This window comes from Paenibacillus anseongensis (assembly GCF_009757995.1).
GTDB classification, from domain to species: domain Bacteria; phylum Bacillota; class Bacilli; order Paenibacillales; family NBRC-103111; genus Paenibacillus_E; species Paenibacillus_E chondroitinus.
Window position 1 is genome coordinate 1 of the sequence record NZ_WSEM01000008.1, and the last position, 57,671, is coordinate 57,671.

The 57,671-nt window shown below is 48.1% G+C and carries 54 protein-coding genes and 1 pseudogene (1 of these 55 running past the window's edge); 6 read left to right on the top strand and 49 right to left on the bottom strand.

Translation table 11 applies throughout. The features are described from left to right. Window positions 1-639: 639 nt before the first annotated feature. The 7 genes from GON05_RS07935 to GON05_RS07965 all read right to left on the bottom strand — a co-directional run bounded on the left by GON05_RS07935 (window position 640) and on the right by GON05_RS07965 (window position 8,754). Complete coding sequence (locus tag GON05_RS07935) at window positions 640-1,797, bottom strand: enolase C-terminal domain-like protein (RefSeq protein WP_157318607.1); 1,158 nt, start codon at window positions 1,795-1,797, stop codon at window positions 640-642. A gap of 31 nt (window positions 1,798-1,828) precedes the next feature. Then, complete coding sequence (locus GON05_RS07940; RefSeq protein WP_157318608.1) at window positions 1,829-4,123, bottom strand: helix-turn-helix domain-containing protein; 2,295 nt, start codon at window positions 4,121-4,123, stop codon at window positions 1,829-1,831. A gap of 89 nt (window positions 4,124-4,212) precedes the next feature. Beyond that, entirely contained in the window at window positions 4,213-5,721 is a 1,509-nt protein-coding gene (locus GON05_RS07945; protein ID WP_246238922.1) for an extracellular solute-binding protein, read from the bottom strand. Between the two features lie 39 nt (window positions 5,722-5,760). Then, complete coding sequence (locus tag GON05_RS07950; protein ID WP_157318610.1) at window positions 5,761-6,636, bottom strand: carbohydrate ABC transporter permease; 876 nt, start codon at window positions 6,634-6,636, stop codon at window positions 5,761-5,763. A gap of 17 nt (window positions 6,637-6,653) precedes the next feature. Then, a complete protein-coding gene (locus tag GON05_RS07955) occupies window positions 6,654-7,619 on the bottom strand; it encodes an ABC transporter permease (protein ID WP_246238924.1) in 966 nt (321 codons plus the stop codon). Window positions 7,620-7,818: 199 nt separating this feature from the next. Further along, on the bottom strand, window positions 7,819-8,262 hold the full coding sequence (locus GON05_RS07960) for a DUF2269 family protein (RefSeq protein ID WP_157318611.1): 444 nt from the start codon (window positions 8,260-8,262) through the stop codon (window positions 7,819-7,821). Window positions 8,263-8,283: 21 nt separating this feature from the next. Continuing rightward, window positions 8,284-8,754 carry a DUF4267 domain-containing protein gene (locus GON05_RS07965; RefSeq protein WP_157318612.1) on the bottom strand — a complete coding sequence of 157 codons (471 nt, stop codon included), beginning with the start codon at window positions 8,752-8,754 and terminating at the stop codon, window positions 8,284-8,286. Between the two features lie 119 nt (window positions 8,755-8,873). On the opposite strand from GON05_RS07965, the gene GON05_RS07970 reads away from it, so the two are divergent. Further along, window positions 8,874-9,206: a winged helix-turn-helix transcriptional regulator gene (locus GON05_RS07970; RefSeq protein WP_157318613.1), complete on the top strand. Its 333-nt coding sequence runs from the start codon at window positions 8,874-8,876 to the stop codon at window positions 9,204-9,206. Here GON05_RS07970 and GON05_RS07975 read toward each other — a convergent pair. After that, complete coding sequence (locus GON05_RS07975; protein ID WP_157318614.1) at window positions 9,203-9,538, bottom strand: winged helix-turn-helix transcriptional regulator; 336 nt, start codon at window positions 9,536-9,538, stop codon at window positions 9,203-9,205. The two genes, GON05_RS07970 and GON05_RS07975, sit on opposite strands and share 4 nt — an antisense overlap. A gap of 261 nt (window positions 9,539-9,799) precedes the next feature. Between GON05_RS07975 and GON05_RS07980 the strand changes: the two genes are divergently transcribed. Together GON05_RS07980 and GON05_RS07985 are read left to right on the top strand one after the other, a co-directional pair. Next, window positions 9,800-10,696: an alpha/beta fold hydrolase gene (locus GON05_RS07980; RefSeq protein ID WP_157318615.1), complete on the top strand. Its 897-nt coding sequence runs from the start codon at window positions 9,800-9,802 to the stop codon at window positions 10,694-10,696. Beyond that, the gene (locus GON05_RS07985; RefSeq protein ID WP_157318616.1) at window positions 10,696-11,211 is read left to right on the top strand and encodes a dihydrofolate reductase family protein; all 516 of its coding nucleotides are present in this window, start codon (window positions 10,696-10,698) and stop codon (window positions 11,209-11,211) included. Before GON05_RS07980 ends, GON05_RS07985 begins: the two co-directional genes overlap by 1 nt. Window positions 11,212-11,302: 91 nt before the next feature. On the opposite strand, the gene GON05_RS07990 is transcribed toward GON05_RS07985, so the two are convergent. Together GON05_RS07990 and GON05_RS07995 are read right to left on the bottom strand one after the other, a co-directional pair. Further along, the gene (locus tag GON05_RS07990; RefSeq protein WP_157318617.1) at window positions 11,303-11,644 is read right to left on the bottom strand and encodes a cupin domain-containing protein; all 342 of its coding nucleotides are present in this window, start codon (window positions 11,642-11,644) and stop codon (window positions 11,303-11,305) included. 111 nt (window positions 11,645-11,755) lie between these two features. Further along, a complete protein-coding gene (locus GON05_RS07995) occupies window positions 11,756-12,391 on the bottom strand; it encodes an NAD(P)H-dependent oxidoreductase (RefSeq protein WP_157318618.1) in 636 nt (211 codons plus the stop codon). 145 nt (window positions 12,392-12,536) lie between these two features. Between GON05_RS07995 and GON05_RS08000 the strand changes: the two genes are divergently transcribed. Continuing rightward, window positions 12,537-13,238 (top strand): GntR family transcriptional regulator, encoded by a 702-nt coding sequence (locus GON05_RS08000; protein ID WP_157318619.1) that lies wholly within the window; start codon window positions 12,537-12,539, stop codon window positions 13,236-13,238. A 72-nt stretch (window positions 13,239-13,310) separates the two neighbouring features. Here GON05_RS08000 and GON05_RS08005 read toward each other — a convergent pair whose 3' ends face one another. The 32 genes and pseudogenes from GON05_RS08005 to GON05_RS08160 form a co-directional block, all read right to left on the bottom strand. Further along, window positions 13,311-13,913, bottom strand: a complete 603-nt coding sequence (locus GON05_RS08005; RefSeq protein WP_157318620.1) for a DUF1003 domain-containing protein — start codon at window positions 13,911-13,913, stop codon at window positions 13,311-13,313. Between the two features lie 59 nt (window positions 13,914-13,972). Beyond that, window positions 13,973-14,479 (bottom strand): hypothetical protein, encoded by a 507-nt coding sequence (locus tag GON05_RS08010; protein ID WP_157318621.1) that lies wholly within the window; start codon window positions 14,477-14,479, stop codon window positions 13,973-13,975. A gap of 51 nt (window positions 14,480-14,530) precedes the next feature. Continuing rightward, on the bottom strand, window positions 14,531-15,385 hold the full coding sequence (locus GON05_RS08015) for an SDR family oxidoreductase (protein WP_157318622.1): 855 nt from the start codon (window positions 15,383-15,385) through the stop codon (window positions 14,531-14,533). 174 nt (window positions 15,386-15,559) lie between these two features. Continuing rightward, window positions 15,560-16,339 (bottom strand): SDR family oxidoreductase, encoded by a 780-nt coding sequence (locus GON05_RS08020; protein ID WP_157318623.1) that lies wholly within the window; start codon window positions 16,337-16,339, stop codon window positions 15,560-15,562. A gap of 132 nt (window positions 16,340-16,471) precedes the next feature. Beyond that, on the bottom strand, window positions 16,472-17,671 hold the full coding sequence (locus GON05_RS08025) for a macrolide family glycosyltransferase (protein ID WP_157318624.1): 1,200 nt from the start codon (window positions 17,669-17,671) through the stop codon (window positions 16,472-16,474). Between the two features lie 89 nt (window positions 17,672-17,760). Further along, window positions 17,761-19,884: a pectate lyase family protein gene (locus GON05_RS08030; protein ID WP_157318625.1), complete on the bottom strand. Its 2,124-nt coding sequence runs from the start codon at window positions 19,882-19,884 to the stop codon at window positions 17,761-17,763. Between the two features lie 436 nt (window positions 19,885-20,320). After that, window positions 20,321-20,701: a MerR family transcriptional regulator gene (locus GON05_RS08035; protein WP_157318626.1), complete on the bottom strand. Its 381-nt coding sequence runs from the start codon at window positions 20,699-20,701 to the stop codon at window positions 20,321-20,323. 39 nt (window positions 20,702-20,740) lie between these two features. After that, the gene (locus GON05_RS08040; protein ID WP_157318627.1) at window positions 20,741-21,712 is read right to left on the bottom strand and encodes an oxidoreductase; all 972 of its coding nucleotides are present in this window, start codon (window positions 21,710-21,712) and stop codon (window positions 20,741-20,743) included. A gap of 161 nt (window positions 21,713-21,873) precedes the next feature. Further along, the gene (locus GON05_RS08045; protein WP_157318628.1) at window positions 21,874-23,214 is read right to left on the bottom strand and encodes an LLM class flavin-dependent oxidoreductase; all 1,341 of its coding nucleotides are present in this window, start codon (window positions 23,212-23,214) and stop codon (window positions 21,874-21,876) included. 11 nt (window positions 23,215-23,225) lie between these two features. Next, window positions 23,226-24,368 (bottom strand): N-methyl-L-tryptophan oxidase, encoded by a 1,143-nt coding sequence (gene solA, locus GON05_RS08050; RefSeq protein WP_157318629.1) that lies wholly within the window; start codon window positions 24,366-24,368, stop codon window positions 23,226-23,228. A gap of 28 nt (window positions 24,369-24,396) precedes the next feature. Continuing rightward, window positions 24,397-25,566, bottom strand: coding sequence for an amidohydrolase (locus GON05_RS08055; RefSeq protein ID WP_157318630.1), 1,170 nt, complete (start codon window positions 25,564-25,566; stop codon window positions 24,397-24,399). 19 nt (window positions 25,567-25,585) lie between these two features. Further along, window positions 25,586-26,464 (bottom strand): LysR family transcriptional regulator, encoded by an 879-nt coding sequence (locus tag GON05_RS08060; protein ID WP_157318631.1) that lies wholly within the window; start codon window positions 26,462-26,464, stop codon window positions 25,586-25,588. Window positions 26,465-26,650: 186 nt separating this feature from the next. Beyond that, window positions 26,651-28,696 carry an ABC transporter ATP-binding protein gene (locus GON05_RS08065; RefSeq protein ID WP_157318632.1) on the bottom strand — a complete coding sequence of 682 codons (2,046 nt, stop codon included), beginning with the start codon at window positions 28,694-28,696 and terminating at the stop codon, window positions 26,651-26,653. Between the two features lie 12 nt (window positions 28,697-28,708). Then, the gene (locus GON05_RS08070; protein WP_157318633.1) at window positions 28,709-29,602 is read right to left on the bottom strand and encodes an ABC transporter permease; all 894 of its coding nucleotides are present in this window, start codon (window positions 29,600-29,602) and stop codon (window positions 28,709-28,711) included. A gap of 53 nt (window positions 29,603-29,655) precedes the next feature. After that, window positions 29,656-30,585, bottom strand: a complete 930-nt coding sequence (locus tag GON05_RS08075) for an ABC transporter permease (RefSeq protein WP_157318634.1) — start codon at window positions 30,583-30,585, stop codon at window positions 29,656-29,658. 13 nt (window positions 30,586-30,598) lie between these two features. Then, window positions 30,599-32,254 (bottom strand): ABC transporter substrate-binding protein, encoded by a 1,656-nt coding sequence (locus tag GON05_RS08080; protein ID WP_157318635.1) that lies wholly within the window; start codon window positions 32,252-32,254, stop codon window positions 30,599-30,601. 47 nt (window positions 32,255-32,301) lie between these two features. Next, window positions 32,302-33,339 carry an LLM class flavin-dependent oxidoreductase gene (locus GON05_RS08085; protein ID WP_157318636.1) on the bottom strand — a complete coding sequence of 346 codons (1,038 nt, stop codon included), beginning with the start codon at window positions 33,337-33,339 and terminating at the stop codon, window positions 32,302-32,304. Beyond that, window positions 33,339-33,875 (bottom strand): GNAT family N-acetyltransferase, encoded by a 537-nt coding sequence (locus GON05_RS08090; protein ID WP_157318637.1) that lies wholly within the window; start codon window positions 33,873-33,875, stop codon window positions 33,339-33,341. Before GON05_RS08090 ends, GON05_RS08085 begins: the two co-directional genes overlap by 1 nt. Then, complete coding sequence (locus tag GON05_RS08095; protein WP_127458474.1) at window positions 33,872-34,363, bottom strand: DinB family protein; 492 nt, start codon at window positions 34,361-34,363, stop codon at window positions 33,872-33,874. Before GON05_RS08095 ends, GON05_RS08090 begins: the two co-directional genes overlap by 4 nt. 44 nt (window positions 34,364-34,407) lie before the next feature. After that, the gene (locus GON05_RS08100) at window positions 34,408-35,424 is read right to left on the bottom strand and encodes an LLM class flavin-dependent oxidoreductase (RefSeq protein WP_157318638.1); all 1,017 of its coding nucleotides are present in this window, start codon (window positions 35,422-35,424) and stop codon (window positions 34,408-34,410) included. Between the two features lie 11 nt (window positions 35,425-35,435). After that, a complete protein-coding gene (locus tag GON05_RS08105) occupies window positions 35,436-36,188 on the bottom strand; it encodes an amino acid ABC transporter ATP-binding protein (RefSeq protein ID WP_157318639.1) in 753 nt (250 codons plus the stop codon). Between the two features lie 171 nt (window positions 36,189-36,359). Beyond that, a complete protein-coding gene (locus GON05_RS08110; protein ID WP_164819830.1) occupies window positions 36,360-37,070 on the bottom strand; it encodes an amino acid ABC transporter permease in 711 nt (236 codons plus the stop codon). 20 nt (window positions 37,071-37,090) lie between these two features. Next, window positions 37,091-37,792, bottom strand: coding sequence for an amino acid ABC transporter permease (locus tag GON05_RS08115; RefSeq protein ID WP_157318640.1), 702 nt, complete (start codon window positions 37,790-37,792; stop codon window positions 37,091-37,093). Next, window positions 37,792-38,658: a transporter substrate-binding domain-containing protein gene (locus tag GON05_RS08120; RefSeq protein WP_157318641.1), complete on the bottom strand. Its 867-nt coding sequence runs from the start codon at window positions 38,656-38,658 to the stop codon at window positions 37,792-37,794. Before GON05_RS08120 ends, GON05_RS08115 begins: the two co-directional genes overlap by 1 nt. A 20-nt stretch (window positions 38,659-38,678) precedes the next feature. Then, on the bottom strand, window positions 38,679-39,215 hold the full coding sequence (locus tag GON05_RS08125) for a GNAT family N-acetyltransferase (RefSeq protein ID WP_157318642.1): 537 nt from the start codon (window positions 39,213-39,215) through the stop codon (window positions 38,679-38,681). A 1-nt stretch (window position 39,216) separates the two neighbouring features. Next, entirely contained in the window at window positions 39,217-40,551 is a 1,335-nt protein-coding gene (locus tag GON05_RS08130) for an LLM class flavin-dependent oxidoreductase (protein WP_157318643.1), read from the bottom strand. 199 nt (window positions 40,552-40,750) lie between these two features. Further along, the gene (locus GON05_RS08135; protein ID WP_157318644.1) at window positions 40,751-42,094 is read right to left on the bottom strand and encodes a sulfatase family protein; all 1,344 of its coding nucleotides are present in this window, start codon (window positions 42,092-42,094) and stop codon (window positions 40,751-40,753) included. A gap of 38 nt (window positions 42,095-42,132) precedes the next feature. After that, window positions 42,133-42,962, bottom strand: a pseudogene (locus GON05_RS08140) (carbohydrate ABC transporter permease). Between the two features lie 6 nt (window positions 42,963-42,968). Then, window positions 42,969-44,279 carry a carbohydrate ABC transporter permease gene (locus tag GON05_RS08145; protein ID WP_157318645.1) on the bottom strand — a complete coding sequence of 437 codons (1,311 nt, stop codon included), beginning with the start codon at window positions 44,277-44,279 and terminating at the stop codon, window positions 42,969-42,971. A 90-nt stretch (window positions 44,280-44,369) separates the two neighbouring features. Next, the gene (locus GON05_RS08150; RefSeq protein WP_157318646.1) at window positions 44,370-45,701 is read right to left on the bottom strand and encodes an ABC transporter substrate-binding protein; all 1,332 of its coding nucleotides are present in this window, start codon (window positions 45,699-45,701) and stop codon (window positions 44,370-44,372) included. Window positions 45,702-45,819: 118 nt separating this feature from the next. Further along, window positions 45,820-46,833, bottom strand: coding sequence for a LacI family DNA-binding transcriptional regulator (locus GON05_RS08155; protein ID WP_157318647.1), 1,014 nt, complete (start codon window positions 46,831-46,833; stop codon window positions 45,820-45,822). A 212-nt stretch (window positions 46,834-47,045) separates the two neighbouring features. Continuing rightward, a complete protein-coding gene (locus GON05_RS08160) occupies window positions 47,046-48,410 on the bottom strand; it encodes an LLM class flavin-dependent oxidoreductase (protein WP_157318648.1) in 1,365 nt (454 codons plus the stop codon). A 313-nt stretch (window positions 48,411-48,723) separates the two neighbouring features. Between GON05_RS08160 and GON05_RS08165 the strand changes: the two genes are divergently transcribed. Further along, window positions 48,724-49,878, top strand: a complete 1,155-nt coding sequence (locus GON05_RS08165) for an MFS transporter (RefSeq protein WP_157318649.1) — start codon at window positions 48,724-48,726, stop codon at window positions 49,876-49,878. A gap of 41 nt (window positions 49,879-49,919) precedes the next feature. On the opposite strand, the gene GON05_RS08170 is transcribed toward GON05_RS08165, so the two are convergent. The 3 genes from GON05_RS08170 to GON05_RS08180 are packed head-to-tail and all read right to left on the bottom strand — an operon-like array spanning window position 49,920 to window position 51,771. After that, complete coding sequence (locus GON05_RS08170; protein ID WP_157318650.1) at window positions 49,920-50,690, bottom strand: DODA-type extradiol aromatic ring-opening family dioxygenase; 771 nt, start codon at window positions 50,688-50,690, stop codon at window positions 49,920-49,922. A gap of 6 nt (window positions 50,691-50,696) precedes the next feature. Beyond that, window positions 50,697-51,344, bottom strand: a complete 648-nt coding sequence (locus GON05_RS08175; RefSeq protein WP_157318651.1) for an alpha/beta hydrolase — start codon at window positions 51,342-51,344, stop codon at window positions 50,697-50,699. A gap of 22 nt (window positions 51,345-51,366) precedes the next feature. Next, window positions 51,367-51,771, bottom strand: coding sequence for a DoxX family protein (locus GON05_RS08180; protein WP_157318652.1), 405 nt, complete (start codon window positions 51,769-51,771; stop codon window positions 51,367-51,369). A gap of 150 nt (window positions 51,772-51,921) precedes the next feature. Here GON05_RS08180 and GON05_RS08185 point away from each other — a divergent pair, with 150 nt between their 5' ends. Beyond that, window positions 51,922-52,473: a helix-turn-helix domain-containing protein gene (locus tag GON05_RS08185; protein WP_127458782.1), complete on the top strand. Its 552-nt coding sequence runs from the start codon at window positions 51,922-51,924 to the stop codon at window positions 52,471-52,473. A 50-nt stretch (window positions 52,474-52,523) separates the two neighbouring features. Here GON05_RS08185 and GON05_RS08190 read toward each other — a convergent pair whose 3' ends face one another. From GON05_RS08190 to GON05_RS08205, 4 genes are all read right to left on the bottom strand, one after another. Then, window positions 52,524-53,435 (bottom strand): acetamidase/formamidase family protein, encoded by a 912-nt coding sequence (locus GON05_RS08190; RefSeq protein WP_157318653.1) that lies wholly within the window; start codon window positions 53,433-53,435, stop codon window positions 52,524-52,526. A 316-nt stretch (window positions 53,436-53,751) separates the two neighbouring features. Next, window positions 53,752-54,774, bottom strand: coding sequence for an ornithine carbamoyltransferase (locus GON05_RS08195; RefSeq protein WP_246238926.1), 1,023 nt, complete (start codon window positions 54,772-54,774; stop codon window positions 53,752-53,754). A gap of 47 nt (window positions 54,775-54,821) precedes the next feature. Continuing rightward, on the bottom strand, window positions 54,822-57,281 hold the full coding sequence (locus GON05_RS08200) for a glycosyl hydrolase family 95 catalytic domain-containing protein (RefSeq protein ID WP_309491781.1): 2,460 nt from the start codon (window positions 57,279-57,281) through the stop codon (window positions 54,822-54,824). Then, window positions 57,262-57,671, bottom strand: the end of a protein-coding gene (locus GON05_RS08205; protein WP_157318654.1) for a glycoside hydrolase family 88/105 protein. Its footprint extends 733 nt past the window's final position; the window shows 410 of its 1,143 coding nt (coding positions 734-1,143); its start codon lies beyond the right edge, outside the window; the stop codon is at window positions 57,262-57,264. Before GON05_RS08205 ends, GON05_RS08200 begins: the two co-directional genes overlap by 20 nt.

Sequence of the window (57,671 nt, forward strand, 5' to 3'; positions counted from 1 at the left end):
GACGCATGCACCAAAACCTTGGTAAACGATCCCCAGCTGCATTCATGCAGTGGGCAAGTACCCACCCGGATCAGTTAGCCGAGTACATTCGAGCCGTCTAAAAGAAGAAAACGAACGAAAAAAAGAGAGAAACAAAGGATTTCTAAGAGCAACGTTACTTTCGCTAACAACTCTCCGGAATTAGGGGGTCTGACCGTTCGGCGAGGAAAAGGGCGCTTTTCGCAGAAATAGCACCCTACAGTTCCCTCCCGCGGGAAGGTGGAAGCGGTAGTGAAAATCTTAGGGGGAGTTTGCAGCCTCCCCCTGGTTTTAGCTTGTTCAAGAGCACGGTATCAGCGAATTTTCATGGGGATGCACGCGTAACGCCGCTGAGAATTCAGCGTTACTGAGGAGTTTGGTGGGGAGATGCAACCTCACCACCATCAAGTTGGCTGCCCAGCCAACTTGGAGGAACTACAGTCCGCTATTCCGACGAATAGCGGAAAACGGACCACCCGAGGGGAACTACAAGGCCCTATTTCTCCATATTGGGCTGAATCACAGCCAAACAGAACGAAATAGCAGCCCCTAGTTCCCCTTCAACAAAGAAAAAGGCGCTATTCAAAGAAATAGCGCCCTACCCTTCGCCGAAACGAAGGGTCAAACCAATCCAATCTGCCCGTAATCCCGGCAGACGGACCTTAACTGCTTCGCGTCCAGCACAAGGCCGAAGCCCGGCGATTCGCTGCGCAGGTTGACCTGGCTGTCAGCCGTCCTTGAGGTAACCTGAGCTACGACACAGGTTTCGAAGGCGTCCGACTCGCCCGGCTTCTCCAGCGCCTCGACCCAATCGGCCGACAGGCCGATCGCGAGCTGCTGCCAGACCGTGCAAGCTGGGCCGACCAAGCTGTCGTCACCAATCATGAGTCTGGCGCCAAAACTTTGGATCTTGCGAGCCAGCTCTACCGCATGAATGAGAGAACCCGCACAGCCTGGGTGGATGTTGTAGATGCCGCCCATCCCCGCCGTTACCGTACGCGCAGCCTCAACCGCCGGGCGGAGAGGCGCGTCTGGCAGCAGCTGCAGCGTAGCAACCTGACGCTGCAGCTCAATCCACTGCGGCATGGTCAAGCTCGCCGGGTCTTCGCAGGCATTCAGGCCAGCTTCTTCCAGAATGCGCAGTGAAGCAGCGATGCCGTCTAGGTCATCTTCACTCTTCTTCGGCCGATAACCGTCGTTCACATCGCCGACGATGAACGTCTCCGGCCCCATGATGTCACGGGCAGCTTCGACGATCTTTTTATCCAGAGCGATGTCCCCGAACAACTTGACCTTGAGGTGGGTGCGGTACCCTTGGTCCCAGGACTCTTGCGCCCTCACGCGTACCTTCTCCGGGTCATTTTCCAAGATACAGAATAGCCCTGGGACAGGCTCCATGCCATTCAACCCCAACAGATCAAGGGCGGACTGACCGAGCAGATGCCCCGCAAGATCCAGCAGTGCTGTCTCCACCATCTCGGCACGCTTGGAGCCTAGCTCCGTAAGCCGGCTCATCACTGTGCGAACCGCTTCCCCAATAGACATCCCGATCAGATCTTGCAACGGGCTGAGCCATTCGTTCAAATCCAGCTCCTCGCGGTTGACAGCCATAATATTTTCTCCCCAGCCGCTCTGATTCCCCGCTGAAATGCGGATAAATCCGTGGATACGGTTGGTCCATGCCCCATGACTGAATGTCCGCTGCACGTTCACGTCATACCGGTAAAGCTCAATGGAGCGTATAGGCTCCGTTACCTGACTCAGTCGTTCCATTATCATGTTGACTTCTACTCCCTTCTTATCTCAAGGTCTACAGTTTATTGTGTTCGCGAAAATCCTTAGGCGTCATGCCCTCCATCTTTTTGAAAATCCGGTTAAAATACGTCGGTTGATAGCCGACCTTTACGGCAATCTCCTGCATTTTCAGCTCGGTGCCGATAAGCAGCTCTTTGGCCTGATCCAGCCTTGTCTTGGTCAAGTAATCAACGAAATACATGCCGGTCACTTGCAGGAAAAGCTTGCTCAGACCCGAAGAGGAGATGCCGAGGCGGTCAGCGCACAAGTCTAACGAAATATCCGTTTGATATTCGGAACGAATCATCCCAACTGTACGCTCAACCAAGTCGCGAGCTCTGTCGTTCTGATGATGCATAAGCTCCGCCATCAACGGTTCTACGATTCGAGCGGCATACCAAACCTGCATCTCGTCACTGTCCTTAAGTGCCAACAGCTCCGCATAGAGCTGGCCCCAATCGAACAGGGACCCGGCCTGCATCACGTCCGATTGCATCAAAGCCCCCTGCACAGCTCCCAAAAGCTTAAGACTGCCCTGCTGCAAAAGCAGTTCCCGCTTCGCATGCGCCTTCAACTCTTGGAAAAATAAACCTAACAACCGATGGCTTTCCTCGCCCAGGCCACTCACCATCGAATGAACCAGGTCTTGCTCCAACGCGAAAGGATATCTTGAATCTGCGTGCTCGCTCATCGGTTCGTTTAAGTCAATAATCTGGTTCGGCACATCCAGCTTTCTGTGCCGCAGCGCCTGCTGCACCTCTTCCCAAGCGATCGGAACGCGGCTGATGGCGGATACAGGCTGGCCTAGGCCGATGACCGTATCCATTTTCAAAATGCGGTGCAAACTGTGGCCAATCTCCGAAGCCATTCGCTTCAGCCGTTCAGCCACCTCAGCAGGAGATACCTCACAGGAAAACATCATGAACAGGCCGACGGATAAGTCATGCAAGTTCATGACGGATACATTGTCGTTGCCTGTCAGCTCTTCAATAATATTTACCGCTGCGAATGTCACGAGCGGCTGTTCATCCTCGCGGAAAGAGCCCTGCAGCCGATGGAAACCCAATAATTGCACGACCATCACAACAAATTGCTGGCCTTCCGGTTCCCAGCCGTACTGCTCCATGCGCTGCGTAATCTCCTGCTCCTGCAATAGCTGAAGATGGCCTTGCACCAATTGCAGCAAGAACCCCGTCCGCAGCGAGGAGTGCTGCCCTTCCAGCCGGGACTGCAGCAGATGACTTTCTCTGCTCAAATTCCGCCATTGTTCCTCGATGTACTGGATCTCGTCTTTTGGAACGAGCAGCGGCTCCGGCCCTGCCGGGGTAATCAGCGTACGGAGAAGCCGATGAAGCGGTTGGACCAGCCGGACGGATGCGTACCACGAGCTGAGCAGAACAAATAACAAACTAATCAGCCCCACCGCCATAATGAGCCGTGAAACGAGCACGATCGGTTTCAGAAATTCAGACATCGGCACGGTCGAAACCAGCTCCCAACCGGTAATCGGTATAGTCGCCGTCGATACAACGTACAGCTCATTCCCCCAACTCCAACGGAAGGAAGAGGATTTCTCCTGCTTCACGCTTATCTCCTTAACAAGTGCCTCGTTCATCTCTTTAACGGTAGGCGAAAACAAATCTCGTGACAGCAGCGTTCCTTCTCGATTAAGAATGAAAACAGTACCGCCCAATCCTGCATCAAAGCCCGCCAAATTTAAAAGCTGCTTCTCGTTAATTCGGGCCATGATTACGCCAAAGGGCTCGCCGATAACCGGCAGCTTGTGAATGACGAACAGCCCATCGAGCGCGGGTGCCTGGAGCATGCGCCAAAACAAGCGCTCCCTGACGGCAAGCAGTTCGTGGTAGGGCTTAGCTCCACTTTCTTCCAACTTGTGGATACCTTGGCTGTCCGAGATAAGGCGTGGTGGGTTCTCAAGGTACACAAAGGACTGATCAATTAGCGCACTGCTGTTATTCAAAACAGTCAGAGATTCGAAAAATTCCTTGCTAAACGCATAATTATCCTTAAAATCAATGCCTCTTAGTTTATCGCTCATCGGATTCAGCGTCCACTGGTTCATACCGACTTGCAGATGCCCAAGTGCATCGCTCACTTGCTTGACCGTGTAATCAAGCTGTAGTTTATGCGTCCGTTCAACCTCGCGCTCTATGTAGCTGACACCGATATAATAACTGCTGACTGCAATCAGCAAGGTGGGAATGGTCGTGACAATCAGAATGAGCAGCAAGCTCCGCCGGAATGCGTGTCCCCGATATAATAGCAATCCTTTTCCTAGCCGCTTCTTCATGCCCATCCATCCCATCTTTTATGCTCATACAGGAAGCGCGCTCTTGAGCAAATGCCCAAAAAGCCGCTTCCTGTTGATTTTAAAGTCTTTTATTTACCCGCTGTCCGCTTCTGATACGAATCGTTGACTTCCTTGATAATGGCCTGGAAGTTTTGGTCCTTGGACAGATTGTTCACGAAATCATCCCACGCGCTGATCGGTTCCTTGCCCATGATGACTTTGACCCGCAAATCATCTACCTTCTTATCGATCTCCGCTCCGAATTTGCTCGCCGTTTCCGAGTATAATCCGTTGCCAATATCGCCGACCAGATACGGTTCCCGTGCGTCTACGATTTTCTTGTTACGTTCAAAGACATCGGCAGGCATCCCCGTCCGGTAAGCCCAGAGGTACCTCTCGTCGCGACTGAATATTTTACCCAGTGCACTTTGAGAAACAATATCCTTTTTAGCCTGTTCCGTGGCCAGCTTTATGCCGTCCTTCTCTGTATAGTGAACATCTTTAAAGCCATACCAAGCCAGATCCGTGCCTTCCGTCGATGAACCATAGTCCATTAATTGTAAAATTGTTTTCAGCTTCGCCTCGGATACCTTCTTAGGAATCAGGAAGATACCATTGAAGCCACGCCATTGATACGCCATCTTTTTGCCTTCGGGACTAACCAAATAGGTCATTGGCAAGAAATCCGCATTTGGATTCGTTTTCCGCAGTTCTTCTGTCGGACGCCAGGAGGCTTCAACCGTATCAACCCACATGCCCGCTTTATTAGACTTGGCCATATCCTCGAACTGGCTCAGTTTGAGCACCGCAAAGTCTTCGGGAATGACCTTCTCGTCGTACAGCTTCTTTTGATACAAAATGGCATCACGGGTTTGCGGCTCCAGATAAATATGCGCCAGTTTACCATCTTTCAGTTTCCACTTGCCCTGCGTCGAGTTAAAAAGCGGCTCAAATAGGAAGGAACCTTGATTACCAGCCAGTCCAAATGTGTCCTGCTTGCCATTGCCATCTGGATCTTTATATGTAAAAGCCTTCATTGTTTCGAATAATTCATCCATCGTCTCTGGCATTTTCATACCAAGCTTATCCAACCAGTCTTTCCGAATATTGATAAAAGACCACCCGCCCATTGGGCGAACCGCAGGAATACCATAGTTTTTGCCATCCTGCATCTTGGAGCTTTGCCAAACAGCTGACGGGTAAGCCGCCAAATTCGGGTAAGCCTTCACCAGATCAGGCGTAAGCTCCCAGAACGCGCCTTCCTTTGCCATCTGCATGACAAGCGGGTCGAATGGATCCAGAACGAACATCAGATCCGGGATATCGCCGGAAGCCAGCGTCACCTTCGTTTTTTCCGCATAGTTATTGGACGAAACCCATTGAATATTTAACTTCGTATTCGTACGCTTGCCGATTTCCTGGACGATCACATTGTCGGCGCCCGGCGGTTCCGGTGTGCTGAAGTTCGTCATGATCGAAATCTCGGTCACTTTCTGGGAAGATTTTGCAGCATCGCCACCACCGCAGGCCGTTAAGGCTAAAGCGAGCGCCGTCAAAATCGTTGCACTTTTTACTATACCATGTTTACGTTGTAACAAATGAAAAACCCCCTGATCCATAGTCGGATATTTGCCTCATTACCCTTTGATTGAACCTACCATGACACCCTTGGCAAAATGTTTCTGCAAAAACGGATAAACAAATAAAATCGGGACTGTCGCAATGACGACAGCAGCCATCTTCAAAGTCTCCGGAGGAATGGACTGCTCGTTCATCAGCTCCTGTGCAGCGCCTCCTCCTGCCGCCGTAGACGAATCGATCAACATGTTCTGCAGCAGAACTTGCAGCGGCCATTTCGAAGCATCGGTCATGTATAACACAGCCGAGAAAAAGGTGTTCCAGTAGCTGACCGCATAGAAAAGCCCAAACGCCGCTAACGATGGCAGCGATAATGGTAAAATAATTCGGAACCAGATCCCGATATCATTGCAGCCATCCATCTGGGCCGCTTCCTCAAGGCTATCCGGAATGCTGTCGAAGAAACCCTTCATCAGAATGACATACCAGCCGCTCGTCAGCACCGGGATGATCAATGCCCAAATGCTGTTGATCAAGTGCAAATCGCGTATGAGCAAATACGGTGGAATCATCCCCGGGTTGAAGAGCGTCGTCAGCAGAATTAACAACAGAATCGCCCGACGTGCCGGCATTCTTCTTCGCGAAAGTGCATACGAAAGCGCCGCCGTAATGACCAAGCTGCAGAAGGTGCCGACAATCGCCAAGAAACCACTAATCATCGAGGCGTTCAGGAAAGACTTTGTCGACAGCAAATATTTGTAGGAAGCCAGCGACCACGTAGAGGGAAACAGCCGGAGCCCTCCCTTCAAGTATTCCGATGGATCCATAAATGACACGACGACGACATAATAAAGCGGGAACAACGTCACTAGCCCAATAAGAGCCAACACCGTGTAGTTAACAATCGGAAAGAGGTCCTTCGTGCTCTTTCTCATTCTTCATCCTCCTTCCTTTAATACACGCCTTCTTCGCCGAACCGTTTGGCAAGCTTGTTGGCGATAACGACCAGCACCAGCCCCACGACTGACTTAAAAAGCCCAACAGCCGTACTGAAGCTGAACTGACCTTGTTGAATACCGAGCCGGTACACATACGTATCGAAAACCTCGCCTACGGTCGATACCGCCCCGTTCCCCATAAGGAATACTTGTTCAAAACCAACATCCATAATATTTCCTATTCGTAAAATGAGTAAGATGAGAATCACACTGCGGATTCCTGGTAGCGTAATGTGCCAAATCTGTCGCAATCGCTTAGCTCCGTCGATTTTGGCTGCCTCGTATAACTGTGTATCCAACCCGGCAATAGCCGCCAGGAAAATGATCGTGCCCCAGCCCGCTTCCTTCCAGATCGATTGCACCGTAAGCAAGATCCAGAACAATTTCGGGTTTGTCAAAAAATCAATTTTGGAAAAACCGAAATAGACCAGCAGGTTGTTGATCGATCCATCTGTTCGCGTCAACATCAGAATCGTGATTCCTACAATGATGACCCAGGACAAAAAGTGCGGCAAATAAACGATGGATTGGACCACCTTCTTGAAGGGCTTGCTCATGACCTCATTCAGCAGCAAAGCAATGATGATCGGCAGCGGAAAATAAAACACCAAATTCATGAGATTGATCGCCATCGTGTTGCGGAACAACATCATAAAATCAGGGTTGGAAAAAAAACGGATAAAGTGCTCCAGCCCCACCCAATCACTTCCAAGTACACCTCTGTACGGAGAATAATTTTGAAATGCAATAATGATGCCCCACATCGGTACATACTTGAACAAGATCATAAACAGAATGCCCGGCAGCGCCAACATATACAAAAATTTATCGCGTTTCATAATAGCCCAAATCCGGGATCGCTGCTTGGTTGCAGGTGACCCAAGTTCCGACGGTAAGTGTTGACTGAGTTCACTGTTCATTCTTTTATTGTACACCTCCTCTCGCTTCTCTTGGTGTTCGAATTGATACTCACAGCCTACGAGAATAGCGTTCTTGCCGCAATTAGACTTTTTTTCTCAGGGAAATTCCGCGTCATGACTGGCTTTTCGCTCGCTACAATGAAAAAGAAGAACAAGTCGCTTATCTTTAAAGATAGCAGCCTGTTCTTCTTTTTTATCACTACGGTTTAAACACCATTAGCAGAATGACGATGAATGCAGCAAGATTTGCAATTAAATCCAACCTGGCAGATCGCCTGCGACTTTGCCGGTACGCATCAGGAAGATCATCACCCGGCGTCTGTTGGAGCAGTGTAAGCTGCTGCTTAATGCCCGCTGGAATGAGTCCGGCAAAAATGACGAGAATGACAAGGAAGATGGCAATCGAGAGCACATACCACAGCTCTTTGAACAAAGAAACCTCCAGGAAGCCAAGGGCCAGACCTGTAAGCAGCAGCAGTGTGCCACCTAGCTTCGGGAGGATCGCCGCCTTCTCCAACAGTGCGAGCGCGAACTTGGCTTGACCTGTTGTTCTGGCGCTGCTCATAATTAAAGGGTAGCAGATGACTGCAGCCATGGCTATTACGGCGGAAATGATATGGACGAACAACAGGTAAATATACATGTACGGCCCCCTATTTTTGATTTAAGCTTCTAATGAGGATATTGTTTGAATAGTTGCGGTTTTCGTATTTATCGTTGTTTCCGTATTCGCGATCCGGGCATGCTGCTCTTCTCGATACAGCATCCAACCTACGACAAGTCCGTATACGGCGGTAACAATATGGATCCAAGAAGGCGTTTTATCTACGGCATTTGTTATCACCAATATGGCATCGATGACAGGCATTATGATCGAAGTTAGCATCACAACGAGCATTGCTTTTCTCATTCGAAGTACCATCAAGGCTAGCAGAAAGATACCAATAAACAAATCACGATCTGCTTTAATATGAACAAGATATTTATCCGTAACGTCATGCAGAGGCAGGCCAAAATCCCGAATTGCTGCTTCCGGTGTCATAAAACCTTTTGCTCCTAAAAACAGCATCAACAGCGTAACAACCCCCACTAACCAAAACGATACTGACTTTAATCCCCAATTTGATGTACTCATTTTTTTGTCTCCTTTTTCCAATTTATTTGATTGACTTTATTGTATAGCGGGACTATCATTCTGTTAAGAACGCACTTTAAAGTACGCCACATACTTAAAAGTAAGGGTGTGATTTATCAATGATTCATCAGCGCGAATGTCCCATCGAGACGGTCATTCATGTTTTAGGTGGAAAGTGGAAACCGACGATTTTATGGAATTTGGTGGAATCCACCAAGCGGTATAGCGATCTGGAAAAGCTAATACCTGATGTCTCGCAAAAAATGCTCACACAACATCTTCGTGATCTAGAACAAGAAGGCGTGATCCAAAGAACGGTATACCCTACCGTCCCTCCAAAAGTAGAATATTCACTTAGTGAATATGGCCGAACATTGGTCCCTGTAGCAGAAATCATGTGTGCTTGGGGAGAAAAACATAATGAACGCAAACAAAAAGAACCAGCGTCTTAAAGCTGGTTCTTTTTGTTTGCGTTCAAGTCATCTTCCTGAACCCAAGTCCACATAGCCGCAAAAATAGGCTGCAGTTTCCACCCGCGCTCCGTTAGCTCATATTCTACATGTAGGGGAACCCCGGGATACAGCGTGCGCGTAATAATGCCTTTGTCCTCTAGTACCCTCAGTCGATCTGTTAATGTCTTCGGACTTATCGGGTGCAACCTTCGCCGCAACTCTCCGAATCGCCTGGTGCCGACGAACAACTCCAACAAAAGAGGAAGTGTCCATTTACCATCCAAGATTTCGAGCAAAGGATCAATGGCTTCGATACAAGAACGATCCAACATGCACATTTCCTCCATAGTTCATTTTATGAAACTATTGCACCTTATTGTAACTACTTTTCAAATGTACCACAGTACTGTAGTCTTATTGAAGAGCAGGAAAATAAGATTCCACTTCGTATCGATATTAACCCCTGCGTGGTGCGCGCAACCAGGGCGATTAAGCGATAGGATCAGGGTTTCGTATCATAATAAAAATCTGAATATTCAGCCATTTTATCTATAAAATTTATAATTTGCCCGAAAGGCTGATTGGAGGCACATATGCAAAGACCATTTGATGTAGATCCATCGGAGTATCCGTTCAAGGACAACTGGATGCCGTATCGCGATGGCATGATTCATTACGTTGACGAGGGGCAAGGCCCCGTCATTCTTCTTCTACACGGAAATCCCACCTGGTCCTATCTTTACCGGAATGTCATCAAAGAGTTGAGTGGTGAATGTCGGCTTATTGCACTGGATTACCCAGGACTCGGGATGTCACGGGCTCCTTCCGGCTATGGCTACACACCTCAGGAGCATTCGGAGGCGGTCTCCGAATTCATCCGACGCTTAGATCTCAGAGACTTCGTCCTAGTCGTGCAAGATTGGGGAGGTCCGATCGGTTTCAATTATGCTGTCAAACACCATGAGAATTTGCGCGGAATTGTCGTTATGAATACATGGGCATGGCCGGCAACACTCCCCGCGATGAAGCTATTCTCATTAGCAATGGGAGGGTGGCCAATCGGCTATTGGCTGCAAACAAGGCAAAACTTTTTCGCTAAGAAAATTGTTCCACATGGGATCTATCATACCGAGAAAATCACGGATGCCTTGAGAAAAGCCTATACCGATCCATTCCCAACACCAAAATCACGGAAACCTACATGGATATTCCCGAGGCAGATCCGTAAGGCACGTCCTTGGCTTGAGGAGATCGAGAAGAAACTACCGGTTCTAGCCAATTTGCCAGCTCAAATTCTGTGGGGAATGAAGGATAGCGCTGGCTTTCCACTCGAAGAGATGTCGAAATGGCAGAGTTATTTGAACTTGAATGAAACCGAATCGTTAGTCGATGCCTCCCACTATGTACAGGAAGATCGACCAGACCGGGTGACTGCATCTATCCGCAGAGTCCTTGAACGGACAACGCAACAATCTAAGGAGGTTATATGATGAAGACAATTTTATGGGCAACCTTAACAGGAAATGGAAACTACGCACAATCGGGTCCGAATAACCCGCCGAAGCAGGAAGCGCTCACCGATTTTGCAGCACATGCCCAGGCAGCAGGTAATTTCATTGTAGGAAGACGTACATTTGAAGGGATGCAGGCAAGCGGCAGTGGTGGCTCTTTTGCCAATATGGATATCGTCGTAGTATCGGGAAGCGTAAAAGAAATTCCCGGTGTGACGGTTGTTGGCTCGCCGAGCGATGCCCTAAGCTACCTGCGGGATAAAGGCTATCTGACTGCCCTCATTTCGGGAGGTGCGGACCTTCACAATGCTTTCCTGAGTCAAGGGCTTGTTGATGAACTCATATTCAATATCGCGCCAGTACTTGAAGGCAAAGGGCTCAATTTATTAATTGATACAGAGAAATACCGATACAAGGAAGTGGAATTATTGAACTTCAAGTCGCTCGGCAGCGGCGTCGTTCAAGTGCACTATGCGATTGATCATCATATGTAAGGGATGAACACGAAAACCGCGCCTTTTAGGACGCGGTTCTTGTGTGTTAATCAACTACACTTTCACTGCTTTTGTTTAAACTAAACTTAACTTAATCGACGACTATCCGGTCGCCCTTGCTTATTGGTTGCGAAATGACTAGAAATTCAACGTCCTCATTGGATTTATTAAACATTTGATGAGGGACTAATGGAGGAACTTCGACTCCTTCTTGTGGATGGAGGACAATCTCTTTTCCCTCCATTTCCATAGTTCCAATGCCCGACAGAACGAAGAAAAATTGACGGGATTGCTGATGATAATGTTTTACCTCCGCTGTATTTGCCGGCATCCTCTCATGAATGACGCTTAACTCATTCTTTTTAACTAAATGCCATCCGTCACAGCGATCTCCCCACATATAATGTTCCGCATTTTGCTTGCTTATTATCATCTCGATATGCTCCTTCTCCGTTACTTTAATAGAGAATTATTATACATGAAGATGAATAAAAATTCAAAACAATGTTTTTTCTCCGAGATGGCTTCGGCAACGGGTTTTGTCTTAAAACTTTTGAGCTAACTCACGAGCGTATTGAATGGACTTCTCTTTAATGGCTGGCGCTTGATCAGCCTTTGCAGCAACGCCCTCTATAAAGATGCCTTCAAACGAAGGGACCGCAAAAAATTCCATAATCATTTTTAAATGACGATGACCGATTTCAAACTCTGCAAATGGCCCCCCTTGCGCATAAAAATTGCCGCTTGCCTGAATATGTACAGCCTTTTTATCGCTTAACATCCCAATAGGACCATTGCTCGTGTATTTAAATGTTTTCCCAGCAACACAAATCGAATCAATGTAAGCTTTCATAACGGGTGGGAATGAAAAATTCCACATGGGATTGACGAACACATATTTATCCGCCTCAACAAATTGATCCACCAATTCGCCCATCCGATTTAATTTGTTTTGTTCTTCTTTTTTCAATTGATTAAAAGGGGTACCAGAACTTAATTTTCCCCAGCCGTTGCAGACATCCGAATCAATTTGTGGAATGTTCATTTGGTAGAGATCAAGATACAACACTTCATCATGGGGATTTGCTTCTCTATATGCCTTAATAAATTCATCTCCGACGGATAAACTGTAGGAATTTTGATGATCAGGATGAGCTGTAATATATAATACCTTCGCCATTTTACTTGATCTCCTTTTTGTTTGCTTCATAAACACTAGTAAGACAACTGGGAGATTCAAAATGTGACATCCCTTTTTGAAGCTGAAATGTCATCTTGTAAAGAAACCTTTACTTGCGGAATCTTCTTTTCATCGCATATGATACATGGTAGACACGCGGGTCCACCCCAAAACATCGTGCGAGAGGACTAGCAAGCATATGGCTTCCGTATCCTTGATTCAAACTGCCTATGATTATATTCATAGACAAATCATGCTGGGAGAGTTCATGCCCGGCACGCTCTTATCTGAAAATGAACTGGCCGATTCCCTCAACATGAGCCGAACGCCGGTGCGCAGCGCGATTACCCAACTGGAACACGACGGACTGGTCGTTTCTCTGAAGAAGCGCGGCGTCCTAGTCAAGGAGCCCTCCCTGAAAGAAGCCATGGATATCATGGAGATTCTGTATGCGTTTCAGCAGCTGGCCTTGGAGCATATTGAAACTCACGGCGAGGTGCCGGACCTCAAGAAGCTCAAGGAATGCCTCGATCTGCAATTGGAAGCGACAGAGCAAGGTGCTTACTACCTCTATGTCAAATACACGTTGCAATTTGCGTATAATTTCATCAGCATTCTGAACAATAGCGCCATGCTCAAGATGATGGAGCTTTATATAGATAAAATCGTGCTCTATGCGACCATTAATTTTAAAATCACGCCGCATGAACCACACTATTCCGGCAATCGTGTGAATCAAGCGCTCTATGACGCCATTGCCGCCAAGGATTGGACGGAAATGCGTCGAATTATCAAAGCTTCTCATGACTATAACCGTGAACGTATGGTCCGGTTAGGCCGCATATAACGCCAAAAAGCGTAAAGGACATGGTGCGTCCCTTACGCTTTTTCATAATATCGCTGCAATTTAGCGGCAGATTCATTCTTCTGTCTTTATATCAAGTCTAGAAAGTCTAGATTCAATTGAGGCAAGAAGCTTTTTAATCTCCAACAACTCGCCATTAAACTGTTCTAACGTATTTAAATCATCTTCCTCCATACGGTGCAGATGTTTTTGAATATCATCAATTTCCTGCTCTGCTTTATAATTAATGGCGAAATCGATAACCGACTCGTGTTTATCTCTGGCACTTTGTCGATTCTGGCTCATCATAATAATAGGCGCTTGAAAAGCTGCAAGAAAAGATAAGCACAGGTTCAACAGGATAAAGGGAGGCTCGTCAAAGTGAAGAGGTTTGATGAAAGGAAGCGTATTCCAAATCATCCATACGACCAGCACTGCACCAAAGCAACCGATGAAAGTCCAGCTACCACCAAACTTGGCAATGCTGTCGGCAAGCCGGTCGGAGATCGTTGTATTTTCCGAGTACTCTTCATCCACCCGATTTAGAATGCTTTTTTCATACTCGTCAACCAATCTGTCTATACGCAGCGCGTTCGATTCACTAAGCTCAATATCGAACCCCTGAATGACAGAAGCCTCATCAAAAAAGTCATCGTTTTCCATATTCTTTTTGTTCATTTCTCGAATTCCATCCTTGTACACGATTAGTGCATGATTCCACCAAATTTATTTTTAACCTAATCGTGGGTTGTTATTCGAGGAATTCCCGTGAGAATCCTATTGTTCTTGTCATACGCTGTTAATCTTAATTCATTCATTTCAACTAAACTGTAAAATACTCTCTTCCAGTTCGTTTGAATGATCGTTCCCGTTATCACTTGATTGTACTTATCTATGATATCTATCTTACTAATTTCGGGATCATCGATGTAACCGTAAATGAAATATCTTCTAACATTATCTTTAAAATTGATTCCTTGTGCATCTACTAGAAATTTACTTCCATCAGACATGGCGTTACTACTGTTAAGATTCCAACCTTCATCATCACTGCCATCAAAAACAGCCAAACCAATGCCCTCATTACCATTATCAAAAAGAGCCCTGTAGAGAATAAAGGGCTTCTCCGCAACTGAGCCTCGATAAACGATTTCGCGACTTTCTTTTTTATGATTTTTATAAAATGCTTCTTCTACTGTCTTGCTTTTACATCCAGAAACACTCATACCGATTAGAATAAGCATAAAATGGTTTTGAATAGTTGCAATTTTCCCCTCCGTGTTAATTGGGTTATGCTACTGCAAAGCTTTTTCAACAAGTTCCTTAATAGGCGTCTGACCCCCAATCAACTGTTGCAGATCATCGGTCGTTCGCTCCATTTGTCCTTCTGCAATGGTACGATAAATAAAAGCCGTTGTTTCCGCAAAAGATTTCGGTAGCCCGGCCTGAACAAGCAAGCTCTTCTCCTCTTCATAAGACACGGACTGATGAGTCACGCTTTTACCAGATATGTCTGAAAGGATGTCAGCCAAATCATCAAAACTCCACGGAGTGTTGGACACGAGGTTATATGACTTATTTTCATGGCCTTCCTCTGTCAGAACGGTTGCTGCAGCCAAAGCCAAATCAATGCGACTAACCGAATTTATTTTGCCATTATTGGTATTAGTGAAAATGGTACCGCTCTTTATATAGGTTTTAAGTGACGCGTTAATAAAAAATTCCGTATACCCTCCGTTACGCAAAAAAGTGTAAGGAATCCGAGTCGTATGAATCGCATTCTCCGTAGCGAGATGAACACGAGCAAATGGATTGTCTTCAGCAAAAGCGAAGCTTGTATACGCAATATGTTGTATTTTTTGATCTCTGGCTGCTTTCACGACATTGGCATGTTGAACGACGCGCAGCGTATCATCGGATTCTGAACTTGAAATGAACAGCAGCTTCGTTCCAAGTCTAAAAGCATTTTGCAGAGATTCAGGGACATTATAGTCCGCCAGGCGAACTTCAATGCCAAGAGCTGCAAGAGCAGCCGCTTTTTCCAGGTTGCGAACAACCGCGATAATATGACTTGCAGGTACTTTTTTAAGCAGATGCTGTATAACGAGATTGCCCAGCTGACCTGTCGCTCCTGTGACAATAATCTTCATCAACCGATCTTCCTCTCTATTCGTTCGTGGCGAGCTATACTTTTAAAATAGCTTTTGCCGAAGCGATCCACAAGTGAGTTAATCCTTATAATTAAACTTTACTGCCACACGATGCGTCCTTTTCTCAGCTTGGCTATGTACACAATTTGCCCTGTATGATAATGAATTTCTCTTTTAGTCCATCTCACTTAGCATCTTGTCCGCCGATTTGCTGAGCTGGCTGAATATAAACTTCGGCGCGATTCGATTCATAAGCTTCAAAGCGTTGCTTTGCCCAGGGCGGATTTCGAAGTTATCCTGCTCCATCCCGCGAATAGCGGCCCCCACCATGGTGGAGACATTCATCGCTTTCGATCCCGCCAGATCCGCCGGGTCGAACGAGTCTACGAGCGGAGTATCCGTCAAAGGAGGCGCTAGTTCGAACACCTTTACCCTTGTATTTTTGAGCTGTACTCTCAGCGACTGAGTAAAGGAGTGAATTCCTGCTTTGGCTGCGCAATACACCGGAGAAATCGGCAGCGGGACGAAGGCGAGGCCCGACGATACGTTCAGGATCGCAGCCGACTCTTGCATTTTCAAATGCGAAAGAAATTGCTTCACCATCCGGATCGGACCGCTCAAATTCGTCTCGATCTCGCGGTTTAGATCCTCCAGATCAACATCCTGATCATGTAGATTAAGCCTGCGCATGAATCCTGCGTTGTTGATTAGCACATTAAGCTCGGGAAATTGCTTCACAACCGTTTCAAACAAAGCTGCAATTGCCTTAGGATCCCCAGCATCACTTTGTATCGTATGTACCGTTGGCAGCTTTATCTTCGCTGCATCCAGCCTCGCTTGATCCCGCCCCGTTATGATGACGGTATTCCCCTGCTTCATCAGCTGCACGGCAAATTCGAAGCCAATGCCGGATGACCCTCCTGTGATAAGTACCGTATTCCCGCTCATTTTCATGCGATCTCGACCTTCCTTTCATTTTTTACTATCCTATTCTGAAGAAAATTTAAATAGTCTATTTCACTCGCTCCGCGTGTAAGAGGCTGCACGCGGCAGCCTCCGGTTTGATATTTTACTAACGTTCCTCGATTATTCATTGTGACTTCTATACTTAAAAATCTCGTCAACAGCTTGCCGGTACCCCCCTGATTGCCGAAGGGATTCCCTCGTATTTGCTACAGCAATCTTGTAAGAGGGTTCGCTTAACACATGGTCAACGGCTTCCCGCAGTTGATTTGCTGTCAAGCTTTGCATTTGCAATTGCATGCCTGCCCCGATAGAGGCGACTTGCGCGGCAACCATCGGCTGATCGGCGCTTTGTGGGATGACAATTAGCGGAACCCCGTAATAGAGACCTTCATGGGCACTATTCATTCCACCATGTGTAATAAATAATTTGGTATAGGGCAGCAACTGTGTTTGTGGAACATAATTTTTCACGATGAAATTTGGAGGGATCTCCCCTAAATCAGCCATTTGCGCTCTATTCCCAATAGACATGACAACCGTATGATCCGTGTTCCCAAATGCCTCAAAACAAAGCTTATAGAAATCTATGGCTTGGTTAAAAACAGTCCCCAGTGAAATGTAAATGGGTTCCTTCCCTACAATTGCTGCAAGGTCAAAGTTCTCTTGCGTCACCCGCGAAGCGATCGACGGACCTACAAATTTAAAAGTAGGGTCAAACGCTGCGCCATTAGGCTGAAACTCCCTGGTTGTATAAACGATTGTAAGAGGCGCAGGATTACAAAACACTTCATAACGTGAAGGGATCTCCACCGCATATTGTTCCTTCAATTTTGACGTTAAGCTTTGAAACTTATCATCTATGGATTTAAGTGTTTCTGTAGGGATTCTCGTAGAAATTTGTTCCACTAATTGATCAAATGAACCTTTCGTCTGTGCAAAAGAAGTACAAGAGTTGATTGCAGGAAGCTTAAGAATTTGCGCAAGCAAATGGCCGCAACCAAACATCGAATCATGAATGATGTAATCAAAATGCTCATTTTCAATCTGCTCAAGAACACTAGGAATCACAATATCTGCCGTAAGCAAAAGACCGTTGATTCTCTCAAGCAAATAATCTCGCCCGCCGGAGATAAAAGCTTTGATAAATTTCTGATCGTCAAATGTTCGTACGGAAGCTCCCGTCTTTTCTATGCGCTCCCGATAAGCCTCGATACAAAAATACACAACCTCTTCCCCACGAGAAATCAGTTCCTGCACCACGCCAATAGTTGGATTGATATGTCCCTCTGAGCCGCCATTAATAAATAACACACGCGCCATTTCCATCACTCCTTAACCTATATTTTACCACAAAAAAAAGGAACTATGACGGGATCATAGTTCCTGAACGAGAGTGCAGTTATCTATTTCTATTCTAGCTTCATGTAATAAAGATTCGTAACGTCTTCCTTAGTAATGGTATGTGCGCCAGGCGCAAGCGATACGCTGACAGTGCCATTTGCAATCGCATAGCTTGTTCCGTCTATTTTGATTTTTGTTCCGTCTGCCGTATTAAAAACTAATGTCAATGTTGCAGCTGTTGTTGAAGTAAACCCAATACTCGTGGCAGACTCCATTTTTAAACATTGCGTTAATGTTAAGCCGTTATATACCACGGTTCCCTTGGAAGTGGAGAGGTTTCCTTGGATATTGAAAAAGCTGCTTGTTTTTCCATCTGTCGTGAAGTTATGGACAATTGTCGATGCAGGCGGTGGTGTTTGTACCGGCGGTGTTGGCGTTGATGTCGGAGGCGTAGGTGTTGGTGTTGCCGTTGGTGGTGTTGGTGTTGGCGTCGGTGTTGAATCTGTTGAATTACCGCCCACAGACACCAGCTGGGTCGTATAACTTTGTATTTTAGACATCAGTGCTGTATTCAGGATAGAGGACGTGTCATCAACGGAATCATTGAACTCCCATGTAAAATCTCCACTACCAAGGCGGCCGGCTTCTGTCGTAACAACTTGCTCAACAGCGCCTACAGCATCAATGTTAGAGGCAATCACACCCGTATCAATTGTAGTATCAAAATTATTATAAGCTGTACCGCCTGATACTGTTTTGAAGGTGTTTGGAACGGTTTGATTTCTTGTTGAAGCTAAGTAAGCATCGAATTGTGTAGCACTTGCCGGGGCTGTTCCACTATCGGAATTCGCATAAATGATACTGCCAGGATCAAGGATAAGGTTGTTGTAGGCTTTAATCATACCTCCAGGTTCCCCGGAGAATGTGCCTTCCCCATCATGCATATCCGTTCCTTGTAAGGAAATGAGCATTGGATTTTTGGTATGCCTAAAATAATTGGATTCTACAAATGCAGAGCTGCCTGTTGTAGCGCCAACACCGTATTTGGAGACGCCGTCAAAAAAGTTATTGTAAATATGAATCGTTCCCGTTCTGATCCGCGGATGGCGAGAGTCTGAATGATCAAACCAGTTATGGTGGAAGGTTACAAAAAACTCGGACGACTCACTCAAACCGACAAGAGCAGCTTTGCCAGAATCCCAGTAATGATTATAAGCGACTGTAATATACGTTGTTCCTTTTTTCAGATCCGTGGAGCCATCGCCTTTTGCCTGGTCAGCGTCTCCACCTGCTGTTCCATAGAAAATATCATTATTATGCAGCCATACATTGGCATTACCTGTATCAAGTGAAAGACCATCGTCAGGGAATAACATGATGCCTAGGTTTCTAACTTCTACATTGCCGACGTATCTAAGCAGCATTCCCCATCCATACGCATAGGCATCTTTTCCGATACCTTCTAATGTGATGTTCATTTCGGAATAATTGGATTTCCCTTTTACTTCAAGGAATCCACTGCTGTTTAGTTGTCCACTCATGTCAGCGGCTGTAACTTTTCCAATAAATCGGATTGCGAGCGGTGTTTTATCATAGCCTTTTTGTCTGAGGGCCAGAATTGAACCTAGTCCAACACCTGTTTGTAAATCGCCAGCGCTATTGATTTTCACACCAAGGGTTACCGTTTTCGCAGTTGTAGATGTGACATACAGAACTTGAGCACCATTCTTAAGTGTACCATCCTCATTATAAGCACCTGAACCCGTACCAAACGGAGAGTTATTTGCAAAAGCAAAACCGGATCTGTCGTGCGGCGCTACGGATATCGCATTTGAAACAATGCTTTCTTTGGAACCATCTGACAGGACGACTTCCACTTTCATGATATAATTTCCAGCTGCAAGCCCTACCGCATCAGCTCGCCAATAAGCAGCGTACTTACGGATTAGTTGCGTATCAATTTGTTTATATTGCGAATCTGCTGCAGCTGCCGGCTTAACAAACACATTATATCCTTGAGCATTGCTTACAGGTGACCATTCAACGAAAGCCGTCTCATTCCACCCTCCGCTATTCGTGATCGAAATACTGGAGGCTTGCGCTACCTTCGTTACTAATCCGGTTCCGATTAGAGAGATTACAAGAGCAAACAATAGAACGTAATTCGATACCTTCGCAACACTTTTTCTCAAATGAATTCCTCCCGCGATGAAATGTATGAAGCACGCTTGCAATCGCTTACAATTAGCTCTATCCCCCCTCACATACTCGAACTTATTTGGATTATTTTGGAACCTCCACAGCTTATCAGTTATGAATGAGGTTCCGAAACAATCATTTGATCATATCACCCGTTAATCTGAGCTAATGATTATTGTGAGTGTTAATGATACTTCCTGACTCTGGATACACGGGTGCTCCCTTAAAAATGGAAAAACTACCGCTAATCGAAGCAAATCCGGTGCAAGGAAAGAGATAGCTGGAGAAACTCCATCTAAATCGTTGCTGACGGTCGAAAATCGACGGATTTGCTGAAATTAGCGGTAGAAAGTCCAGTTAGCTCTGCAAAAGTGGATCGGACGCGTAAAATAACAGGAGTAATCGGCGGAATCTACTAAGTAATTTTATCTATCCACGAGGCTTGGAATGATGCTCTATGAGATCCTCATAATGCGTAAGCTTAAAATTCATGACAGACAGAGCTTCTTGCATTTCATTAATCTGCGCCTCAATCTTGCGTTGATGCTCCTTGAGTATGTGGTGGCAACTCTCATATTCATGATTGGCTGCCAGGGTCATATACCTTTCAATTTCCTTAAGGGGCATGTTAGTTCTTTTTAGCTTCGTCACGAAAATAATTCGGCTCAAATCTTCCTGATCATATTCCCTCTGCCCGGTTTTACCACGTTTAATCGTAGGCATTAATCCAATTTTCTCATAATAACGAATCGTATCATAACTGAGTCCGGTCTTATCGGAGATGTCAGCAATTGAAAAAGTTGGCTCCATTCTTCTCCTTCTTTCCAAATCATTGCATGCCCCCTAAGCTCAGGCCATGAACTTAATATGGGTCATCTCCTCACTAACCTGCCATAGCCGCTCGGCCAAATCCGGATCGATCGCCCAAGGAAATACGCCTTCGATGACTTGGCTCAGCCCTTGCGGAGCGTTGGCCGGAACAACTTCGGCGATATCGACATCCAGGCAATAGACGCCGCCTTTCCCGTTCAGTTGTGTACTAGTCGCACACCATACACTCGTAGCGGCTCCTTGCTCGGCCGTTTTGAATACCCCATTTGCAGCGACCTTCTCCTCGTCTGACATAAACCGAACCAAATCCGTCATGATTCTGCCGGGATGCACAGAGAAAGCACGAACTCCGTAGGCCTTCCCCCGCTTGTCCAGCGCAACGGCAAAAAGCGCATTCGCCGACTTGGACTGGCCGTATGCTTTCCATTTATCGTACTCTTGCCCCTTGAAATGAATATCGTCAAAATTAACGCCTCCGAAGCGAACACCGGTTGAAGAAACGGAGACGACCCGCGCGCTTCCCGCCTGTTTCAAGGCCGGCCAAAGTCGCAGCGACAGCTGAAAATGCCCCAAATGGTTGGTTGCGAATTGGGATTCGTAGCCGCGTTTGTCAAGCACATATGGAGGAGCCATGATACCTGCGTTGTTGATCAGAATATCCAGCGGACGGCCAGAGTCCAGAAACTGCTGGGCAAACGCGTCTATCGATGCAGGATCTATCAAATCCAACTCCGCCAGTTCAACCCGAGGGATGCCGGCAACGGATACGCGAGCTTTCTCCGGAGTACGTGCCGGAACAATGACGGTCGCACCCGCTTCAGCTAGCGCGCGGGTAGTTTCAAGTCCGACGCCTGAGTACCCGCCGGTCACGATGGCGATCTTCCCGCCTAGATCTCGTCCTTCCAATACCTCCCGGGCTGTTGATTGCGCGCCAAATCCAGAATGGATCGGTTGTTGAGGTGTCACTTGATCTTTATTTTCAGTAGTCATGTTCATCTTCCTCCCTAAACTCATTCGTGCTTCTTGTACCACCTTTGCATTGTAAAGCATGGAGTAAACTCCAGCGCAAGCGGATTTCTACCCGGATGCCCTGCTCTAACAACAACAAACCGGAACCCCTAAGAGTCCCGGTTTGTCCTTGCTTATTCAAATCAGCTACGCACAGCGGTCTGATTATGTTTCGTATAGCGGTTTTCCGGTATCGGTAACCCTAGGTTGCCCCTTAGCGTATCCGCTTCATACTCCTCGCGGAACAAACCGCGTTCCTGCAGAATGGGGACGACAAGCTCAACGAAGTCCTCGAGACCTTGAGGTGTGGAGCTGCCCACAATGAAGCCATCGGCTCCGCCTTCTTCAAACCATGCCTGCAGTTTATCAGCGATAACCTCCGGCGTTCCCAGGAAGGTTGGCTTAGGCGTGGCCACTTGAAGGGCAACCTGGCGAAGCGTTAATCCTTCAGCTTTCGCCCATGCTTTCATTTTGTCCGTTGCGCTCTGGAAGCTATTGCGGCCAAGATCGCCAAGCTCCGGGAACGGCTCATCCAGCGGATATTGCGAGAAATCGTGATGCTCGTAGAAGCGGCCGAGAAAATCAAGTGCTTTGTCAATTGACGTGAGACTGGCAATTTCCTGATATTTACGCTCCGCTTCTTCCTGAGTTCGGCCCACGATTGGCCCTATGCCCGGAAGAATGACGATTTCATCGGGATTGCGACCCAACGCTTTCGCACGTCCTTTTACATCCGCATAATACTTTTGGGCATCCTCCAAAGTCTCCTGACCCGTGAAAATAGCATTTGCCACTTTCGCAGCGAAATTCTTACCGTCTTCCGATGCACCCGCTTGGAAAATAACCGGCTGCCCTTGCTTGGAGCGTGCGACATTAAGCGGACCTTTGACGGAGAAAAACTCGCCCTTATGATTCAAAGTGTGCAACTTCGATGGATCGAAGAATACGCCTTTTTCTTTGTCTCTCACAAAAGCATCATCTTCCCAGGAATCCCATAGTCCCGTTGTGACTTCCAAATACTCATTTGCAATCCGATACCGCTCGGCGTGAGCCGGATGCTGGTCTTCCCGCTTGCCATAGTTAAGCGCAGAACCTTCCAAGGGAGACGTCACAACATTCCAGCCCGCTCTGCCGCCGCTAATCACATCCAGGGAGCCGAATTGCCGGGCAACTGTAAAAGGTTCACTGTAAGAGGTTGACAATGTCCCAACTAGACCAATTTTGGAGCTAATGCCGGCCAAAGCGCTCAGAATAGTAATGGGTTCAAACCGATTTAGAAAATGAGGAATGGATTTCTCCGTAATATACAAACCGTCTGCAATGAAGACGAAGTCAAACTTGCCTTCTTCCGCTTTCAGCGTCCATTTTTTATAGAGTTCAAAATTCACACTGGCATCTGTAATGGCATCCGGGTGTCTCCATCCCGATATATTTCCTCCAACACCGTGAAGAATGGCACCTAACTTTATTTTTTTCTTGCTCATGTCTCTTCCTCCTAAGATTTAATGTGATTAAAACGTGACAGTGAAAAAGTACTCAGATCCACGGTGGTTGGCACTTGTTGAACAAGATCAGCGAGCAGCGAACCGACCGCACTGGCAAATTTGAACCCATGCCCTGAAAACCCTCCTGCCAGATAAACATTGGCATAAAGCGGATGTCGGTCAATGATGAAATGCTCATCAGGAGTTAACTCGTATTTGCAGACTGCACTTTGCAGCAGCTCCCCTGCTGACTGCGGCAGGAAAGCGGATAAAGTGCGGCGCAAATCGCTTTCGTCCTCTTCAAGATGACCAAATGGCGCAGCCTGTTCCCCCGGAGACCAAGGTAATCCCCCGTCATGGCGGCCGATTTTGATACCCGCGCCGTTAATGTTCGGAAAGCCGTAATAACCTCCCTCTTGCGTTTCGAGCGTAAATCCCGGAAAAATGCCTGCGTCGTAAACATGTGGCTCCGTTCGAAACCACCCCACCGTTTTGCGAACAGCCCGAATCGGCAATGTCACGAATGGTTCTAAATGCTTGAACCAGGCCCCGGCGGTTATAATCAATTGATCCGCTGAAAATTCCCCGGCCCGTGTACGTACACGGACACCTGCGCCATCCGCCTGAATATGCTGAACCGGATTATAGGGCAGCAGCATGGCGCCTTCGGCCAAAGCCAACTTGCGATAAGCGGCAATACACTGCTCGCTGAATAAATATCCGGCATTCGGTTCATACATCGCTTCATAAGATTCAGGCAGAGTAATGCCTGCATAGCGCCGGTGAACCTCTGCCGCATCCAGCATTTCCACTTGAACGCCTGCCTCTGCGCAGCCAGCTAATCTGGGGATGAATTTGCCGAATGATCGATCGGCCATATTGAGCACACCGGAGCGAGCAAGCAGCTTTTGCCCGCTGGCATCCTCGAGTTCCCTCCATAAGCGGTCGGCGTCCAACGCCAAATTGATATAGGACTTCCCCCCGCTATAGGCATGGCGGATTAACCTCGGCTCTCCATGATGGCTTCCATTTTCGTGCGGGGGATCATACGAATCGATCATCAAGGTGCGAACACCCCGCCTGGCCAGATAATATCCTGCGCTCATGCCCATGGATCCGGCTCCGACAACGATCACTTCAAACGAATTTTTCATGCCTGACCTCCTCCAAGGCCTCCAGGGCCTACCCCTCCGCGGCGAACCGGTTCAGCTCATCGACTGCCAATTCGGTAAAAAACAAGGCCGAAACGGACAAAGCCCGTTCATCGATATCAAAAGCAGGATGGTGCCATTCCTGAGGTCCGGAAGTTCCCATAAAGGCAAAAAATCCCGGTATATCCTGCTGGTAAAAAGCAAAATCTTCACCGGCCGGGGAAGGCGTTGGTGTTGTGACCTCAAAACCAAGCCGCTTAGCCACCTTGCCAGCCGCTTCGGCAAGCGCTGCATCGTTGTGCACGGACGGTGGTCCCTGCAGCCAGCGCAGCGATGCTTTGACCCCATAAGCCGAAGCGATGCCTGTCACAATCTCACTGAAGCGCTGCTTAACTCGGGTGCGGACCTCGGCGTCGAACGTACGCACCGTACCGTCCAAGATCGCTTTCTCCGGTATGATGTTCCAGGCGGTCCCCGTATGCAATCGCGTTACACTGACAACCGCGCTCTCCAGGGGACTTACATTGCGGCTGACAATTGACTGGAGAGCCGTGACCAGATAAGCCGCCGCTACGACCGGATCTACGCTAGCTTCTGGCATAGCAGCATGCGAGCCAACGCCTTCCAGCTCGACGAGAAAACCGTCAGCAGCAGCCATCAGCGCTCCCGAGCGAATACCAATCGTGCCTACAGGGAGATCCGGCTTATTGTGCATGCCGTAGATCGCACGAACGCCTTTCAGCGCGCCGGTTCTGATCACCTTTTGAGCACCCGCAGCTTTTTCTTCCGCCGGTTGAAAGACCAACCGAACGCTCCCAGCGAGCTCGTGTTCTCTCTCTTTTAGAAGTAATGCTGCGCCTATTAAAGCGGCGGTGTGAAAATCATGGCCGCAGGCATGCATTTTGCCCCCATATTTAGAAGCGAAGCTGAGTCCTGTCTCCTCTTGAATCGGCAGCGCATCGATATCGGCACGCAGCGCGAGGATTGGCCCCCCGTGCAGTCCGCCTACCTCGGCAATCAAGCCCGTTTCCAGATTGAATTCGGAGGCAATCCGGATATCGGCGGCCTCCAGCGTCGTTCGGATAAACGCCGTTGTCTCGAACTCCTCATGGGACAGCTCCGGAAACTGATGAAGGTGACGCCGGATATCCACCAGTTTTTGTTGAAATAGATGTGGTTTGTTGATGCTAACTTCCGCCATGGTGTTTCCTCCTGATTTTTTATCTTTCGTGCCCGCTTCGATTCGCCAGAAAAAACTGCAAAATTTCCGACTGCTCGCCATTCAAACTGATCAAATTCGTCTGCAGAGCGACACTCGCTACCCCAGCTAAATCTACGGGATGCAGAAGCTGCTCGCGCACTTCCTTCTCGACGCATAGACCCGGGAGGAAACAGAGGCCTGCCTTGTTCAAAACAAGCTTCTTGGCTGTCTCTGCATTATCAGTCTGGATTTCGATGGCCGGAGGTTTATCCAAACTTTGAAACAGCCTGTGAATTCGCAGCCAATCGAGCGATCCGCATTCGAAAAACACGAAGGGATGGTCGAGGATCAAATCAAGAGGCACCTCTTTTTGACCTACCAGCGGATGGTCCGCATAAGCATATAACCGGATTGGATCTTCGTAAAATTTGACCGAATGCAAATTAGGATGGCTAATATTCCGGACGAAACCGATATCCAACTCTTTATTCAGAACTTTAGACATGATTTCGTCGGTCCCCGCTGTTGTTAATTTGATTTGAAGTCCCGGAAACTGACGTTTCAGCTTAGGCAGCAATTCCGGCAGCATATAGTTGGAGGCAGACACGGTGCAGCCCAATCGAAGCTCCTGCGGATCCGTCCGCTGGCGCTGGATGTGCTGCTTGCCTTTCTGATACACTTGCAGCAGCTGCTGGGCATAAGGCAAAAACTGCCTGCCTTTCTCCGTGAGCTGCACTTGCTTGCCCAACCGGTCGAACAGCCGAATGTCCAGCTCGCGTTCGAGCGATTGAATGCGGGCAGTAACCGAGGGTTGCGACAAGAACAAAACTTCCGCTACTTTATTAAAACTGCCGTAGTGATACACATAAACAAATGCCTCAATGTTTTCAATATTCATACGCGGTACCCCAGATCAAATAGAATAAGATAAGTCAGCATCCAAGCACAAAAAGACCTCCGAGCACTTCATCTGACAAACATACAGATCAAGGCTTCACAGGTCTCCGGCTGCCCGGTTGACAGCTATTGAATTATTCTATACTTTACCGATAAATACCAAGTATGTCAATCGGAATTTACACATTTATAACAATGGATCGTGGCAGGCCACGTAATGTTCTTGGCTTATTTCGCGAAACAACGGTTCTTCCGCAGCACATCTTGCCGTCGCCGCAGGGCACCTCGTGCGGAACCTGCAGCCTGACGGGGGACTGGCCGGTGACGGAATTTCCCCTTCAATGGCCTTGAACGAGCGCTGCCGAAGCGGATCGGGAGCCGGGATGGAAGCCACCAGCGCTCTTGTGTAGGGATGTGCCGGATGGCGGAACAATTGCTCGCTTGGCGCAATTTCAATCAGCTTGCCTAAATACATGACGCCGATACGGTCAGAGACATAACGGACAACATGCAGGCCATGGCCGATAAACAGCATCGTAAGGTCAAGCTGCTTACGCAGTTGCTGCAGCAGATTAATAATCTGCGCTTGCACAGACACATCAAGGGCCGAAACCGCTTCGTCCGCCAATAAGAATTTAGGCTCCAAAGCAATCGCTCTCGCAATGCCGATGCGCTGGCGTTGTCCGCCGGAGAACTCATGCGGATAGCGGTCATAAGCACTTGCATCAAGTCCCACAAGGTGCAGCAATGACTCTACGGATTCTCTTCTTTCCTTCCCCTTCCGCACACCATGAACCGCGAACGGTTCGCCGATAATATCCCCTACCTTCCAGCGGGGGTCGACGGAGCCATGCGGATCTTGGAAGATCATCTGCATATTCTTCCGTTGTTGGCGTAATTTGGAGCCTGACAATGCGCCCAAGTCCTGATCTTCAAATAAGACGGTACCGGAGGTAGGCTTCTCCAAATGAAGCAGCATCCGCCCCAGCGTCGACTTGCCACTGCCCGATTCGCCGACCAGACCGAATGTTTCGCCTTTTCGAATCGTGAAGGATACATCATCGACAGCTTGAATCCATCGCCGCTCCCTTGAAAGGAGAGAGCTCTTCACGGGATAATGTTTCGTAACATGGCGCAGCTCGATGAGCGGTACATCCTTCGGTACAGCATCCTGCTTCGAGCTCATTTCAATCCGCATAGAGCGCTCGCGAACTTCAAGCTCAGAAACCCGCTCAGGCACCCGGGCATCTCGCAGTTCCGGCAGCTGATCAGCATGCCAGCAAGCGGATTGACGGCCGTCTCGATCTTCCAACGCCGGCGCCTCACGGGCGCACAACTCTGTCGCATAGGCGCAGCGAGGATGAAAACGGCATCCCGTTGGAAGATTGTTCATACCGGGTATCGAACCGGGGATGGCATAAAGCGGCTGAGCGCGATCACTGTCTAGTGTTGTAATCGAGCGTAATAACCCTAACGTATACGGATGCCGTGGCTGAGTGAATAGATCCACGGCTGTCGATTGCTCGACGATTTGACCGGCATACATGACAATGATTCGGTCTGCCATCTCTGCTGCAACCCCAAGATCGTGGGTGATCAGCAGGATGGACATATTGAACTCGCTCCTCAGCTCTTGCAGGAGCTGCAGAATCTGCGCCTGTATCGTGACGTCCAGAGCGGTTGTCGGCTCGTCTGCGATCAGCAGTTCCGGTTTGCCGCTTAGAGCCATCGCGATCATGGCCCGTTGGAGCATCCCTCCGGACAGCTCGCCTGGATACTGCTTAAGTCGAAGCTTCGGCTCTGGAATGCCTACTCGCTGAAGCAGCCGAACAGCCTCGTCCTCTGCCTCTCGGACCGTGATATGACGATCATGGCGCCTCATTGTCTCGATGATTTGGCTCCCAATCGTAAAAACAGGATCAAATGCCGCCATCGGTTCTTGAAAAACCATGGCAATTCTCTTCCCCCGCAAAGAACGCAGTTTTTGCTGCGAAAGCGAAGTGACATCGACATCGCCAAGCTTGATCGTGCCTGACGTAATCGACCCGTTCTCATGTTCAATTAAGCGCATGATCGCTTTGGAAGTAACGGACTTACCACTGCCGGATTCGCCGACCAGACAAACAATCTCGCCCGGCTGAATGGAAAAACTGATATCGCTGATAGCCTGCATCACATTCCGGTTTACAGCAAATTCTACGCCAAGTTGATCTACAGATAACCATGCACTCATCCCTGTTCCCTCCTATGATGGCCGTTTCTTGGGATCAAGCGTATCGCGCAGTTCATCGCCGAGGACATTGATAGACAATACGAACAAAGTAATGGCCAATCCCGGAAACGTACATATCCACCAAGCTACGGTTAAATAACCCCTGCCTTGGGAAAGCAGAGCGCCCCAATCCGGTATTTCTTTGAGCACGCCAAGCCCCAGAAAACTGAGACCGGATCCGGTCAAAATCGAGGTTCCCACACCTATAGCCGCCATAACCAACAGCGGTGATAACGAATTCGGCAGCACATGCTTCATGAATAAGGAAAGCTGTGTCGCCCCGATGGATCGGGAAGCGGTAATGAACGGACGATTTTTCACACTCAGGATCTGCCCCCGCATGACACGCGCATAGTTAGGAACTGCGGCTAATGCTACAGCGAGAACAATATTCCAAAGCCCAGGGCCAAGCGCCGCAGCAATCGCTAGCGCCAACAACACGCTGGGAACAGTCATGACGATATCGTTAAGCCGCATCAGCACACGGTCCGTCCATCCTCCAAAATATCCCGCATAAGCGCCGATTAGCCCTCCCAGCAGCCCGCCTACAATAACAGAGGCAAAACCGATAAACAGAGACTCCCTGGCGCCGTACACAATAAGACTGAACACATCCCGGCCAAAATAATCCGTCCCTAACACATGGACGCCACCCGGAGGAAGCAAGATTTGATCCGCTTGCATGTCGGTCGGCACATAAGGTGCAATCCACCCGGGTACAACAGCGCAAATGATGAGAAAGACAACGACAACCGTTGACGCATATAAAATGAAACGTGAAGGGCTCAGATTCAGATTCTTACGGTGAAGGGTCAGACCGGTTCGTTTGACCCGCCATAAGGGCTTCGCGTTAACTACTTCCCTCATCCTGGGCATCCTCCTTAAGTTTTCGTTAGAAAACTGACTTCGTAAGCATTAGCTTAATTTTGAAAACGTCTAACCCGTGGGTCAATATAGGCATAGGAGATATCGACGAGAAGATTCACCAAGATGTAAATCATCGCGGAGAATAAAATAACCCCCTGCACGACCGGCAAATCCTTGGCCATAATGGCATCCGCAATAATTCTTCCAATGCCCTGACGCGAGAACACCGTCTCAATGACAACCGTGCCGGCCAACATCTCGCCAAGAAGAATCCCAAGCATTGTAACGGCAGGAATCAAGGCGTTGCGCAGCGCATGACGGTACATGACCGAGCGCTCGAGCAAGCCCTTGGCGCGAAGCGTTGTAATGAAGGCTTCTCCAAGCACTTCCAGCATGGCATTTCTCACCATACGAACAATAAAACCCGCTCCCAGCATGCCCAAAGTCACGGCCGGCAGAACCAGCGTTTGCCAGCCGTTGGAGCCGAGCGCAGGCAGCCAACCAAGAGACACGGAAAAGATGAGAATAAGCAAAATCCCTGACCAGAAAGTCGGCATGGAAATACCGAACAACCCGACAATTCTGGCGATAATATCAATGGGTTTATTGCGATGAATCGCCGATAAGACCCCCAGTACAAGCCCAACTGTAACAGAGACCAGCGAAGCTGCGGCTGTTAGTGCCAGTGTCGCCGGAAAATGCATCATGATTTTGGGCAGAACAGGCTCTGAGTTTACCAGGGATTTACCAAAATCTCCGACCAGTACATGGCTGAAATAGGTCGTAAACTGCTCCAAAAACGGCCGATCTACCCCAAGCTGATGGCGTAAATTCGCAATCGCTTCAGGACTCATCGTACTCGGATCAATGATGTTCATCACGACATCGCCAGGCAGCACATACAGAACACAAAACACCAAAACCGAAGAACCCACAATAACGCCTAAAGAGCTGATGAATCTTACGATGATTGCGTTAACCATCTGAACGGCCTCCTTACTTTTTGAGGATAGACGCGTCATTGAAAAGTGGGTAGCCTAATGAATCGAATTTGATGCCACTTACATTTTTTGAGACAGCAACGGTGTATGGGAAAATGTAAACCGGAATAATGACCGCATTGTCAATGATATACTTCTGTACATTTTTGTAAATTTCCTTACGCTTAGCCTCATCCGCTTCCACAACGCCTTGTTCGAGCAGCTTATCTATAGCTGGATCCGATAAATGAGAAAGGGATGGGCGGGCATTCGGCGCAGTTGTATGGTAGAACGAATTCAAGGCTACTGGATCTGAATTGACTTGGCTGTTGCCATAGAGGTCATAGGCTTGAGCGGTATAAATGACACTCTGAACATCCTTCGTAATTTCAACTTCAACGGCTACGCCGACTTTCTTAAGCTGCTGCTGGATGATGGCCGCAATATCATTACGCTTCTCCCGATTCGGCGAACCGTCTACATAATGCAGCGTCAGCTTTTTGCCGTCTTTCTCGCGTACGCCGTCTGTCCCTTTCACCCAGCCCAATTCATCAAACAGGCGGTTCGCTTTGTCCAGATCCGGTTTTATCTTGTTTTCAAGCGAAGCATCGTAACCGAAAATCGTAGGTGTCAAAGGCGACCACGCACGTTGATAGGTGCCCAGGTATAACGTTTTGACAATGGAATCAACATCAATGGCCGATTGCACAGCCTGACGTGCCTTCACATCATTCCAAGGAGCTCTGCTTTGGTTAAAAAAGAGCGTGTACGGCAAGCCGCTTGTATTCACTTGCAGAAGCTGAAGCTTGGCATCATTTTTCAGCGCCACGATATTTTGCGGTGGCACCGTTTCTGCCGCCGTGACCTGTCCGCTCTGCACACTGCCTAGCCGTGTCGCTTCTTCGGGAATTATTTTGAACGTAATCGCGTCCAGATAAGCCTTGCCTTTATTTTCAACCAGCGCAGGAGCCCAGTTATAATCCGGATTGCGCTCGACTTTAATTTCGGAATTGTCATCCCATTTGACGAATTTAAATGGCCCGGTTCCAACGGGATTTTTACCGAATTGGTCGCCGTATTTCTTGGCTGCTGTTGGAGATACGATGCCTAGCATCGCCTGGCTCAAATTACCGAGAAAAGCGACGGATGGCGACTCCAGATTGATCTTAATCGTATACTCGTCAATGACTTCCGACGATTTGTAAGGCTTAAGCAAAGCGGAAGCATTAGCTGCTTTCGTGGCTGGATCCAGAATACGATCATAGCTGTACTTCACGGCTTCTGCATTAAAAGGCGTCCCGTCCTGAAACTTCACATCTTTGCGCAGCTTGAAGGTGTAGCTTTTACCATCCGGCGAAATGGACCATTCCGTTGCCAGCCATGGTTTAATCGTGTTGTCCGGCAGCTGTACAACCAGACTGTCATAGATCGTCCGGAATACTCGAACGGCAACGGCTAAACCGCTGCGATGCGGATCAAGCGTATCCGGCGAGGTTGCCAGAGCAAATGAAATCTCACCTCCGCTCGTCGCCTGCCCGTTCCCTGCAGCTTGAGCCGAGCTTGCAGGTGAGGCCGCCGGACTTCCTGTGCCCCCGGCTCCTGCGCAAGCCGACATCACTGTCATGGCAGCTGCCAGCAGTAACGTGACTGGTATATAACGTAACTTCCTCATCTTGTGCACACCCCTATGTCAAATAAATAGATTTAAGCGGACCAAATTTAAGCAGACCAAACACTGCTTGTAATCTCCCTGCGAAGCACTGGCATAACCTCAGAAGCAAACCATGCCATCTGCTCTCGCTGCTCCGCTTCCGTCAGGCCGTCTACACTTATCGACATGACCTGATGGCCGTAAGCAGCCTGATAGGTCAATATTTTCTCAATAACACGCTCAGGACTGCCCACCAGCAGAGGCCCGTTTGCTAAGTTATCCTCCAGAGAAGTAAAAGGCGACTGGTTATGCTTAGCGGAATCTGTAGAATGAAACGCCTCATAATACGGACGATAACGCCGAATCGCTTCCTCTGTTGTTTTAGCCAAATATAAGGTACCTGCCCCTGCTCCAACTACAGCATGCTTAGGATCATGTCCGTAATAAGCCCATCTCTCCCGGTAGTGATCAATCAACGCTTTGTACTTCGGTAATGGATGAAACGTATTGGACGAAAAAATCGGTTCGCCATATTGGGCGGCCAGCTCCGTGGAGAGCGGCGACGAGGCGCTGCCATGCCAAATCGGAATTGAAGCTTGAAGCGGTCTGGGCAAAATGGTAACTTCCCGTAATGGAGGCCGATATTTGCCATCCCAACTGACATTCTCTTCGCTCCATAATCGTTTGAGCAGGGCATATCTCTCAGCAAGCGAATCCCACTGCTCTTCCTCTTTGATGCCAAATAGCGGATAATGCCGTGGGTCATTGCCTTTCCCGATAATCAACTCCAATCGGCCTCCCGATAGATGATCCAACGTGGCATAATCTTCGGCGACGCGAACGGGATCGAGCACACTAAGCACTGCGACCGTCGTCAGCAGGCGAATGCGCGAAGTGTGCGCAGCAATAGCCGTCAGTAGCACAGCCGGTGAGGAAGAAAGAAACGGAGGCCCGTGTCTTTCCCCGATCCCATAGGCGTCAAATCCAAGCTTTTCGGCATAAATGGCCTGTTGCAGTATGTTCTGGAACTTCTCTTGCGTTGTCAGCGTTTCACCCGTAACCGCATTGCGGATATTCATCACTAAGCTGAATAAAGCGAATTTCATCATTGACCTCCTTGGCGGCGCCGGCGAATGATCTCAGCATGCAAGGGAGGGTTCACGATTTTACGCAGCAAATACATCGTGCCGTCGCCATTGCCCCGGTCAATAGCATCAATGCGTTCGTAGCCTTTTCGTTCGTACATATCGAGCAGCCATGGATGTTTCTCCGCTGTGGCAAGGGTGACAGCTGATTCACCCAGTTCATCGCGAATAATGGCTTCTTCCACCCAAGCCAGCAGCTTCGTGCCAAGTCCGCCGCCTTGTGCATCGGGATGGACCGCGAACCATTTGAGAAACGGATACTCTCTGTTCCACTTGTTGCCAGACTCCTTGGATAACGTTAGCGTAGCGGCAATCTGTCCGTCCTTTTCCAAGACGTAACAGGCATTCTTTGCGATATTTTCTTCGATTAATGCTATATCAGCATGTGCAGCGGGCCATTGCAGCTTCAGCTCGCGTATCGTAATATACGCATCGTAGATGATTTCCAGCAGCCTTTTGGCATCACTGGGCTCAGCAAGACGATAGGTTTCGCTCATGACGAGCTCACCTCTGGCTGGTTTGCGCTTGCGTAAGAGCGTTTAATGCGATCGATTTGGGAAAGATGGTTATTCACATGCTTCGTAAATCCTTGAATAATATTCGTAATACTTACGGTATCGCCTTTGGCATTAATGCCGGTCTTTTGCCAATCCTCATCGTTTAAACGTTCAAATAACAAGCTGTTATATCGCAGCAATTGATGAAAGATCGTCAAATTATCGGCAGCAGCGCCGTCATTGGCCTTTTGTCCGCTAACCCAAGCGTCTTGGTTAAAAGCAGGCAGTCGAACCGTCGTCCCCGCTAAAATGTCGCGAATACGGAAAGAAATGACAAGGCTGTGATCGGCCAGGTGGGTCAAAACCTCCGTTACGCTCCACGAAGCAGGGGCCTCTTTCCAGCTTAATTGTTCCTGGCTTAACCCTTCTACAGCGCCAAGTAACTGGTTATACGTATCCAAATAGGGTTGAATGTCAGAATGGCTCATCGTTTATCCTCCTAAAAAATGAATAGTTCATTTACTGTGCAGTGCTACGCAATTGTTTCTACGTCGTTTAATGCTTCCGCAAGTCTTTCGTAAGAACGAACTCTTTCTGCGAAATCCTCGATTCTAGCTGTCACGATGAATTCTTCTACGCCTGTAAGCCGCTGTAAATCTACCAGCTGTTCACGAACTGTTTCTTTGGAACCGCGGGTGACCTCCGTCGTTTTCTCTTCAATGGTATAGGGCTCATTCGCCTGTCTGCCGAATTCCTCCGCTTGCTCTAGCGTACCTACAGTCGCCTTCTTACCGCTGGCCAAATACACTTTGTAGTGCTTCTGCTCGAAGGCAAGCTCATGGGCAGCTTGATCTGTGTCGGCCACAATGACGGACAAAGCAAGTATTGCCTGCGGTGATCGATTGGATGTTCGCTGAAAGTTTGATTTATACACCTGTATAGCTTCAATTGCGGCTGATCTGTCCCCGTTAATCGATAAGGAGAAGACATAGGGAAGGCCTAACGAAGCAGCAAGCTGTGCGCTGTCGAGGCTCGCTCCAAGCAAGTAAATATCGGCTGGAATGCCGGCAACAGGCGATACTTTAATCCCATGCAGCGGATGACTCTCCGGAACTTGGTTGTTCACGTAAGCTTCAAGCTCTACGAGCTTTTCCGTCAGCGTCTGGGGTTCCGTCACGCCACGCTGCAGCGCCTGTGTGCTGCGAGGCAAGCCGCCCGGCGCTCTCCCGACGCCCAAATCGACTCTTCCCGGTGCAAGGGAAGCCAACACATTGAAATTCTCAGCAACTTTATAAGGGCTGTAGTGCTGCAGCATGATGCCGCCAGATCCGATGCGGATTCGCTCTGTTTTAGCTAACAAGTGTGAAATCAGCACTTCCGGCGAAGATCCGGCGAGAGTTTCGGAATCATGATGCTCCGACACCCAAAATCGTTGGAAGCCGAGCTCCTCCGCTTTTTGAGCTAACCGAATGGTTTGGGCAAGCGCCTCAGACGCTGTACTCCCGGGGTAGATCGGACTTTGATCCAAAATGCCTATTGATATCGTCATAGGGGTGCCTCCTAGATGGAATATGAGAGTTCTGGACGAATGCGGCTCAGAAACTGTTTGGTCCGCTCTTCTTTGGGACGGTTAAACAGCTCGTTCGGCTTCCCTTCCTCAACAATGGCGCCTTCGTCCATAAAAACCACGTGAGAAGCGACATCCTGCGCAAACGTCATTTCATGGGTAACAATAATCATCGTAATGCCTTCTTTGGCAATCTTCCGGATAACAGCGAGCACTTCGCCAACAAGTTCAGGATCTAGTGCCGACGTCGGCTCATCGAATAAAATAACTTCGGGATTTAGCGCCAACGCTCTTGCTATGCCGACTCGCTGCTGCTGTCCGCCGGACAGTTGAGAAGGATAAGCATCCAGCTTCTCCCCGAGACCGACCCTCTGCAGGAGTTCGACGCTGATTCTCCGAGCTTCTTCTTTGGGAACCTTTTTGACAATGAGCAATCCTTCCATCACGTTCTCAAGCGCTGTCTTGTGGCGGAACAAATTGTATTGTTGAAACACCATCGCCGTCTTAAGGCGCAGCTGATGAATGTCCTTTTTGGTTGCTTTTTTGCAGTCCACGCTAAAATTATCAATCATGATCGCGCCGTCATTCGGCTTTTCCAAATAATTCAAGCAACGAAGCAGTGTCGTTTTCCCTGAACCGCTCGGCCCCAAGATGGCGACGACTTCGCCTTTGTTAACCGTAAGATTGATCCCTTTGAGCACCTGGTTGCGACCGAACGATTTGGTAATATTGGATAAATGAATCATGAGGGGCCTCCTTTCTCTGCGCGATCTCTTTTAAACATATAATTCCGATGTAATTACTAAGAATTTAATCTGATCTAACCTTATCATCCTCGTTATGCATTCGTCTAATAGAGTTCTTCTATACATCGATTCAACAATTCAATACACCTTTTCGAAATGCCGGGATATTGCTTAGGCGACACCACTGCGATTGTAGGTATTCAAACGTTTTTCCAATAAAGTGGAGATATTTTCGGCCAAAATGGTTAAAATCCAGTAAATCACAGCCGCTGCGATGTAAGCTTCAAGGTATTTCCAATTCCTCATCGCTACGATGTGCGCAGTGCCGTTCAACTCCTGCAGCGATATCATAAAAGCAAGCGAAGAGCCATGCAGCAAGCCGATGAATTTGCTCAGCAGGTTCGGCAGGCTTACGTGAAGCGCTTGCGGAAGGACAATACGTCTCATCCCCTGCCAGGTTGTCATGCCAACCGAGTAGCCGGCTTCGAGCTGGCCTTTGGAAACGGACAAAATGCCCGAGCGGATGGTTTCCGACATATAGGCGCCGATGTTCAACGTGAACGCCACGAAAATGAACAGGATGAGCGGGATCACGCTCGAGCGAACACTCCAGCCATATCGGACTGCGAGGTAATCAAAGATCATGGGAATAGCAAAATAAACAAGCATAATATGCAGCAGAAGCGGTGTGCCTCTGAAGAAGGAAACATAAAACTGCGCCACGCGGTGAATATATTTGATTCTGTACATCCGAATAAAAGCGACAAGCACTCCGACAATGAACCCCGAAAACAAGGGGACAATTGAGATAACCAGCGTTAGCGGCAATGCCTTCAACATGGCTCTAAAAGCTTCAAACATAAACGTGAAATCGATGTGAATGGTCGCCTCCTCCTTTTCCTCTAATCAAAAGCCGTGACGGCTTGTTCAAAACGTTGGACCCTTCGCTCGAAACGATGGTACAAAAATTCCATGAATAGGACCACGGTATAGTAAATAATCGACAATGCAATCCAAATTTCAAGGAAATGATAGGTGGTGCCAAGCATCTCCGCACGCCCCACCAGATCCATAACGCCCAGTGTATAAGCAAGTGAGGTATCCTTCAATGTGCCGATCGTCAGATTGGCCACATTTGGCAGTGCTACTCTCCACGCCTGAGGCAAAACGATTCTCGTCAGCACGGCGTAGCCGCTCATGCCGATCGAATAGCCGGCTTCCGCCTGACCGCGATCTATGGCGTTGACCGAAGAGCGGACAATTTCAGAGAAATAGGCTGCGAAATGAAGCGCATAAGTGAGGATGACAAAGACCAAGGGCTGAACATCGGTTACGTCAATTCCGACAGCTTTCAGCAGTTCCGGCACACCGTAATAGACAAGAAATAGCTGAATCAGTATAGGCGTGCCTCTAGTATAAGAAATATAAATAATCACGAGCCGATTAAGGAAGGGGATCCGGTATAGCCTTGGCAGTGCAATGACGAGACCAAGCAGTACGCCGCATACAACGGAGGCCAGTACAATGAACAACGTGACATGCAAGTAAGACAGCAGCTTCGGCAAGTACACCCAAATCAGTGAAAAATCAAACGGTTTTCCCATTATTGTGTCACGGTGAAATCTTCACCTAACCATTTTTTGCTGAGGCTTGCTAATGTTCCATCTTTTTTGATTTCTTTTATAGCCTCGTCGATCTTACTTTTCAGATCCGTTTCGTCTTTGCGCAGCACATAATAAATCTTGGAGGTGTAAAGGACAGGGCCAACGACCTTTTGCTGCGCATCCGCATCCTTATTGCGGCCTGCTACTTGAAACGGTGTCGATATGGTTGCATCTACACGGCCTGTTTTTATCTGATTAATCACATCATTCGTTCCGCCGCTGCCGGAGAAGACCAGTTCAAAGGGGTTTCCTTTGCTCTTATTGTAATCCTGCAGCCAAACGGCGCCATTGCTCCCCGGAGAGGTGATCACTTTTTTACCCTTAAGGTCTTCAATCGAATTGACCGTGTTGTTGTCTTTGTTCACAACGACTTTGCTCGGCCATACGTTATAGGCTTCGTCGTTGAACAGAAACTTGGCTTGCCGTTCGCTGTTCACTTCATATTGATTTACGGCCAGATCGACTTTACCAGCTTCCAGGCTCAGAAGGATATTGGCGAACTCCATCGTTTTAAATTCAAACTCATAGTCAGGCAGACGCTTATCAATCTCCTTCGTCAACTCGATATCATAGCCGGTTAAAACGCCCTTATCATCGAGGAAAGTCACGTCTTTAAAGGTGCCGCTCGTACCGACCACGATTTTTTTCACCTTCTGTGGCGCTGCGGCGGCTGGTGCTGCTGCTGGTGAGACTGCTGGTGAAGCCCCGCCCGCTGCTGGAGAAGCTGCCTTTTCTTCTTTAGCTCCACAACCTGCGAATAGCAACGCGGAAGCCAGGATAAAGCTCGTCGATTTCAATAATTTCATAGATACATCCTCCTATTTATTTATGAAGTTTGGACTGTAACCAGCGCCAAACGATAGGCTTCAACCACCGTCGTTTGGTCAGCTGCAAAGAAATCGTACCGGGGCTCGCGCTCGAATCCCAGGCTTAGATAAAGCCGTACGGCGTCGGGCATGCGGCTCGACGTGTGCAAGCCAAGATAAGAGTACCCGCCTTGCTTGGCACGCCGGGCACATTCTGCGAGCAGCGAGGTAGCAACGCCTTTGCTTCTTGCAGAAGGATGTACGCCGAGCAGGCGGATTTCCGGATACGGAATCGTCTCACTCAGCTTCTCATACAAACCCTCTTGAGGCGGGTATAGAAGCGCCGCCCCTACGAGATTATCCTCCTGCTCGGCGACAAGACGCCAAGTAGGTTCCGTGCGCTCCCACTGCGCTTTTATATTGCTTATGTACTGTTCCCAGAACGCGGGACCAAAGCCTGGCTCATACTGGCGGTATGCCTCCACAGTTAAAGCAACAGCCTTCTCCCGCTCATCCGGTCTGGCCTCCCTTACCGATACATCGATCGCGGTTGACATGTTAGTTCCCCCTTACCGCTTCAGCCTGCCGGATGTAACGGTTCACGGGAACATTCAACCCCAAGTTGCCCCGCAGCGTGTCACTTTCATATTCCTTACGGAATATTCCGCGCTCCTGCAGCACTGGCACAACCAAATCTACAAAATCAGCGAGTCCGTTCGGTACGACCGTTCGAATGTTAAAGCCATCGGCAGCCCCTCCCTCGAACCATTGCTGGATGAGATCAGCCACCTTCTCCGGGGTCCCGATGAAATTGCTTCTCGGCGTGGATGCCCGCAGCGCAACCTGGCGAAGTGTGAGTCCCTGCTCCTTGGCTTCCTGCTTAATGCGGTCTGTCGTACTGCGGAAGCTGTTGCTGCCGAAATCGCCGAGTTCCGGAAACGGCTCATCCAATGCATGCTGCGAGAAGTCATAATGCTCAAAATAACGCCCCAAATAATTTAATGCTTGATCGATTGTGACAAGTTCAGCAATTTCCTGATATTTGCGCTCGGCTTCCTCTTCCGTTCTGCCGACAATCGGGCCGATACCCGGGAAAATCAGAATATCATCCGGCTGGCGACCATAAGCGGTTGCTCGGCCTTTTACATCCTGATAAAAAGCTCGCGCTTGCTCGAATGTTTCGTGTCCCGTGTAGACGGCATCAGCCGACTTGGCTGCAAGATCTTTGCCGGAATCCGAGGATCCCGCTTGGAACACGACGGGGTATCCTTGTTTGGAACGTGCGACATTCAGCGGACCTTGAACCGCAAAGTGTTTGCCTTTATGATTCAGAGTGTGAAGCTTGGCGGAATCGAAGAATACCCCGCTAGCTTTGTCTCGGACGAACGCATCGTCCTCCCAGGAGTCCCAAAGTCCTTTTACAACCTCCAGATGCTCCTCAGCAATCTCGTAACGCAGCGAATGATGCGGGTGTTCGCCTTTGCCGAAGTTAAGCGCCGAACCCTCCAAAGGTGATGTCACAACATTCCAGCCCGCTCGCCCCCCGCTAAGGTGGTCAATAGAAGCAAACTGTCTAGCAACTGTGAATGGCTCACTATAGGACGTAGATAAAGTTGCAACCAGCCCGATATGGCTAGTCGCTTCACTTAAGGCTGACAGCAGTGTCAGTGGCTCAAAACGGTTCAGAAAGTGCGGATTAGACTTTTCGTTAATGAATAAGCCATCGGCGATAAACAAGAGGTCGAATTTCCCCTGTTCCGCTTTGCGAGCCTGTTCTTTATAGAACGCCAAATTGACGCTCGCATTGGTTGGCACTTCGGGATGCCGCCAGAAGGATATACTGTTTCCGACTCCGTTCAAATTAGCTCCCAGCTTAAGTTGTCTCTTGGACATTGAAGTCACTCCCCTTTTAACCATTAATACCGATGCGTATAATCGGATTTAATTTCTTAGGATTACTATATCCCAACAGATGGCTGCAGTGTATATCGCATTCTTCTATTCATCTATTTAAAAGTTCTATAGGAGAGAAAAAAAACCGTCAGATTTAATGATCTGACGGTTTTACTTGCCAAGGGAACTGGAGTCCCCCTCATTTCCTTTTATAGGAGTAGGCAGAGCCATTACCGAATTGTTCTTCCCATTCGGGCGCAGCAATACCCGCTACTTCTCCATGAAGAAGCGGATCCTTCGTGGCAGCCATCCAACCATCCACTCTCGCCCGAAGCTCTTCAAGAACTTCCTTATAGGCTGGGATCCCCACCAAATTGCAAGTTTCAAGCGGATCCTTTTCCAAATCATACAATTCCTCCGGAACGTTAGGTACGTAATACTCTTCCCTCACGGCGCCCCCCGAAAGACTGCGGTGAATATCGAGCGGTAAATAAACCGAAGGACCGTCCTCAAAATTACGGATATATTTGTACTTCTCCGTGCGTATGCTCCTCATCGGGTGATACAGGTCGTGCCAAGTGAGCTCCGAGAAGAAATGATCGCGGGTTGGCTGCTTCGTCTCCGTATCATCCAAAATAGGTAAAAAACTGCGGCCATCAATGCCTTCCGGTGAATCCGCTCCAACAAAGTCAAGGAGAGTCGGCATCAAATCGATGTTACATAACAGTTGATCTACCACTTTACCGCCTTCTATGCGGCCGGGGTAGTACATGATTAAACCCGTTTCCAAACCTGCATCCATCAAGGTGCCCTTAGCTCGAGGGAAAGCAATACCATGATCGGTTGTATAGATAACCAGCGTATTTTTGTCCAACCCGGTTTCTTTTAAACTTTTTATAATATGACCTATACTTTGATCCAGTACTTTCACCGAACCGTGCAGCAGCGCGAAATCCTCCCGAACTTTCGGCGTATCCGGCAAATAAGGTGGAGGAATGACTTGGTCTATCGGATCGGCAATCGCTTCGTATTCATCGAAATCGCGATGAGTCTCAAAAAAGCCCACGGAGGCAAAAAATGGCCCGCTATCCGCAGCCGCTGCTTTCTCCTCTAAATATTGCACAACTTTCCTCGCAACATCAGGCCCTCGATCACCTGCCACTGGTAATACATGTTCGTAGCCTAATTTATATGTCGAGGAAGTAAGTCTGCTATCCGGCTCATCAATCGTTTCATGGCTAAATCCAATTAAGGAGGTTTCGTATCCATGCTTTTGAAGTTCTTTCGGCAGCGTAGCCACATCCGGATTCATAGAAAATCCAAGGTGTGCCAAGCCAATCATGCCGTGGTTATGCGGGTATAAGCCCGTAATTATACTTCCTCTGCTAGGACTGCATTGAGGCGCCGGGCAAAAATACTGGTCAAAACGCACGCCTTTTGCAGCCAGATTATCTAGATTAGGCGTCTCTACCTGCTTGCCATAACTACCTAAGTATCTGCCTGTATCATGCGAAATCATAAAAAGAATATTGGGTTTGTCCATGGTAGACTCCTTCGGTGTTTAGATGTTTTATGTGTACGCTATTCTTTTACAGCGCCAGATGTCAATCCTGAAATAATGCGTCTCTGAAACAAAAGAACCATGAAAACAATAGGTACAGTTACGATGATAGCAGCTGCCGATATTTCTCCCCACGGAGAAACGTGAATTCGCCTTGAAACATCGCGATACCTACCGGTACTGTCATCATATTTTCTTTCGTGTTGATTGTTAGCGAAAAGAAAAATTCGTGCCAGGCATCCACAAAAACAATGATTGCTGTTGTAAATAGTCCAGGCGAAGCCAAAGGCAGCAATACTTTCCAAAAAGTTTGCAGAACGGACGCTCCGTCCATTTTAGCCGCTTCATCAAGTTCATATGGAATTTTCGTAAAAAAGGATGTCATGTACCAAATAGATAACGGCAGAGCAAATGTCGTATAAGGGATAATTAAGCCTAAATACGAGTTGCGTAAGCCCGTAGCTTGCATAAATAAGAAAATAGGCGATATGGTTGCAATCTGAGGAAACATGGAAACGGCAAGCAACACGCCTAAAAACACAGATTTCCCCCAAAAATGAAGCCGTGCAATCGCATATGCGGCAAAAGAAGCAACGATTAAGCTGAACATCATGCTCAGCCCCGCAACAGCAAAGCTGTTCATTAAAAATCGTCCAAAAGGATGATTGGCAAAGACGCTGATATAGTTGTCTAACGTATAACCAGGCACAAACACATCAAATGCATGCACCCCATATAAATATTGAGGTTGTTTCAACGAAGCTATAAATACCCATAGAAATGGAAAAATGACGACTGCTACAAAAACCGTTAAGCCGGCGTAAAAAGGCAGGCTCGCTTTCCTAACCATATCGCTCTACCCCCCGCGTTTACTGATCACGTCGCCGCCTAATATTTTCACGTAGATCGTACAAATAATAGCAATACATATAAAGACAATGACTGCCAGTGCCGAACCAGCACCAAAGTCTAGTTCAGAGAACATCGTTTTGTAGGCGTAAATCGACAAGGATTCCGTGGAGTTGGCCGGCCCCCCTCCAGTTAAGACGTAGATAAGATCAAAAACACGGAACGCGTCCAATGTACGGAACATAAGGGCTACGAGGAACGTCGTTTTGAGAGATGGCAAAGTAATATGTATAAACTGCTTCCACTTATTGGCTCCATCCATTTGTGCAGCTTCGTATAATGAACTTGAAATCGTCTGAAGACCCGCTAGCAAAAGCAGCGCAACAAATGGCGCCGTTTTCCATGTATCTGCCAAAACGATAGAGAACAGAGCTCCCTGCTTGGTCGATAGCAGCGTGCTCATATCGGAAATGAGACCGATTTCTGCAAAAAACTTGGCAACCACGCCATTTTGTCCATCATAGAGGAAATGCCAAATCATCGCCGATATGGCTGTTGGCGTCGCCCAAGGGATTAATACGGCTGCACGCACGAGACCTCTGCCACGGAATGTACGATTGATCAGAATCGCAATCAGCAGGCCGAGGAGCATCTCCATCGTTACGGCATATATCGTGAACAGCGAGGTATTTCCAAGAGAATGCCATAAACGGGCATCCGTCATGAACCGCTTATAATGTCCCAAACCAACAAAATTCGGTTTAATAAAAGAATCTTGAAGCGCTTTGGTTAAGCCGATCGCATCATCCGGCCGTTGTAAAACTCCGGTTTCCTTTAGTTGAAGTAAACTTTTCCGCATCTCGTCCAGACTCGTTTGAACACGTTCAGCCTTTTGATTGTTTAATGGCATGTATTTCAATTCATCTGGAACCGGTTTGAAATCATACAGAAGCTTGGCGATCTCTTCGTATCTGGCATTTAGAGAAGCATCGCTCTCCATCTCTTTCTTTATCTGATTCGCCTGCTCTTTGAGCGGTTGCAGCTTCGTTTTCAATTCCTCATTGGCTGAAGCCTCTTTATCGAATGTTCGCAGCAATATGGGTAAATTCTGCGTATATCTCTCCATATCCAAGGCATAGGTCGAATGAATTTCACTACGCATTGGGTCGTTCAAACGGACATCATATAAACTGATCCACATGGAGCGGAGTACAGGCCATATAGCAATTGCGGCAATCAAGATGGCAGCGGGCAAAATAAATAGATAGGCAAGCTTAGCTTCTCTGGTCAATTTGCTTCGTTTGTTGCGATTAAACATCCGGGATATCACCTGCCTTAGTCACATCATGAGCGAATAAAAGCAAAAGAAGGGTCACACCATGGTCGGAAGACCCCTCTCTACTGGTTCTTACTTACTGACAGCTTGCTTGATCTGATTTTCCAAATTGGCAAGCGTCTGTTCCGGCGTCTGCTCGCCAGCTATCGCCTTGGAAACTTCCACCTGAATGACACTGGAAATCTTAGCGTATTGAGGTGTAATCGTACGTGGAATAGCACTTCCCAGACTGTTTACAAAATCACGGCTAGCGAATAATGGGCTTGCCTTTTGAACATCTGCGTCATCAAACAATGGTAAATAGGTTGGCGTTTGTGTGCTGTTCACGGCAATTATTTTTTCCCCTTCAGCACTTACCGCGAATTTCAAGAATTCCCATGCTTCCTTCGGATGCTTCGAATATTTATTGATTGCTGCCAACCAACCACCTAGCGCTGCAGCTGAGCGGGCATCTCCCGCCGGTAGAGGAGCAATACCTACATTACCTACGACTTTTGATACCTTTGGATCGTTGGCTTGTGCATAGAGTGCCGGCCAATGACGGGCGAATACGGCGCTGCCTTCGATAAAGGCATTCAATGTTTCTTTTTCAGTAAAGGTATTCAGGTTCGACGGAACGGCCGATGACTTCGAAATTTGAATGAGTTTTTTCAATCCTTTCAGAGCCTCGGGACTATTGACTACGACATTCCCCTTGTCATCGATGATATTCCCACCGTAAGAAGCGACAAGTTCCGTGAAGCTCACAGCCAAACCTTCATATTGCTTAGCCTGAGTGACGAAGCCGTATTTCGTACCGCCTTGGCCTTTCAATTGTTCAGCTTGTTTGAGCAGATCATCCCATGTTTTCGGTACTTCTTTCACCAAATCTTTCCGGTAGTATAATAGCCCCGCGTTATTGTAACGAGGAAGTGCCCATTGCTGACCGTTAAAGTAACCAGCGTCAATGCCACCTTTTAAATATTTGCTTGTTTCAATCTTATCTCCCTCAATGAAACGGTCAAGGGGCAGCAGAAACCCAGCTTGCGCAAATTCAGCAGGCCAAACGACATCAAGGTTGACAACATCTATTTCAGCAGATTTTCCGCCCAAAATCGTGACAAGCTGATCATGCATTTGCGATGAATCGTTAGGAAATTCGCGTACTTCAACCTCAATGTTTGGATGCTTGGCTTGAAAAGCAGCGATCAACTTCTTCGTTCCCTCTGTTTGATCCGCTCCTTGGCTAAAAACAATTTTCACCTTTTCATTGGATGGTGATTGAGATTCGGCTGCCTTGGCGGTTTCTTTGGGCTGATCTTTCGAAGGCTCCGATTGGTTCCCGGAAGTGCTGCTTCCGCACGCGCTCAGTGCCATAATTAATGATAGTAACAGTGCCGTATTCGTTGCTGCTTTTTTCAACATATGTATAACCTCCTGATGTTGTTTTTTATAATAATTCATCTGACTTGAATTTCTGAAAAGCTTTTCAGAGAATACCGGGAAACAGATCAACCGAATCCCTTTCCCACGAGATACCCTTTTATTGCTTTAAGTTATACACGGTCTCTCGCTCTTCAATCCAATGAGTCATATAGGTCCTCAGCTCTTCCAATGGCTCGCCATTAATCATACGATCCAGCTTCCGAATGACCAATTGCCCCATTTCATACAAGGGCTGAGCGACTGTTGTCAGTTTAGGAAAACACATTCCCGCCATCCTTGTATTGTCAAAGCCGATGACTGATATGTCATCTGGCACTTTAATGTTGTTTTCATGCAGATAGGATATGCACCCGAGTGCTCTTTCATCGCTTGTCGCAAAAACCGCCGTCATGTCCGGAAATTTCTTATGCAGTCTTTTGACAGCCTCGTACCCGTCACTAAAATGATAATTCCCATACTCGATACATGTATCGGGATTAAGATCAATGCCATGTGTTCTTAATGCTCGAAGAAACCCTTGAATTCTTGGCAGCCCTGAGATTGGATCGAGCATAGAGCCGCTAATCATCCCAATGTGGCGATGCCCTTGGCGGATCAAGTATTCGGTTGCATCAAATGCAGCCTGCTCGTCATTCACTTTTACGGAAGGAATCTCATACTCCAGGCTATGAGTGGCTGCAAGTACAATAGGTACTCCCAGTTGCTTAAAAAGTTCATAGCTGTCTGGAAAAACAGGCTCACTCGTAAAAATAATGCCATCGATTTGTTTTTCACTTAATACTTTAAAGCTGGCATTCCTTTGGTTCTGATTGTTATCTGTGTTACAGATAATTAAATTATTGCCACTCTCTCTCGCAGCATCTTCCATCCCTTTAATCAATTCCGCATAAAATAAGTTGGAGATATCCGGGATAAGAACGCCTAACGTCTGGGTGCGCTTGTGAATTAATCCGCGTGCTAGCGCATTGGGCGTATAATTCAACTCTTTGATCGCTTCCAAGATCTTATCACGCTTGTCCTTAGCTACAATCTCAGGGTTATTTAGTACTCGTGAAACTGTACTTATGGAAACATTGGCTTTTTTGGCCACATCTTTAATCGTCGATTTCATCTTAATCACCTGTAAGTTGTTGTGAAAAGCTTTTCATTTATCATATCAAAGCTATCCGGATTGTTCCACAACATATTTTCAGCGGATATCAGATAAACACTCAACTATTATACTTGGTTTAATAAGAATATCAATAGGTTATACGAATTTCATGAAAACGGAGCCTGCAAAATAAGCGCGGCTCCGTTTATCCGATTGAAACTTGCATTTTATCATGCGCTGTACCACTTCGTTTCATTCCTAGAATGCGAGGTTTCCGCAAACTGACTGCTCGGATACGGAAGCTCGTAGTGATCACGAAGGGTTGTACCCGTATACTCCGTTCGGAACAGTCCTCTGCGCTGCAGCTCGGGAACGACGAGGTCCAAGAAATCCTCCAGCCCGCCTGCCATCAGCTGCGGCATAATATTGAAGCCGTCGGCAGCACCATTCTGGAACCAATGCTCCATCACATCGGCAATTTGCTGAGGCGTGCCGGTTATTGTCCGATGACCGCGCCCTCCGGCCAGGCGTTCCAACACCTGGCGCAGCGTCAGATTCTCGCGATGAGCCATCTCGACAATCAAGCTGGTGCGGCTTTGATGGCCTCTCACTTCTTCAACCGGAAGCTGTGGCATCGGGCCGTCCAATGGATAACCCGTCAGATCAAAGCCGATTCGATTGGATAGCATCAACAAGCTGTGAGCCGGGTTAGAGAGCTCCACGAGCTTAGCTTCCTTCTCTTTGGCTTCCTCCTCGGTGCGCCCGATAATCGGGCAAATTCCCGGCAGGATGACGATATGTTCCGGCAACCGATTCAGCTGAACCGCCCGCTGCTTCATATCTCTGTAGAACGACTCCGCTTCTTCAAAAGTTTGCTGAGCCGTGAAAATCGCCTCCGCATACTCCGCAGCGAAATGTCTGCCATTCTGCGAAGAACCGGCTTGGACGAGCAGCGGCCGCCCCTGTGGTCCACGAGATATGTTCAGCGGCCCCTTCACGGAAAAGTGATCCCCTTTATGGTTAAGCTCATGAACCTTGGAACTATCGGCAAAAACGCCTGCTTCCTTGTCTCTTACAAGGGCATCGTCTTCCCAGCTATCCCACAACTTCGTAGCTACGTCCAAAAACTCCCTCGCTCGCTCATAACGCGCAGCATGTTCCGGGATTTGCTCATAATTGAAATTTTGCGCTTCCGCATCCGTTCCGGATGTAATGATGTTCCAACCGGCGCGGCCGCGGCTAAGATGGTCGAGTGAGGCAAACCTCCGAGCCAGATTAAACGGCTCGTTGAAGCTCGTGGACACAGTCGCGATCAGCCCGATTCGCTGCGTGACCACGGCAAGTGCCGACAGAAGCGTCAGCGGTTCATACCCGCCGATCGCCCCATACTTGGCCGCGTTTGGACTGGTCGCGACCCGGTCCGCAAAAAACAGCGAATCCAGCTTCGCTGCTTCCGCTTTTGCAGCCAGGCGCTGGTACAAGGAGAAATCAAGCAGCTGATCGAGGTTCGACTGCGGATGCCGCCAAGCAGCCTCATGGTGTCCCATCGGGGAAACGAACAAGTTCAGATGAAGTTGACGTTGTTTTTTGCTCATAACGATACCACCTTATGTGTGAAATTAGAAAAAGCTCCCGACTAAGGACAACCGCACATGGAACTTGTACGGAGACCTTATGTTAGGGAGCCTTTGGTTAACCAATTGGCTGATAACGATAATTCTCATAATTTTACAACAGTTAATCCGATTATACAAGTGGGATAAATGAGTTTTGGTTTGGGCATATAAATAGGGGAATAGTAAATTAGTCGTACAGATCTCATACAAGCAATTAAATTAAGAAGGCTAGGTGTAATAGGTGGAAAATAAAAAGTGGGACCTTGTATCAATTGCTTCTATACCACTTATTATGACACTAGGAAATTCAATGCTTATCCCTGTGCTGCCCTCCATTCGCAGCAAATTAGGAATAACGTCTCTCCAGGTGAGCTTATTGATAACGATCTACTCCGCCGTAGCCATCCTACTTATCCCTGTTGCCGGTTACCTCTCCGATCGCTTTGGCAGGAAGATCATTATTATCCCGAGTCTGATCGTTACTGGAATTGGCGGGCTAATTTGTGGTTTAGGCGCTTGGTGGATCGAAAATCCTTACTTGGTTATCATGTTAGGCCGATTCTTGCAAGGCATAGGTGCAGCAGGTGCTTTTCCAATCGTGCTGCCGCTTGTTGGCGATATTTTCAAAAAAGAAAGTGATGTAAGCAGCAGTCTGGGCGTCGTGGAGACCGCGAATACCTTTGGCAAAGTTCTTAGCCCCATACTGGGATCTGCCCTTGCCTTAATGGTATGGTTTGCTCCCTTTCTTGCCATTCCGGTTCTTTGTGTGATTTCCGCTATATTAGTAGCCTTTCTGGTCAAATCGCCTGGTAAAAAGAAAGACGAAAAGGTCACCTTTGCCCAATTTCGAACCCATTTGAAACAAATTTTCATCGATAACGGGAAATGGTTATTGGCCATTTTTGCTATCGGATGTATATGTATGCTCGCTATCTTCGGAACGTTGTTTTACCTGTCTGACACGCTTGAGGATGAATACCATGCGAAAGGGATCATTAAAGGCTGTATTCTAGCAATCCCATCGGCTGCCTTGTGCATAGCCTCATTCATTACCGGTAAACGAATTGGTAAAAATAAAATGCTGATGAAATGGATCACATTTGGCGGAATCACCTTAGCTGCCGCTAGTTTTATCATAAGTGGTATGCTGCATGGCATCTCTTGGCTAATAGGTTTAATTAGTGTGGGAGGAATCGGAATCGGCGTAACCTTGCCATGTATGGATGCTATGATCACGGAAGGCATTGATAAGAGTGAGCGCGGAACCATCACTTCGATTTATAGCTCCATGCGATTTATTGGTGTGGCGATTGGTCCTCCTCTTGCTGCCATCCTGGTGAAAATCTCACCTCACTTTATGTTCTATACGATTACCGGGTTTTGTGTGCTTGCGGCTGTTTTGGCTTTATTTACGATAAAGCCTGATCCGGATGGGAGCGCGGCTTAATTGAAAAAGGCAGCCGATTTATCGTCGACTGCCTTCCTGTTTTAATTAAACTGCCAGCAGCTTAAGCTCAAATTGCCATACTGATAGCTGCGATGAAGCAGCTTCGCCTGACGATTGGAGTCCCCGGTTCCCATCGCGAGAAGCAACGGGATAAAGTGTTCGCTCGTCGGCACGGCTTCCTGGGCGAAAGGCGCAAGTTCGCGATACTGAAACAACGCTTCCGTGTCCCATGCCTCAAGCTTGTTTTGGAGCCAGCTGTCGAACTGCTCTGCCCACTCATCAATACCACCAGACCGCCAATTCAATTTTCTCAAATTGTGGACGGTGCCGCCGCTGCCGATAATGAGAACATCCTGCTCTCTGAGCGCTGCCAATGCTTTACCAATTTGATATTGCTGTTCGTTAGGCAAATTCCGGTTCACGGATAAAGCGACGACCGGAATGTCCGCATCAGGATACAGCAGCTTCAATACAGCCCAAGCCCCGTGGTCGAGTCCTCGCTGCTCGTTTCGAACATTTTGAATGCCTTGCTGCTCAAACAGCTTTTGAATCTGTTCTACCAGAGAGCGGTCACTTTTGGCCGGATACGTCATTTGATAAAGTTCATCCTGGAACCCGCCAAAATCATAAATGGTTTCATACGTTTCAGCAGCACTTACACTCTGCACCGTTTCCTCCCAATGAGCGGAAAAAAGGACAATCGCTTTAGGTTTAGGTGTATGCTCCTTAAAGTGCTTTAACAGTTGTGTATATGCGTTATCCTCAAGCACAATCGACGGCGCGCCATGCGCGAAAAAATAGGAAGGCATCATGCCTCTTCACACTCCTTTGTAGTCATTTTTAAGCCAATTTAGAAAATCAAGCTGGTTTTCTTCCGATACGCCATGGTCCGTAGGATATAAATGAAACGTTAAGCGCGGCGTCTGATCTTGGAAATACGCTGCAGACTCATGGCCAATCCGAACAGGAAAAATGGAGTCGTACTCGCCATGCGAGAGAAATACGGATACTTCCTTCACGCTTTTCAAAGCATACTCAGTCTTCACAAAATCAGGAATGTACCCGTTCAGCGCAACGATCCCCTTCAACTGATCACCCATCGTAAGCGCAAGCGACATCGATAAGATCGCACCTTGGCTAAAGCCCAGCAAATAACGTTTGCTCCGGTCGATCGGATACTTTTCTGTTGCATATTGAATGAATGCTTCAAGGTTTTTTATCGCTTCGTCAAACATCTCCCGAATGGGATTTCCTAAACTTTTCAAACTATAGTACTGATAACCCGAGCCAAGAGGTAAATTGCCGCGAATGCCGATAATAATGAAGTCGTCAGCTAGCGGAGCGACCAGGCTAAACATATTTTTCTCGTTGGAGCCTTTGCCATGCAAAGTAAAAATGACAGGGTATTTTTTGCCTGGGTCTATATTCGCTGGTACATGCACATCATATGGATACACCGGATTCATCATAATCCTCCTTTGTTGTATGTTACGCGCTATGTTTTCTCATAATAAACCTGTCGACTGAAAGTGGAGACATGTCTGCGACAACTAAGTATAACGAAATCAACAGAAAGCCGAGATCAAGCTCGTAGCCTGGCGATTGTGCATTGCCAAGAAGTCCAACGGAAAGCTTCGCGGTAATAATCGCGCCGATTAGCATCAATACGAACAAACCTGATACATAACGTGTAAACAATCCCACAAGGAGCATAATTCCGCCCACAAGCTCAAGCCCCGCAACCGCATAGGCCATAAATCCAGGAATACCGATAGAACTGAACCATCCTTCTACATTGCTTAGTCCCATTTGAAACTTGGCAATTCCGTGGGAGATAAAAATAATTCCCATTAACACACGCATAATCATCGAAACAAATGCTGTTTTTGTCATTCTAATTATCCTCTCCTTAAAATATAAGTAATATAAAATTAAAGTTTATATGAGTAATTTAATATACTACACCCTAGCATGTCAACAGAAATTTTGCTAATATGTAATTAAGTTTTGTATTACTAATATTTAATGCGAGGTGCTGTCGGGATGGACATCGGCTCAACGATACGGGCTATTCGAAAGCGCAAGAATATTACGATTGCCCAAATTTGTGAAGAAACCGGCTTATCACAAGGCTTCATGAGCCAGCTTGAAACGAACAAAACTTCCCCCTCCATTTCTACACTTGAAAATATCGCACAGGTTCTAAAGGTACCTTTGGCTTATTTGCTCTTGAAGAAAGAGGATCGCATGCATATTGTCCGCAAGGATGAGCGAAGAATTACGACAAGTGGTTCTGACCATTTGAAGGTGGAGCATTTGAGCTCTACAAAAAATGTCAGGATGATGTTGGTCGAATTTCCTGTGGGTGCCTCAACGGGAGAGTTGCCTCATGCTCACGAAGGTGAGGAGGTTCATGTCGTTATCAAAGGAAGAGTGCATGCGGAGCAGGGTGAAGATGCGGCAGAATTCGGAGAAGGCGATTCGTTCAGTTGGAACGCCTGCACGCCTCATGTGGTGAGAAACATAGGAGATGACATCGCAATCGTGCTGATCTCTATTTATACAGAGACTGACGGTGGACGAGAGTTTATTTAAAAAAGCCCTCAAACCTAGCTTACAGCCAGGTTTGGGGGCTTTCTTTTTCATTAGACCAATGCCGCTAATACTGCTTTCGGCAATTTGCAGACTACACTGTAAGCGGGGTTGAACATGTTCGCAATTTCATATTCAACGGCTTGCCCCATCAACAAGCTGGCTTCCGAAGAGGTTAAGCCGCAATCTTCCTGCAGCAGCCGTAACATCTCGGTCGTTGCATGTTGAAGCGCCTGATCAAGCGGCCGTGCGTTGCCGATACAAAACCAAAACGTGTCGGTTTCGCCCCGCGGCCAGCTGATCGTTTTACCCTTTTGAACGCTGACTGTGAACCTAACATCCATGGATATTTCGAGACCTGTGCCGATGATTTCTCCATCACCTTGCAAAGCATGACCATCACCCAAATAAAACAACGCGCCTTCAGCCGACACTGGAAAATAGACGGTAGTGCCTGCGACCAGACCTTTGTAGTCCATGTTTCCGCCGTATTCGCCACTTGTAGCCGTTGAGATGAACTGCCCTTTGGAGGGGGCAACACCAAAACAACCTAAAAAAGGCCGCAGAGGCAGCTTCAATTGGGCCAGTCCCGGCGTTGGCTCCTTCAAATATGCAACTCCCTGAGCGACATCCACCGTCCAATGCACGATTTCCGATGCCGGCAATGTAGCCGCAACAGCTGGATCAATAACGGCTGGAGCAAGCATATTGGTTGTCCATGCCCACTCTCGGTTCGGTGTTATGGACTCGAATCGAATCGCTAGCGTATCGCCGGGCATCGCCCCTTCGACATAGAAAGGACCTGTCATCGGATTCCCGCGATCTGCTGCACTTTCACCATTTTGGTCCCAGCCTCTCGCATCAACTGTTGAGGTAATGACCGTATCCCCATCATGCACCGTCAATACAGGGGGATGACTGCCCATTGTATGATAATAAAGCTGAGGGTTGAACGTATGAATCATGGCTACTCCTCCATCTCGATAGGATCAACTATTGATTCGACAGTTGTTATAATTTTCCTACTCGGTGCGCCACAATTAGGGGAACTCGGTTCCCTTATTTCAGACAAAACGCGGCATATCAGGGCCTCAGGGGAACTACAGGGTCCTATTTCGTCTCAAACGTGCTGCTTTCCTCCAGAGAACAGCAAAATAGCGTCTCTTAGTTCCCTTTCCCTGATCCAAGTGGCGGATTTAGTTTAAATAGTGCCCCGTAGTTCCCCTCCCTCGCCAACGACACACCCTTGAGGAACGACCGTCCCCGCCAGATGCACCAAAGTCAGCTACCCACCAACGTTTTAGCTTCTAACAAATGCCATAACAAGCTCTTTTGAACATGCATTCTATTCTCAGCCTGCTGATAAATAATAGAGTGCTCCGACTCAATCAAATCCTCTTCGATTTCATAGCCGGGATGAATGGGCATATCGTGCATGATGTAAGGAGAATATCCGCTTAAATTTTGCTTATTAATTTGAAATGGCATCATGGTGCGAATCCTTCTATTTTTCTCCTCCTGATAGTCGGCATCATAAAAATGCTCCATATCAACCCAAGTGTCGGTATAAATAAAATCCGTTCTGCTAATAGCCTCAGACATACTGCTCAAAGTTTCAACGCATCCACTTGCATAAGCCGTACGCATCAGTTCTTCATCCCATGATGCTTCATTCACGATCGGAGTTATTAAGAGCAGTTTAATGCCTAACGTCACACAACCTGCTACCAGGGAATTTGCAACATTATTATGGATCCCTACATAGGTTAAAGTTACGCCATCAAAGCTGCCTTTTACTTCGTAGATCGTCATCAAATCAGCTAATGCCTGACACGGGTGGTATTTATCACAGCATCCATTAATGACAGGGACACTCGAATATTTCGCTAACTCCAGTAAATCAGCATGCTTCTTTAAACGAGCCATGATAACATCACAGTTTCTTGAGGCATAACGAACTTCATACTGAATTGGGGATAGGCTAAAATTACTCGAATCCCAATCCATGGTTACAGCGTAACCGCCCATTTGGTTTATGCCAGACTGGAAGGATAAATTGGTTCGGGTCGAAGTTTTCTGAAAAAGCATGAATAGCCCTTTTCTTTCGCATGAGTGGTAAAAATCAGTTGGATTGCGCTTGATTTCAATCCCCTTTTGAATAATGGCTGACAAGGTTTCCTTGTCGAGTTCTTTTAAAGACAATAAATGAGGAGTCACGCGATCACCGTCCTGTATATTAATACATAAAAATGAATATAAATTCATTCTATTGCAGGAATAAACCGGTGTCAACGGTTGGATCATTACATTTCAACCCTATTCATTCCCGTCATCGGCGACTGCAAATGAAATCAACATCCCGCAGTCTCAAAAATCACCGGCTGATCCCCCCGCTTCATTTTAACCGAATAGTAGTTCTCCCCTAGTGGAGACCTCACAACGTGCCCACCAGTAACTGTGCTGGTGCGCACCCAATCCGGCAGCTTGATGACGGTATCCGTCTCCCCGTCTGCAATCAGCTCCGCTCGGAACATCCCTGACTCGGTGTCCCACTCCATAGCGACTTTGCCCGTATGAAATCTCCAACGGGATAATTTCCCTCGCTTCAATCTTCCGGGCAGCGCAGGCAGCAGCTTGATAATTCCCGGCGATACCTGGAGCAGCATCTCTTGAATGGCGTTCACCCAACCCAGATTGGCATCGAGCTGCACGGGCGCCGTCGGCATGTTCATCGACAGCCCCATCCCCCGCCAATCATTATGCAGCGTGAACAAGTTGGGCAGCAGGCTGGCTCTCGACATCATATCCAGGCAGTCCAGCGAGCCGTCACCATCGCCAAAACGAGCATAAATCGCGGCCATGTGCGCGAATGACCAACCGGTTTGCGCCCCAATTTCACGTTTTCTCACTGCCGTCTCAAAAGCTTGAAACAGGGCGGAATCCGTCTCCCTGGTCACTTCGTGCCCTGGAAATACAGGGTACAGATGTGACAAATGCCTGTGAGCATACCGGTCCTCGAAGTCTGTATGCACCCACTCGCTCACCGCTCCGTCACCGTTCACCCGATAAGCAGGCAGACGATCCAACATCTCCTGCCATTCCTCAACTTCCTTCCGGTCATCCCCAACCGCTTGAACCGCCTCTATCAAATGCCGCAACAATTCCTTCAAAATGGCGATATCCATCGTCGCATTTATCGCTGTAGGCATCGGATGCGCCAGCGGCTTGCCGTCCTTCGGCATGTAATTGAGCGGTGTATTTTCCGGTGATACAGAAGGGTAAATCTTGTATTGGCCACTTTCGTCAAGGACAAGGAAATCTTTATAAAATTGCAGGGCTTCTCTCATGAACGGCAGCGCTCGCTCTTCCAGGAAGCCGGCTTCTTGCGTAAACTTAGCGTACTCAACATAATGTTGTGCCAACCATCCAGCCGCTCCCGTCCAGTTTAAAATAACCGGTACGATTTGACTGGGAACTCCTACGCCTGCTGTCGTGCCTGCTGGTATGTAGATTCCCCGGCAGCGGTACAGCTTGCGGGCATTATCGCGGAAATCCTCAATCAGCGACTCGTAATACCGGAATAGCGAGGGAACCAGCTCGCTTAATCCACCGACATGCGCATGCCAATACATCATCTGGATGTTCTCGTTAGCCATGTTATGGCTCCAGACCAGACGATAGTCTCCTCCCCATAATCCATACAAACCGAAGGGCTCAGCTTCCTCCGCCGTTGAGGTGCCACTAAGGAATAGATACCTGCCGTAAGCCCACATTTTTCGGATGAGGGTCTCAGAAGCTTCTCCTTCATAGGCATCCAGCAGCAACCGCTCGTTCGAGCGCGAGTCCGGCTCTTCATCACCCAGAACAAGCTGCGCCGAGCGATAAAGCGGTCGATGCAGCGCGACATGCCGTTCCAGCAAGCTTTCATAAACAGCGCCAGCGCCCATTTCCTCATCACGAAGCAGATCGGCAAGCTCCAACTTCAAACGAGGCCAATCTTCCGCTCGCTTCCCATGTGTAAAAACTTTAACCAGCACAAGCACTCGGCTTGCTCCCGTGAAACGGATTGCGCCATCTGCTCCATCTGTTTGTCCGCCTTCCTGCACAACCCTCAGCACAGCGCCAAAATCGGTTCCATCATCGTTAGCTGCCGAATACCACGCATAAACTTCATCCGCCCCTGTTTCCACGGAGCTCTCCAGCTCCTTGAACTCCGGCGCATCCGCCCAGCGGTCGCTTGGATGAAGCTGCAGACCGATTTCTCCGGTTATGCCGCTCCCCCCTATTCCGTCAATCGCATATACGATGCAATTATCGGCACGGGAAACGAACAGCATCCGCTTATATCGGCAGTCCCCGTCCTTCCAAGCCACCGTTATTTCGCCGCTATCCATATCAAGCGTACGGCTGTATCCGCGAAAAGCCTGCTTGCTAGGCATCGTCAGACGGATGGCGGCCAGTGGAAATCGGGAGGCCAGCTTCGTCCCGTATCCCTGCTCTTTCAGGGCATTCGCCAGCTGCCAACTCGCTTCCTGATAGCGCCCCTCATCCATTAACTTCCGCGTCCGCTCAAGCGTGAAGCTGACATCGGGAAGCTCATCTCGCTGTCCCCAGTGCCACAACTTCGCATGGTTGAGTAGCACCGTCTCCTCCTGAACACCACCGAATACGGACGCGCCAAGCACGCCGTTGCCGGCAGGCAGTGCCTCGCGCCACATATTCCGCCACCAGGAGGCCGGGTAGCTCATCGTCAGCTGATCTTCGTTGCGATTTTCCAGTTGATCCGGCATCTCATTCCGCACACGACTCACGCAGCTGCTCCATCTCAAGCGTGGCAAGCAGCAGCGGAGCAACCCCCATCAACACATCGCTTACGATCGCTTCGCTCAAATAATACGCGTAAGAGCCGTCCCGGTATTTACGGCCGCCAAGGCCCGCACCATGACAAATCTGATGCAGATGCACACCCTGCTCATCTTCCGTCACAAAACGCTGCAGGATACCTTCATAAGCCCGTTCTACAACACTCCGGTCGATTTCCGCCAAATAGTGCAGCCTAATTCCCTTCGCAATCGCATAAGTCAGCATGCAGGAACCCGACGACTCCAGATAGTTCCCTTGCTGGCCATTGCAATCCATGACCTGGTACCAAACTCCGCTTTCTTGATCCTGCGCACGTACAACGCTATTGACCATCCTTT

Coding starts and splice junctions, on each gene's coding strand:
- GON05_RS07935 (WP_157318607.1), bottom strand. CDS start 1,797: ATGATAATGGAACGACTGAGTCAGGTAACGGAGCCTATACGCTCCATT.
- GON05_RS07940 (WP_157318608.1), bottom strand. CDS start 4,123: ATGAAGAAGCGGCTAGGAAAAGGATTGCTATTATATCGGGGACACGCA.
- GON05_RS07950 (WP_157318610.1), bottom strand. CDS start 6,636: ATGAGAAAGAGCACGAAGGACCTCTTTCCGATTGTTAACTACACGGTG.
- GON05_RS07955 (WP_246238924.1), bottom strand. CDS start 7,619: ATGAACAGTGAACTCAGTCAACACTTACCGTCGGAACTTGGGTCACCT.
- GON05_RS07960 (WP_157318611.1), bottom strand. CDS start 8,262: ATGTATATTTACCTGTTGTTCGTCCATATCATTTCCGCCGTAATAGCC.
- GON05_RS07965 (WP_157318612.1), bottom strand. CDS start 8,754: ATGAGTACATCAAATTGGGGATTAAAGTCAGTATCGTTTTGGTTAGTG.
- GON05_RS07970 (WP_157318613.1), top strand. CDS start 8,874: ATGATTCATCAGCGCGAATGTCCCATCGAGACGGTCATTCATGTTTTA.
- GON05_RS07975 (WP_157318614.1), bottom strand. CDS start 9,538: ATGTTGGATCGTTCTTGTATCGAAGCCATTGATCCTTTGCTCGAAATC.
- GON05_RS07980 (WP_157318615.1), top strand. CDS start 9,800: ATGCAAAGACCATTTGATGTAGATCCATCGGAGTATCCGTTCAAGGAC.
- GON05_RS07985 (WP_157318616.1), top strand. CDS start 10,696: ATGAAGACAATTTTATGGGCAACCTTAACAGGAAATGGAAACTACGCA.
- GON05_RS07990 (WP_157318617.1), bottom strand. CDS start 11,644: ATGATAATAAGCAAGCAAAATGCGGAACATTATATGTGGGGAGATCGC.
- GON05_RS07995 (WP_157318618.1), bottom strand. CDS start 12,391: ATGGCGAAGGTATTATATATTACAGCTCATCCTGATCATCAAAATTCC.
- GON05_RS08000 (WP_157318619.1), top strand. CDS start 12,537: ATGGTAGACACGCGGGTCCACCCCAAAACATCGTGCGAGAGGACTAGC.
- GON05_RS08005 (WP_157318620.1), bottom strand. CDS start 13,913: ATGAACAAAAAGAATATGGAAAACGATGACTTTTTTGATGAGGCTTCT.
- GON05_RS08010 (WP_157318621.1), bottom strand. CDS start 14,479: ATGCTTATTCTAATCGGTATGAGTGTTTCTGGATGTAAAAGCAAGACA.
- GON05_RS08015 (WP_157318622.1), bottom strand. CDS start 15,385: ATGAAGATTATTGTCACAGGAGCGACAGGTCAGCTGGGCAATCTCGTT.
- GON05_RS08020 (WP_157318623.1), bottom strand. CDS start 16,339: ATGAAAATGAGCGGGAATACGGTACTTATCACAGGAGGGTCATCCGGC.
- GON05_RS08025 (WP_157318624.1), bottom strand. CDS start 17,671: ATGGCGCGTGTGTTATTTATTAATGGCGGCTCAGAGGGACATATCAAT.
- GON05_RS08035 (WP_157318626.1), bottom strand. CDS start 20,701: ATGGAGCCAACTTTTTCAATTGCTGACATCTCCGATAAGACCGGACTC.
- GON05_RS08040 (WP_157318627.1), bottom strand. CDS start 21,712: ATGACTACTGAAAATAAAGATCAAGTGACACCTCAACAACCGATCCAT.
- GON05_RS08045 (WP_157318628.1), bottom strand. CDS start 23,214: ATGAGCAAGAAAAAAATAAAGTTAGGTGCCATTCTTCACGGTGTTGGA.
- solA (WP_157318629.1), bottom strand. CDS start 24,368: ATGAAAAATTCGTTTGAAGTGATCGTTGTCGGAGCCGGATCCATGGGC.
- GON05_RS08055 (WP_157318630.1), bottom strand. CDS start 25,566: ATGGCGGAAGTTAGCATCAACAAACCACATCTATTTCAACAAAAACTG.
- GON05_RS08060 (WP_157318631.1), bottom strand. CDS start 26,464: ATGAATATTGAAAACATTGAGGCATTTGTTTATGTGTATCACTACGGC.
- GON05_RS08065 (WP_157318632.1), bottom strand. CDS start 28,696: ATGAGTGCATGGTTATCTGTAGATCAACTTGGCGTAGAATTTGCTGTA.
- GON05_RS08070 (WP_157318633.1), bottom strand. CDS start 29,602: ATGAGGGAAGTAGTTAACGCGAAGCCCTTATGGCGGGTCAAACGAACC.
- GON05_RS08075 (WP_157318634.1), bottom strand. CDS start 30,585: ATGGTTAACGCAATCATCGTAAGATTCATCAGCTCTTTAGGCGTTATT.
- GON05_RS08080 (WP_157318635.1), bottom strand. CDS start 32,254: ATGAGGAAGTTACGTTATATACCAGTCACGTTACTGCTGGCAGCTGCC.
- GON05_RS08085 (WP_157318636.1), bottom strand. CDS start 33,339: ATGAAATTCGCTTTATTCAGCTTAGTGATGAATATCCGCAATGCGGTT.
- GON05_RS08090 (WP_157318637.1), bottom strand. CDS start 33,875: ATGAGCGAAACCTATCGTCTTGCTGAGCCCAGTGATGCCAAAAGGCTG.
- GON05_RS08095 (WP_127458474.1), bottom strand. CDS start 34,363: ATGAGCCATTCTGACATTCAACCCTATTTGGATACGTATAACCAGTTA.
- GON05_RS08100 (WP_157318638.1), bottom strand. CDS start 35,424: ATGACGATATCAATAGGCATTTTGGATCAAAGTCCGATCTACCCCGGG.
- GON05_RS08105 (WP_157318639.1), bottom strand. CDS start 36,188: ATGATTCATTTATCCAATATTACCAAATCGTTCGGTCGCAACCAGGTG.
- GON05_RS08115 (WP_157318640.1), bottom strand. CDS start 37,792: ATGGGAAAACCGTTTGATTTTTCACTGATTTGGGTGTACTTGCCGAAG.
- GON05_RS08120 (WP_157318641.1), bottom strand. CDS start 38,658: ATGAAATTATTGAAATCGACGAGCTTTATCCTGGCTTCCGCGTTGCTA.
- GON05_RS08125 (WP_157318642.1), bottom strand. CDS start 39,215: ATGTCAACCGCGATCGATGTATCGGTAAGGGAGGCCAGACCGGATGAG.
- GON05_RS08130 (WP_157318643.1), bottom strand. CDS start 40,551: ATGTCCAAGAGACAACTTAAGCTGGGAGCTAATTTGAACGGAGTCGGA.
- GON05_RS08135 (WP_157318644.1), bottom strand. CDS start 42,094: ATGGACAAACCCAATATTCTTTTTATGATTTCGCATGATACAGGCAGA.
- GON05_RS08145 (WP_157318645.1), bottom strand. CDS start 44,279: ATGTTTAATCGCAACAAACGAAGCAAATTGACCAGAGAAGCTAAGCTT.
- GON05_RS08150 (WP_157318646.1), bottom strand. CDS start 45,701: ATGTTGAAAAAAGCAGCAACGAATACGGCACTGTTACTATCATTAATT.
- GON05_RS08155 (WP_157318647.1), bottom strand. CDS start 46,833: ATGAAATCGACGATTAAAGATGTGGCCAAAAAAGCCAATGTTTCCATA.
- GON05_RS08160 (WP_157318648.1), bottom strand. CDS start 48,410: ATGAGCAAAAAACAACGTCAACTTCATCTGAACTTGTTCGTTTCCCCG.
- GON05_RS08165 (WP_157318649.1), top strand. CDS start 48,724: ATGACACTAGGAAATTCAATGCTTATCCCTGTGCTGCCCTCCATTCGC.
- GON05_RS08170 (WP_157318650.1), bottom strand. CDS start 50,690: ATGATGCCTTCCTATTTTTTCGCGCATGGCGCGCCGTCGATTGTGCTT.
- GON05_RS08175 (WP_157318651.1), bottom strand. CDS start 51,344: ATGAATCCGGTGTATCCATATGATGTGCATGTACCAGCGAATATAGAC.
- GON05_RS08180 (WP_157318652.1), bottom strand. CDS start 51,771: ATGACAAAAACAGCATTTGTTTCGATGATTATGCGTGTGTTAATGGGA.
- GON05_RS08185 (WP_127458782.1), top strand. CDS start 51,922: ATGGACATCGGCTCAACGATACGGGCTATTCGAAAGCGCAAGAATATT.
- GON05_RS08190 (WP_157318653.1), bottom strand. CDS start 53,435: ATGATTCATACGTTCAACCCTCAGCTTTATTATCATACAATGGGCAGT.
- GON05_RS08195 (WP_246238926.1), bottom strand. CDS start 54,774: ATGATCCAACCGTTGACACCGGTTTATTCCTGCAATAGAATGAATTTA.